General features: G+C 74.8%; 54 protein-coding genes and 1 pseudogene (2 of these 55 running past the window's edge). 26 read left to right on the forward strand and 29 right to left on the reverse strand.

Features of this window, described 5'->3' with window-relative positions:
• The 12 genes and pseudogenes from ACZ55U_RS04475 to ACZ55U_RS04530 all read right to left on the reverse strand — a co-directional run.
• Positions 1-270 carry the 5' portion of a DUF3050 domain-containing protein gene (locus ACZ55U_RS04475; protein WP_465522333.1) on the reverse strand. 516 nt of this gene lie to the left of the window's left edge, so only the first 270 of its 786 coding nucleotides appear in the window; the start codon lies at positions 268-270; its stop codon lies off the left edge, out of view.
• A gap of 90 nt (positions 271-360) precedes the next feature.
• Positions 361-1,329, reverse strand: coding sequence for an alpha-ketoacid dehydrogenase subunit beta (locus ACZ55U_RS04480; protein WP_465522335.1), 969 nt, complete (start codon positions 1,327-1,329; stop codon positions 361-363).
• Complete coding sequence (locus ACZ55U_RS04485; RefSeq protein ID WP_465522337.1) at positions 1,326-2,369, reverse strand: thiamine pyrophosphate-dependent dehydrogenase E1 component subunit alpha; 1,044 nt, start codon at positions 2,367-2,369, stop codon at positions 1,326-1,328. Before ACZ55U_RS04485 ends, ACZ55U_RS04480 begins: the two co-directional genes overlap by 4 nt.
• Entirely contained in the window at positions 2,366-4,339 is a 1,974-nt protein-coding gene (hppD, locus tag ACZ55U_RS04490) for a 4-hydroxyphenylpyruvate dioxygenase (RefSeq protein WP_465522339.1), read from the reverse strand. The genes ACZ55U_RS04485 and hppD overlap by 4 nt, the downstream gene beginning before the upstream one ends.
• Before the next feature lie 79 nt (positions 4,340-4,418).
• Positions 4,419-5,678, reverse strand: a complete 1,260-nt coding sequence (locus tag ACZ55U_RS04495) for a beta-ketoacyl-[acyl-carrier-protein] synthase family protein (RefSeq protein ID WP_465522341.1) — start codon at positions 5,676-5,678, stop codon at positions 4,419-4,421.
• 97 nt (positions 5,679-5,775) lie between these two features.
• On the reverse strand, positions 5,776-7,392 hold the full coding sequence (locus ACZ55U_RS04500) for a class I adenylate-forming enzyme family protein (protein ID WP_465522343.1): 1,617 nt from the start codon (positions 7,390-7,392) through the stop codon (positions 5,776-5,778).
• Positions 7,393-7,554: 162 nt separating this feature from the next.
• A complete protein-coding gene (locus tag ACZ55U_RS04505) occupies positions 7,555-8,169 on the reverse strand; it encodes a beta-ketoacyl synthase chain length factor (protein WP_465522627.1) in 615 nt (204 codons plus the stop codon).
• A gap of 11 nt (positions 8,170-8,180) precedes the next feature.
• Positions 8,181-8,570, reverse strand: coding sequence for a hypothetical protein (locus ACZ55U_RS04510; RefSeq protein WP_465522613.1), 390 nt, complete (start codon positions 8,568-8,570; stop codon positions 8,181-8,183).
• A gap of 166 nt (positions 8,571-8,736) precedes the next feature.
• Positions 8,737-9,327: pseudogene (locus ACZ55U_RS04515) on the reverse strand (beta-ketoacyl-[acyl-carrier-protein] synthase family protein); the annotation flags it as partial.
• Positions 9,324-9,590: an acyl carrier protein gene (locus ACZ55U_RS04520; protein WP_465522345.1), complete on the reverse strand. Its 267-nt coding sequence runs from the start codon at positions 9,588-9,590 to the stop codon at positions 9,324-9,326. The gene ACZ55U_RS04520 and the pseudogene ACZ55U_RS04515, both read right to left, overlap by 4 nt.
• Positions 9,587-9,862 carry a phosphopantetheine-binding protein gene (locus ACZ55U_RS04525; RefSeq protein WP_380700070.1) on the reverse strand — a complete coding sequence of 92 codons (276 nt, stop codon included), beginning with the start codon at positions 9,860-9,862 and terminating at the stop codon, positions 9,587-9,589. Before ACZ55U_RS04525 ends, ACZ55U_RS04520 begins: the two co-directional genes overlap by 4 nt.
• An 84-nt stretch (positions 9,863-9,946) precedes the next feature.
• A complete protein-coding gene (locus tag ACZ55U_RS04530) occupies positions 9,947-11,362 on the reverse strand; it encodes a class I adenylate-forming enzyme family protein (protein WP_465522347.1) in 1,416 nt (471 codons plus the stop codon).
• Between the two features lie 207 nt (positions 11,363-11,569).
• Here ACZ55U_RS04530 and ACZ55U_RS04535 point away from each other — a divergent pair, with 207 nt between their 5' ends.
• From ACZ55U_RS04535 to ACZ55U_RS04550, 4 genes are all read left to right on the forward strand, one after another.
• Positions 11,570-11,977, forward strand: coding sequence for a hypothetical protein (locus tag ACZ55U_RS04535; RefSeq protein WP_465522349.1), 408 nt, complete (start codon positions 11,570-11,572; stop codon positions 11,975-11,977).
• Between the two features lie 47 nt (positions 11,978-12,024).
• Complete coding sequence (locus tag ACZ55U_RS04540) at positions 12,025-12,801, forward strand: class I SAM-dependent methyltransferase (protein ID WP_465522351.1); 777 nt, start codon at positions 12,025-12,027, stop codon at positions 12,799-12,801.
• 101 nt (positions 12,802-12,902) lie between these two features.
• Positions 12,903-13,838: an alpha/beta hydrolase gene (locus ACZ55U_RS04545; RefSeq protein WP_465522353.1), complete on the forward strand. Its 936-nt coding sequence runs from the start codon at positions 12,903-12,905 to the stop codon at positions 13,836-13,838.
• A complete protein-coding gene (locus tag ACZ55U_RS04550) occupies positions 13,835-15,121 on the forward strand; it encodes an aminotransferase-like domain-containing protein (RefSeq protein WP_465522355.1) in 1,287 nt (428 codons plus the stop codon). The genes ACZ55U_RS04545 and ACZ55U_RS04550 overlap by 4 nt, the downstream gene beginning before the upstream one ends.
• 141 nt (positions 15,122-15,262) lie before the next feature.
• On the opposite strand, the gene ACZ55U_RS04555 is transcribed toward ACZ55U_RS04550, so the two are convergent.
• The 4 genes from ACZ55U_RS04555 to ACZ55U_RS04570 form a co-directional block, all read right to left on the reverse strand.
• Positions 15,263-16,027, reverse strand: coding sequence for an ABC transporter permease (locus ACZ55U_RS04555; RefSeq protein ID WP_465522357.1), 765 nt, complete (start codon positions 16,025-16,027; stop codon positions 15,263-15,265).
• Between the two features lie 132 nt (positions 16,028-16,159).
• Complete coding sequence (locus tag ACZ55U_RS04560; RefSeq protein WP_465522359.1) at positions 16,160-17,134, reverse strand: ATP-binding cassette domain-containing protein; 975 nt, start codon at positions 17,132-17,134, stop codon at positions 16,160-16,162.
• A gap of 174 nt (positions 17,135-17,308) precedes the next feature.
• Entirely contained in the window at positions 17,309-18,454 is a 1,146-nt protein-coding gene (locus ACZ55U_RS04565) for a glycosyltransferase (protein ID WP_465522361.1), read from the reverse strand.
• Complete coding sequence (locus tag ACZ55U_RS04570; protein ID WP_465522363.1) at positions 18,451-18,750, reverse strand: hypothetical protein; 300 nt, start codon at positions 18,748-18,750, stop codon at positions 18,451-18,453. The genes ACZ55U_RS04565 and ACZ55U_RS04570 overlap by 4 nt, the downstream gene beginning before the upstream one ends.
• Before the next feature lie 141 nt (positions 18,751-18,891).
• Between ACZ55U_RS04570 and ACZ55U_RS04575 the strand changes: the two genes are divergently transcribed.
• The 5 genes from ACZ55U_RS04575 (at position 18,892) to ACZ55U_RS04595 (ending at position 23,558) form a co-directional block, all read left to right on the forward strand.
• Positions 18,892-19,824: a 3-oxoacyl-[acyl-carrier-protein] synthase III C-terminal domain-containing protein gene (locus ACZ55U_RS04575; protein ID WP_465522365.1), complete on the forward strand. Its 933-nt coding sequence runs from the start codon at positions 18,892-18,894 to the stop codon at positions 19,822-19,824.
• Between the two features lie 122 nt (positions 19,825-19,946).
• Entirely contained in the window at positions 19,947-20,237 is a 291-nt protein-coding gene (locus ACZ55U_RS04580; protein ID WP_380700059.1) for a phosphopantetheine-binding protein, read from the forward strand.
• 4 nt (positions 20,238-20,241) lie between these two features.
• Positions 20,242-21,075 carry a hypothetical protein gene (locus tag ACZ55U_RS04585; RefSeq protein ID WP_465522367.1) on the forward strand — a complete coding sequence of 278 codons (834 nt, stop codon included), beginning with the start codon at positions 20,242-20,244 and terminating at the stop codon, positions 21,073-21,075.
• Positions 21,072-21,749 carry a 4'-phosphopantetheinyl transferase family protein gene (locus tag ACZ55U_RS04590; protein ID WP_465522369.1) on the forward strand — a complete coding sequence of 226 codons (678 nt, stop codon included), beginning with the start codon at positions 21,072-21,074 and terminating at the stop codon, positions 21,747-21,749. The genes ACZ55U_RS04585 and ACZ55U_RS04590 overlap by 4 nt, the downstream gene beginning before the upstream one ends.
• A gap of 111 nt (positions 21,750-21,860) precedes the next feature.
• A complete protein-coding gene (locus ACZ55U_RS04595; protein WP_465522371.1) occupies positions 21,861-23,558 on the forward strand; it encodes a condensation domain-containing protein in 1,698 nt (565 codons plus the stop codon).
• 29 nt (positions 23,559-23,587) lie between these two features.
• Here the strand turns inward: ACZ55U_RS04595 and ACZ55U_RS04600 are convergent, their stop codons facing one another.
• Together ACZ55U_RS04600 and ACZ55U_RS04605 are read right to left on the reverse strand one after the other, a co-directional pair.
• Positions 23,588-24,319, reverse strand: a complete 732-nt coding sequence (locus ACZ55U_RS04600) for a hypothetical protein (RefSeq protein WP_465522373.1) — start codon at positions 24,317-24,319, stop codon at positions 23,588-23,590.
• A complete protein-coding gene (locus ACZ55U_RS04605) occupies positions 24,316-24,966 on the reverse strand; it encodes an RNA polymerase sigma factor (RefSeq protein WP_465522375.1) in 651 nt (216 codons plus the stop codon). The genes ACZ55U_RS04600 and ACZ55U_RS04605 overlap by 4 nt, the downstream gene beginning before the upstream one ends.
• A 251-nt stretch (positions 24,967-25,217) precedes the next feature.
• Here ACZ55U_RS04605 and ACZ55U_RS04610 point away from each other — a divergent pair, with 251 nt between their 5' ends.
• Entirely contained in the window at positions 25,218-26,021 is an 804-nt protein-coding gene (locus ACZ55U_RS04610; protein WP_465522377.1) for an SAM-dependent methyltransferase, read from the forward strand.
• Between the two features lie 103 nt (positions 26,022-26,124).
• On the forward strand, positions 26,125-27,069 hold the full coding sequence (bla, locus tag ACZ55U_RS04615; RefSeq protein ID WP_465522379.1) for a class A beta-lactamase: 945 nt from the start codon (positions 26,125-26,127) through the stop codon (positions 27,067-27,069).
• Between the two features lie 55 nt (positions 27,070-27,124).
• Here the strand turns inward: bla and ACZ55U_RS04620 are convergent, their stop codons facing one another.
• Positions 27,125-27,847: a DUF981 family protein gene (locus tag ACZ55U_RS04620; protein WP_465522381.1), complete on the reverse strand. Its 723-nt coding sequence runs from the start codon at positions 27,845-27,847 to the stop codon at positions 27,125-27,127.
• Positions 27,848-28,064: 217 nt separating this feature from the next.
• On the opposite strand from ACZ55U_RS04620, the gene ACZ55U_RS04625 reads away from it, so the two are divergent.
• The 3 genes from ACZ55U_RS04625 (at position 28,065) to ACZ55U_RS04635 (ending at position 30,619) form a co-directional block, all read left to right on the forward strand.
• Positions 28,065-28,955, forward strand: a complete 891-nt coding sequence (locus tag ACZ55U_RS04625) for a DMT family transporter (RefSeq protein ID WP_465522383.1) — start codon at positions 28,065-28,067, stop codon at positions 28,953-28,955.
• 78 nt (positions 28,956-29,033) lie between these two features.
• Complete coding sequence (locus ACZ55U_RS04630; protein ID WP_465522385.1) at positions 29,034-29,867, forward strand: SDR family NAD(P)-dependent oxidoreductase; 834 nt, start codon at positions 29,034-29,036, stop codon at positions 29,865-29,867.
• Positions 29,864-30,619, forward strand: a complete 756-nt coding sequence (locus ACZ55U_RS04635; RefSeq protein WP_465522387.1) for a polysaccharide deacetylase family protein — start codon at positions 29,864-29,866, stop codon at positions 30,617-30,619. The genes ACZ55U_RS04630 and ACZ55U_RS04635 overlap by 4 nt, the downstream gene beginning before the upstream one ends.
• Before the next feature lie 193 nt (positions 30,620-30,812).
• Here ACZ55U_RS04635 and ACZ55U_RS04640 read toward each other — a convergent pair whose 3' ends face one another.
• Genes ACZ55U_RS04640 through ACZ55U_RS04650 form a run of 3 tightly spaced genes read right to left on the reverse strand, consistent with a single transcriptional unit; the run spans position 30,813 to position 34,009 of the window.
• Positions 30,813-31,904, reverse strand: a complete 1,092-nt coding sequence (locus tag ACZ55U_RS04640; protein WP_465522389.1) for a glycosyltransferase family protein — start codon at positions 31,902-31,904, stop codon at positions 30,813-30,815.
• Between the two features lie 13 nt (positions 31,905-31,917).
• A complete protein-coding gene (locus tag ACZ55U_RS04645) occupies positions 31,918-32,862 on the reverse strand; it encodes an NAD-dependent epimerase/dehydratase family protein (protein WP_465522391.1) in 945 nt (314 codons plus the stop codon).
• A 22-nt stretch (positions 32,863-32,884) separates the two neighbouring features.
• Positions 32,885-34,009 carry a DegT/DnrJ/EryC1/StrS family aminotransferase gene (locus tag ACZ55U_RS04650; protein WP_465522393.1) on the reverse strand — a complete coding sequence of 375 codons (1,125 nt, stop codon included), beginning with the start codon at positions 34,007-34,009 and terminating at the stop codon, positions 32,885-32,887.
• Positions 34,010-34,389: 380 nt separating this feature from the next.
• On the opposite strand from ACZ55U_RS04650, the gene ACZ55U_RS04655 reads away from it, so the two are divergent.
• The 3 genes from ACZ55U_RS04655 to ACZ55U_RS04665 all read left to right on the forward strand — a co-directional run bounded on the left by ACZ55U_RS04655 (position 34,390) and on the right by ACZ55U_RS04665 (position 38,964).
• The gene (locus ACZ55U_RS04655) at positions 34,390-36,591 is read left to right on the forward strand and encodes an MMPL family transporter (protein ID WP_465522395.1); all 2,202 of its coding nucleotides are present in this window, start codon (positions 34,390-34,392) and stop codon (positions 36,589-36,591) included.
• Between the two features lie 271 nt (positions 36,592-36,862).
• Positions 36,863-38,290: a sensor histidine kinase gene (locus tag ACZ55U_RS04660; RefSeq protein WP_465522397.1), complete on the forward strand. Its 1,428-nt coding sequence runs from the start codon at positions 36,863-36,865 to the stop codon at positions 38,288-38,290.
• Positions 38,287-38,964, forward strand: coding sequence for a response regulator transcription factor (locus ACZ55U_RS04665; RefSeq protein ID WP_465522399.1), 678 nt, complete (start codon positions 38,287-38,289; stop codon positions 38,962-38,964). Before ACZ55U_RS04660 ends, ACZ55U_RS04665 begins: the two co-directional genes overlap by 4 nt.
• 296 nt (positions 38,965-39,260) lie before the next feature.
• Here the strand turns inward: ACZ55U_RS04665 and ACZ55U_RS04670 are convergent, their stop codons facing one another.
• The gene (locus tag ACZ55U_RS04670) at positions 39,261-40,091 is read right to left on the reverse strand and encodes an SAM-dependent methyltransferase (RefSeq protein ID WP_465522401.1); all 831 of its coding nucleotides are present in this window, start codon (positions 40,089-40,091) and stop codon (positions 39,261-39,263) included.
• 279 nt (positions 40,092-40,370) lie between these two features.
• Here ACZ55U_RS04670 and ACZ55U_RS04675 point away from each other — a divergent pair, with 279 nt between their 5' ends.
• The 6 genes from ACZ55U_RS04675 to ACZ55U_RS04700 all read left to right on the forward strand — a co-directional run bounded on the left by ACZ55U_RS04675 (position 40,371) and on the right by ACZ55U_RS04700 (position 45,988).
• Positions 40,371-40,718: a PRC-barrel domain-containing protein gene (locus ACZ55U_RS04675; RefSeq protein ID WP_465522403.1), complete on the forward strand. Its 348-nt coding sequence runs from the start codon at positions 40,371-40,373 to the stop codon at positions 40,716-40,718.
• Between the two features lie 109 nt (positions 40,719-40,827).
• Positions 40,828-41,094, forward strand: a complete 267-nt coding sequence (locus ACZ55U_RS04680; RefSeq protein ID WP_380703506.1) for a metal-sensitive transcriptional regulator — start codon at positions 40,828-40,830, stop codon at positions 41,092-41,094.
• A 369-nt stretch (positions 41,095-41,463) separates the two neighbouring features.
• Positions 41,464-42,912 carry an endonuclease/exonuclease/phosphatase family protein gene (locus tag ACZ55U_RS04685; RefSeq protein WP_465522405.1) on the forward strand — a complete coding sequence of 483 codons (1,449 nt, stop codon included), beginning with the start codon at positions 41,464-41,466 and terminating at the stop codon, positions 42,910-42,912.
• 61 nt (positions 42,913-42,973) lie between these two features.
• The gene (locus ACZ55U_RS04690) at positions 42,974-44,971 is read left to right on the forward strand and encodes a phosphocholine-specific phospholipase C (RefSeq protein WP_465522407.1); all 1,998 of its coding nucleotides are present in this window, start codon (positions 42,974-42,976) and stop codon (positions 44,969-44,971) included.
• 89 nt (positions 44,972-45,060) lie between these two features.
• Positions 45,061-45,534: a VOC family protein gene (locus ACZ55U_RS04695; RefSeq protein WP_465522409.1), complete on the forward strand. Its 474-nt coding sequence runs from the start codon at positions 45,061-45,063 to the stop codon at positions 45,532-45,534.
• Positions 45,535-45,538: 4 nt separating this feature from the next.
• Complete coding sequence (locus tag ACZ55U_RS04700) at positions 45,539-45,988, forward strand: SRPBCC domain-containing protein (RefSeq protein WP_465522411.1); 450 nt, start codon at positions 45,539-45,541, stop codon at positions 45,986-45,988.
• 31 nt (positions 45,989-46,019) lie between these two features.
• Here the strand turns inward: ACZ55U_RS04700 and ACZ55U_RS04705 are convergent, their stop codons facing one another.
• From ACZ55U_RS04705 to ACZ55U_RS04715, 3 genes are all read right to left on the reverse strand, one after another.
• Positions 46,020-47,273, reverse strand: coding sequence for an FUSC family protein (locus ACZ55U_RS04705; RefSeq protein ID WP_465522413.1), 1,254 nt, complete (start codon positions 47,271-47,273; stop codon positions 46,020-46,022).
• A gap of 99 nt (positions 47,274-47,372) precedes the next feature.
• Entirely contained in the window at positions 47,373-48,107 is a 735-nt protein-coding gene (locus ACZ55U_RS04710) for a polyprenol monophosphomannose synthase (protein ID WP_465522415.1), read from the reverse strand.
• Between the two features lie 270 nt (positions 48,108-48,377).
• Entirely contained in the window at positions 48,378-49,952 is a 1,575-nt protein-coding gene (locus ACZ55U_RS04715; RefSeq protein WP_465522615.1) for a N,N-dimethylformamidase beta subunit family domain-containing protein, read from the reverse strand.
• A gap of 504 nt (positions 49,953-50,456) precedes the next feature.
• On the opposite strand from ACZ55U_RS04715, the gene ACZ55U_RS04720 reads away from it, so the two are divergent.
• Positions 50,457-52,337 carry an APC family permease gene (locus ACZ55U_RS04720; RefSeq protein ID WP_465522417.1) on the forward strand — a complete coding sequence of 627 codons (1,881 nt, stop codon included), beginning with the start codon at positions 50,457-50,459 and terminating at the stop codon, positions 52,335-52,337.
• Between the two features lie 144 nt (positions 52,338-52,481).
• On the opposite strand, the gene ACZ55U_RS04725 is transcribed toward ACZ55U_RS04720, so the two are convergent.
• Positions 52,482-52,751: a GlsB/YeaQ/YmgE family stress response membrane protein gene (locus ACZ55U_RS04725; RefSeq protein ID WP_465522419.1), complete on the reverse strand. Its 270-nt coding sequence runs from the start codon at positions 52,749-52,751 to the stop codon at positions 52,482-52,484.
• A 272-nt stretch (positions 52,752-53,023) separates the two neighbouring features.
• Between ACZ55U_RS04725 and ACZ55U_RS04730 the strand changes: the two genes are divergently transcribed.
• Positions 53,024-53,389 carry a hypothetical protein gene (locus ACZ55U_RS04730; RefSeq protein WP_465522421.1) on the forward strand — a complete coding sequence of 122 codons (366 nt, stop codon included), beginning with the start codon at positions 53,024-53,026 and terminating at the stop codon, positions 53,387-53,389.
• A 125-nt stretch (positions 53,390-53,514) separates the two neighbouring features.
• Here ACZ55U_RS04730 and ACZ55U_RS04735 read toward each other — a convergent pair whose 3' ends face one another.
• Positions 53,515-54,315, reverse strand: a complete 801-nt coding sequence (locus ACZ55U_RS04735; protein WP_465522423.1) for a HEAT repeat domain-containing protein — start codon at positions 54,313-54,315, stop codon at positions 53,515-53,517.
• A 147-nt stretch (positions 54,316-54,462) separates the two neighbouring features.
• Positions 54,463-55,173 carry a TetR/AcrR family transcriptional regulator C-terminal domain-containing protein gene (locus ACZ55U_RS04740; protein WP_465522425.1) on the reverse strand — a complete coding sequence of 237 codons (711 nt, stop codon included), beginning with the start codon at positions 55,171-55,173 and terminating at the stop codon, positions 54,463-54,465.
• Positions 55,174-55,356: 183 nt separating this feature from the next.
• On the opposite strand from ACZ55U_RS04740, the gene ACZ55U_RS04745 reads away from it, so the two are divergent.
• A protein-coding gene (locus tag ACZ55U_RS04745; RefSeq protein ID WP_465522427.1) for an FAD-dependent monooxygenase crosses the window boundary here: on the forward strand, positions 55,357-55,589 show its 5' portion. It continues 967 nt past the right edge of the window; the window shows 233 of its 1,200 coding nt (coding positions 1-233); the start codon lies at positions 55,357-55,359; the stop codon falls past the right edge of the window.

Consider the following 55,589-nt stretch of genomic DNA (forward strand, 5'->3'; position numbering starts at 1 on the left):
CTCGTTGATCAGCCGGCGGCTGGCGGTCGGGCCGTTCGGGACCCACGGCACCTCCACGCAGGTGAGGTCGCGCTGGAGGCTCTTGAGCAGTGACATGAAGTCCCAGACGGCGAAGACGTGGCTGGAGAGGAAGGTGCGGACGCGCTCGATGTCGGTGAGCGCCCGGTACACCGAGTGCTCGACCACCTCGCGGCGCAGGGGGTCGATGGCCTGCTGGAGGCCGGTCAGGCCGGGGTGCGAGCGGTCCCAGTGGTAGCGGTTCGCGGACAACGCGACTCCTCGGTCGGGTCGTTGGGTCATCGGGGGCGGTGCGGAAGGGGCGTCGGGACGCGCCGGCGGGCCCGGCGCGTCCCGAACCGGTCAGCGGTGCTTCATCACGAGGTCCAGCGCGTGCCGCAGCTGTTCCCGACAGGGCTGGACGGCTCGGTCGAGGGCGGGCGCGAAGGGCAGTACGGCGCCGTCCGGGCGGGTGATCCGACGCGGCGGGGCGAGCAGGCGCATCTCCTCGGCGGCGGTGGCCAGCACCTCGGCGCCGAAGCCGCAGCTGCGGTTGGAGTCGTCCAGGACGACCAGCCGCCCGGTGCGCTCCAGCGATCCGGCGAGGGCCTGCCAGTCGAAGGGGTACACGGTGCGCGGGTCGAGGACCTCCACCGAGAGGTCCGGCGCCAGCTCCTCGGCCACCGCGAGGGCGTCGTGCACCAGGTGTCCGAGGGCGACCACGGTGACGTCGCCGCCCGGCCGGCGGATCACGGCCCGGCCGATCGGCACGGGGGCGAGATCCCGGGTCACGGTCTCGCGCACCGGCATCGCGGCGGCGGGCGCGAACACCACGACCGGGTCCGGGTCCCGGATCGCGGAGCGCAGCAGCCCGTAGGCGTCCGTCGGGGTGGCGGGCACCACGGTCTTCACCCCGGCGTGCGCGAACAGGCTGTACGGGTGGTCGGAGTGCTGCCCGGCCCAGCCGTCCCGGGAGCCCGAGCCCGGTACCAGGCAGGTCAGCGGCACGGCGGCCTGCCCTCCGGTCATCAGCGAGAACTTGTGGGCCTGGTTGACGAGTTGCTCGAAGACGAGGAACAGCAGGGACGGGATCTGGAACTCCAGCACCGGGCGCCGGCCGGCCAGCGCGGCGCCGATCGCCATCGAGGTGAAGGCCTGCTCGGACAGCGGGGTGTCGACGATCCGGTCGGGTCCGAAGCGGTCCAGCAGACCGAGGGTGGGCCCGGCCAGGCCGGCGCCGATGTCCTCGCCGAAGACGCAGACCGCCGGATCGGCGGCGAGTTCGTCGGCCAGCGCCCGGTTGAGCGCCTTGGTGTACGAGAGCCTGGTCACGAGGCCGCTCCCGCCCGGGGCCGCAGCCCGTCGGCGTACAGGTGCTCCAGCGCGCCGGCCGGGTCCGGGTGCTCCGAGGCGAGCGCGAACTCCTCGGCGGCGGCCAGCTGTTCGGCCACCGAGCGGTCCAGCTCGGCGACCGTCGCGGGGGCGAGCGCGGCGGCGGCCCGGGGGAGCGGGTCGCGCTCGCGCCAGGCTCCGACCTCCTCGGCGGAGCGGTAGCGCAGCTTCATCCGGCGTTCCATGGTGTGGTGGCCCTCGTAGCGGTAGGTGCGGCAGGCCAGGAAGCCGGGGCCGCCGTCACCGCGGGCCCGCTCGACGGCGCGCAGCGCGGCGGTGCGGACGGCCTCGGTGTCCATGCCGTCCACCTCCTCGGCGGGGATGCCGAAGGCGGCGGCCCGGCCGGTCGCGCTGCCCGCGACGGCGGTGGCGGCGGGCAGGGTGGTGGCGTAACCGTTGTCCTCGCAGACGAACAGCACCGGCAGGCGCCACATCGCGGCGAGGTTGAGCGACTCCAGCAGGACGCCCTGGTTGAGGGCGCCGTCGCCGAAGAAGGCCACCGCGACGGGGGTGCGGCCGGTCGGGGCCCGCCGGGGGCCCGTGGCGGCGGCCCAGGCGGCGCCGACCGCGATCGGGGCGCCGGCGCCAACCATGCCGTTGGCACCGAGGATGCCCAGCGAGAGGTCCGCGGCGTGCATGGAACCGCCCCGGCCCCCGTTCGCACCGCCGATCCGCCCGAGGAGTTCGGCGAGCAGCCGGTGCGGCGCGGTGCCCCGGGCGAGGACGTGGCCGTGGCCGCGGTGGGTGCTGGCGAGCCGGTCGGCCGGGCCGAGCGCCGAGCAGACGCCGACCGCGACGGCCTCCTGGCCGATGTACGCGTGGATGCCGCCGGGGATCGCGCCCGCCTTCACCAGGCCGAGCGCCAGCTCCTCGAAGCCTCGGATCAGCCGCAGCATCCGGTAGCGCTCGGCCGGGGTGCCCAGCGGGGCGGGGCGGGGCGTCGGTGGCGCGCCGCCGGGCAGCGGAGCAGGAGCGGTCACGGCCGTCCCCGCCAGACCGTCGGGCAGTACCGGGGGTCGGCGTAGTCCGGCCGGCCGTCGTCCGTACGGCGCACCAGCACGTCGTGGTTGTAGACCACCGGCTGTCCGTCCGGCCGGTCGTGCCGGCGGTACGCGTTGTCGCCGTCCTGGAGGTGCAGCGAGACCGCCCGGCGCGGGTGGGCGGCCAGGTTGGGACCGCTGCCGTGGTAGGTGCGGCAGTGGTGGAAGGAGACGTGGCCGCGCGGGATCAGCATCGGCACCTTGCGCACCCGCTGCCCGTTGTGGGCGGCGTTGGCGGACAGGATGTCCTCCAGCTCGGAGTTGTCGCGGTCGGCGAAGTGCCGGGTGGAGTCCTCGCCCGAGGGCAGCTCCTGCCAGTGGTGGCTGCCGTCGACCATGGTGATGGTGCCGTTCTCCTCGCCGCAGTCGTGGAACGGGATGAAGGCGGTGAGCATCTCGTCCGAGGTGCAGGTCTGCCAGTAGTGCTTGTCGAAGTGCCACGGCACCCGGTTGCTGGGCTCCTCGGGCACCGGGGGCTTGTAGATCAGCGTCGACTGGAAGATCCGGATCTCCTCGGCCCCGGCCAGCAGCGCGGCCACCGCGCCGACCAGCGGCTTGCGCAGGATCGCGCCGATCGCGTCGCTCTCGTGGTGCACGTAGTCGTTGTGCCGCTGCACCGGCCCGTCCTCGGGCCGCCAGGAGGCCAGCCGGGGCGGGCGGACGGGCAGCTCGCGGTCGCGGTGGCCGGCGTAGTACAGCTCGGTGGCGGCCTGGAGGGTGTCCAGTTCCTCGTCGCTGAAGAGCCTGCGGGACAGGTACCAGCCGTGCTCGCGGTAGTGCGCGACCTCCTCGGGGGTGGGCAGCAGGGCGCGCTCGGCCTCGGTGAGCCGGAATTCGGCGGGGGCTTCGGCCATCGGATCTGTCTCCTCGGGGTGTGCGGGCGCGGCCCGGACGGAGGTGGCGGCCCGGACGGCGGGCACGGCGCTGTCGGCGGCGGTGGGGCTGTGCCGCTCGACGGCCTCGTACAGGGCCTTGATGTTCGCGGTGCCGAAGGTACCCGCCCCCTGCCGCTCGATCAGTTCGAGGAAGTAGGTGCGCCGGGGGTGGGTCGAGCGGGCGAAGATCTGGAACAGCTGGCCGCCGTGGTCCTGGTCGACCAGGACGTGCAGGTCGCGCAGGGTCTCCACCGGGATGGCCGTCTCGCCGAAGCGCTCGGCCAGGGCGTCGAAGTAGGCGCCCGGGGTGGTCAGGAACTCCACGCCGCGCTCCCGGGCGGTCCGGACGGCGGCGGCGATGTCGCGGGTGCTGAAGGCGAGGTGCTGGACGCCCGCTCCGCCGTGGGCGGCGAGGAACTCGTCGATCTGGCCGGGGCGGCGGGTGGTGTCGGGCTCGATCAGGGTGAAGGTGACGCCGCCGGAGGCGCTCTGCACCACCTTGGAGTCCATCGCCTGCTCGCCGACCTCGATGTACTCCTCGAAGATGGTGCGCAGGCCCAGCGCCTCCTCGCAGAAGCGCACGGTGTCGGCGAGGGTGCCGGCCGGCAGGCAGATCGCGACGTGGTCGAGGCCGTCCAGCAGCCGGGGCTCAGCGGTGGGCTCGGCGCTCGGCAGCGGCAGCAGGCGCAGCGCGGTGTCGCCGAAGCCCTCGATCAGCGCGCCGGAGCGGTCGAGCACCCGGGCGCCGTGCCGCTCGGCCCGCTCCAGCGCGGCGGCCGGGTCGGCGCAGCCGAGCGCGAGGACGGCGACGCCGTCCCCGTGCCGGGCGACGTACTCGGCGACGGGGTGTCCGGGGTCGGCGGCGGAGGTCAGCCGCAGCGCGATGGTGCCCTGGCGCAGGGCGACGGTGCGGGCCCTGTCCGGCGAGGTGGTCGGGGCACCGGCGGTGAAGCCGTAGTCGGCGCACAGGGCGGCGGCGCTCTTGTCGGCGTCCGAGCAGTGGAACTCGACGCGGGTGATGGTCTGGATGGACAACGGGATCTCCCCCCGGAGGGATGGCGGATCGGGGATCGGCTGCCGCCGCGCGGCGGTGGGCGGCGGCAGCGACGGGCGGCTACCGGGTCGACCGGGTGGAGGCCGTTCCGAGGATCAGGCTGAGGTTGTGGCCGCCGAAGGCGAAGGCGTTGCTCAGCGCTGCGCGCACCGGGGCGGGCCGGGCGGCGCCCCGGACGTGGTCCAGGTCGCAGGCCGGGTCGGGATCGGTGAGGTTCAGCGTCGGCGGCAGCGTCCCCCGGGCCACCGCCAGGGCGGTGACCGCCGCCTCCAACGCCCCCGCCGCGCCGAGGAGATGGCCGGTGGCGCCCTTGGTGGAGCTGACGGCGGGCGGCTCGGCGCCGAACACGGCGCGCAGCGCGGCGGTCTCGGCCACGTCGCCGAGCTTGGTGCCGGTGCCGTGGGCGTTGACGTAGTCGATGTCGCCGGGGGCCAGGCCCGCGTTGGCGAGCGCGGCGCGCATCGCGTCGGCGGCGCCGGTGCCGTCGGGGCGGGGCACGGTCGGGTGGTGGGCGTCGGTGGAGGCGCCCCAGCCGAGGACGTCCGCGTACCCGGCGGCCCCGCGCGCCTCGGCGTGCTCGGCCCGTTCCAGCACCAGGACGGCGCTGCCCTCGCCCAGCACGAAGCCGTTGCGGCGGGCGTCGAAGGGCCGGGAGGCCTGCTCGGGATCGTCCCAACCCTGGGCCAGGGCGCGGGCGTTGGTGAAGGCGGCGGCGATGGTCGGGTGCAGTGAGGACTCGGTGCCGCCGCACACCACCACGTCCGCGTCGCCGGCCCGGATCAGCCGCAGGCCCTCGGCGATCGCCTGGGCGCCGGCCGCGCAGGCCGTCACCACGGCGGAGCTGTAGCCGCGGATGCCGTGCTTGATGGCGATCCGGGCGGCGGCCATGTTGGAGAGCATGCCGGGCAGCAGGTACGGGCTGACGCCGGGGCGGCCGCGCTCCAGCCGGCGGTGCGACTGCTGCTCGAAGGTCTCCAGCCCGCCGCCTCCGGTGGCCAGCACCACGGCGGTGTGGTGCGGGTCGGCGTCCCGGCCGACCGTGAGGCCGGCGTCGGCGAGCGCGTCGTCGGCGGCGGCCAGCGCGAGCAGCACGAAGCGGTCCACGCAGCGGGTCTCGGTGGGCGCCAGCACCTCCCGGCCGTCCACCGCGGGGGCGATCCCGGCGGCGGGCAGCCAGCCGTGCGCGGGGTGGCCCTCGGGGACGGCCCGCAGGCCGGAGCGGCTGGCGGCCAGCGCCTCGAACACCTCGGCGGGCTCGCGGCCGAGCGGGGAGAGCAGGCCGATGCCGGTGACGACGGCTGTGGGGCGGTGCGCGCTCATGAGCCCGCCCCGTTCGGCTCGCGCCTCTCGACGGCTCGCCCGTTCCGCCCGTTCGGCCCGTTCCACCCGTTCCACCCGTTCGGCCCGTTCCGCCCGTTCACGCGCTCACCGCCGCGAGGTGGACCCGGCGCAGCAGGACCTTGCGGACCTTGCCGGTCGGGCCGAGCGGGATGTCCTCGGGCGAGACCACCAGCACCTTGCGGACGGTCGCGGCGACGGCCTCGTCCAGGGCGGCGGTGACCGCCCCGGTGCGGTCCGCGGCCCGGTCGGCGCCCTCGGTGAGGAGCAGCAGCACGTCGGTGACCACCTGCTCGCCGTCGCGGACCGCGACCACCGTGCAGTCCAGCACGTCCGGGCAGGCGGCCAGCACCCGCTCCTCCGACATCGCGGTGAACAGCCGCTTGCCGCCGCCGAGTTCGACCGAGTCGACGGCCCGGTCCACGTGGTAGTAGTAGCCCTCCTCGTCCCGGTACATCAGGTCCCCGGTGAGGAAGCGCCCGCGCAGCCGGGTGCGGAAGGTGGTGGCCGAGTCGTTCCAGTAGCCGAGCGCCAGGGTGGGGGAGGCGGTGGCGAGTTCGCCGACCTCGCCGGGGCCGAGCGGTTCGCCGTCCGGTCCGACGACCTCGCAGTCGACGAAGGCGTGCGGGCGGCCGACGCAGCGGCCGTAGCGCTCGGTGCCGGGGCCGTGGGTGACGAAGAAGTGCGAGTGGCCCATCTCGGTGGAGCCGAGGCCGTCCACGAACTGGGAGCCGGGCAGCCGGGTGCGGCCGGAGCGGGTGACGGTCTCCCGGCTGCCGACGGCGATCAGGCGGCGGATGTGCACCTCGTGGGCGCAGTCGCCGGTGTTCCACCAGAGCGCGACGGAGTCGAGGGCCCGGGTGGCGAGGTCGTGGCGGGCGAGGTCGGCCCAGGTGGCGGCGAAGCCGATCACCCCGGTGGGCCGCCACTGCTCGATCGAGGACAGGACGCCGTCGCCGGACTGCCGGGAGAGGAGGGCGAGTTCGGTGTGCGAGCTGAGCGCGAGGTTGAGTGCGATCAGGGTGGCGGCGTGCGGTGCGGGCAGGGCGCTGAGCATCCGGGCCTGGCCCTGCGGGCGGGGCAGCCGCAGCCGGTGGCGGATCGCCGCGTACAGGCTCGCGTGCGAGTGGACGACGGCCTTGGGCATCCCGGTGGTGCCGGAGGAGTGGGTGATCGCCACCGGGTCTCCGGACCAGTGCCGGTACGGCTCCGGGGCCGTGTCCGGGTCGCCGGCGCCGAGGGTGGCGATCTCGGGCAGCAGCGGCGCGCCGGGGTCGTGGTCGGCCAGCGCGGCCAGGCGGGCCGGGTCGGCGAGGACGCCGGCCGCGCCGAGGCGGGCGATGTAGCGGGCGGCGCGCTCGCCGTCCAGGTTGGGGTTGAGCAGCGCGGGGATCGCGCCGAGCCGGGCCAGGGCGAGGAAGGTGAGCACGTGGTCGGCGGCATCGCCCGCGTACACCACGACCGGGTCGCGCCGGGTGATGCCCAGGCCGTGCAGCGCGGCGGCCCGGGCCCGGACGGCGCGGTCCAGTTCGCGCAGGGTGAAGGGCTGCCAGGCGGGGTGGTCGTCCACCGCGGTGTCGAAACTGAGCAGCGGCACGTCCAGGTCCCGCCCGAGCGCGATCCGGGCGGTCAGGACGTTGCCGGCGCCCACGTCGGGGTCGTCCGCGAGCTGGGTGCGGAGGCTGCGGATGGTCACGGGGTGGGTCCCTCCCTCGGGGCCGGTCGGGCGGCCCGGGCGGCTGATCGGGTGGCAGGGCGGTCAGCCGCGCTGCCAGGCGGGGCGGACGGCCGCTCCGGCGGCGGTGCCGGGAGCGAGGCGGGGTCGGGCGGGAGCGCTGGTGTGCCGGGTGCGGCTGCGTCAGGCGCCGGGGCCTCGTTGGTTCCTACGGCCGGTGGTGTGCGGCGGGTTCAGCTCGGTCGGGATTCCGGGGGCCGGGGAAGCCTCGGGCAGGTCGGCCGCGAGCAGGACGGCCGTGGCGTGGTCCCCGTCCGCCGTCTGTTCGGCGGCGATGACGAGGACCAGGTCGGCGTCGCCGTCGGCGAGCAGCAGCGCGGCCAGCTCGCAGGCGTCGGCCGGCACCCGTCCGGGCGTGGCCGCCTCGGCCGGGCAGATCGCCACCAGGGGGCCGGTCAGGCCCCAGCGCGCGGCGATGTGCCCGAGGACGGCGTTGGGGTTGGACTGGAAGAACAGCAGCGGTCCGGTCCGCTGTCCGGGTTCGGCGCTGTGCTCGATGGCCCGGGCGGTGGCGGCGTCGCCGCTCGCGCTGGCCAGCAGCAGGGCGGTCCGTCCGGGGGCGGGCGGCTCGCCGAGCAGGGTGCGCAGGCAGCGCTCGGCGGTGTCGGCGACGAGCGGGTTGAAGCCGGAGGCGGCGAAGCCGGGCAGCGGTGGCGCGGGCCCGTCCAGCCCCGGTGCGGGGCGGCTGGCCTCGGCGACGGTCCGCAGGCCGGGGGCGTGGTCGGCAGGAGTGGGCATGGCGGTGGCGGTCATCCCGGGGCCAGCAGGAGTGCGGTGTTGGCGCCGCCGAAGGCGGAGTTGAGGCTGAGCGCGTACGAGGGGCGGGCGGTGTGCGGGCCGTTCAGGACGAGGTCCAGCGCGACGTCCGGGTCCGGGCCGAGCCAGCCGGCGTTGACCGGGAGCAGGCCGGTGCCCAACGCGCCGATGGTGACGGCGAGTTCGAGCAGTGCCGAGGCCTCCAGGGCGTGCCCGTGCACGGACTTGCTGGAGCTGACCGGCAGGTGGTCGGTGTGCGGGCCGAAGACCCGCCGCAGGGCGCGGGCCTCGGCCCGGTCGGCGAGGGTGGAGCCGGTGCCGTTGGCGTTGACGTAGCCGACCTCGGAGGGGGTGACGCCGGCCCGGGCGAGGGCGGCCTCGATCGCGCGGGCCGCTCCGGCGCCCTCCGGCTCCGGACGGCAGACGTGGTGGGCGTCCCCAGCCCGCCAGCCGGGCCAGTACGGGGGCGTCGCGCTCCTCGGCGGCCGGGGCGGCCTCGACCAGGACGGCCGCGGCCGCGTCGGCGAGCAGGGTGCCGGTGCGGCCGGCGCTGAACGGGCGTGCCTCGCCGTCCCGGGCGAGCGCCCGGCCGGCGTCGAAGACCGCGAAGACGCCCGGTTCGACCAGGTGCCCGGCCGCGACCAGGACGCGCTGGTGCCGCCCGGTGGCCACCAGGGCGGCGGCGTCGGCGACGGCGCCGGCCGCGGCCACGCAGGCGCCGGTGTACACCCGGGTGACGCCCGGCGCGTGCGTGGCCGCGCGGAGTCCGGCGGCGACCGCGTCGGCGGTGGCGCGGGTGCGCTCGTCGCTGTGCAGTGCGAGCAGCACGGGCAGCCCGGCCCCCTCGGCGGCGGTCAGCCCGGCCTGGCGGCAGGCCTGGCCGATCGCGTCGAGCACCACCCCGGCCAGCGGGAGGGCGGCGGCCAGCGGCACCGTGTCGGGGAACAGCGCGGCCCGGTCGGTGCGCCGGGCGCTCACGTCGAAGCGGGTGACCGGACCGAACCCGGCCCTGCCGTGCGCGGCGGCCTCGGTCAGCGCGTCGAGCCCCGGCCCGGCGGCGCTGAGCACGCCGACACCGGTGACCACCGGCCGCCCGGCCGTCGGGCCCGGCGGGCCGGAGCCCGTGGCGGTGGGATTCACGGCCGGGCGCCCGCGCGGTCGGCGAGGACGGCCTCGCGCAGCAGCTCGGTGGCGTCGTCGACGGTGCGCACCGCGCCGAAGCGGTCGTCGTCCAGGTCCAGCTGGAGGCCGTAGCGCTGTTCGAACTCGGCGATGAGCCAGGTGAGTTCGAGTGAGCCGAGGTGCTCCGGCACGGCCTCGACGGCACGCCGGCCGAAGGCCGCCAGCATGGTCAGGACTTCTGCCCGGTCCGGCGGTCCGGCGGGCGGCGGGGAGCCGGTCACGCGGCGCTGCCCGAGGTGGCGGCGAGGGCGTCGATCCGGCGGGTGACGTCGGCGGTGAACTCGTCCAGCGTCATCAGCGCGGTGGTCTCCATCTCGTCCAGGTCGAACTTGATCCCGAACTCGTCCTCGACCTGCACCGACAGCTCGGCCAGCGCGAGCGACTCGAGGTCGAGGCCGGCCGGGCCGAGGTCGGTGTCCCCGGTGACCTCGGAGACGTCGTACTGCATCTCGGCGAGTGACGCCAGGACGAAGGCGCGGATGCGGTCCTGCATGGTGGTGCTCCTTGTCGGGGTGGTGGTGCGGAACGGAACCGGGGCGCGGCCGGGTGCGGCGGGCCTTCGGCGCGGCGGGCCCGGTCAGCCGGGGGAGGCCGCGGTGGCGGCGCTCGCGCGCAGGGCGGCCGGGTCGCGCAGCAGCTTCCCGGTGGAGGTCCGGGGGAGGCGGTCCAGCCGGGCGAACCGGCGCGGGCGCTTGTAGGCGGCCAGCCGGCGGGCCAGCAGGCCCTGGACGGCGTCGAGATCGGCCCCGGGTTCGGTGGCCAGGTAGGCCTCGATCGCGCCGTCGTCGAAGACCACCACGGCCTCGCGGACGTCGGACAGCGCGGTGAGCGTCTGCTCGACCTCGGTGAGGTCGACCTTCAGGCCGCCGATCGAGACCTGGGAGTCCAGTCGGCCGAGCACGGTGACCAGGCCGTCGTCGCCGAGTTCGGCGGCGTCCCGGGTGTGCAGCCAGCCGTCCGACCAGCGGGTCGGGTCGTCCAGCCCCGGGTACGGGGAGGAGGCCGTGCCGATCCGCAACTCGCCCTTCACCAGGCTCAGTCGCATCCCGTGCACGGGCCGCTTGGCGGGGTGGAGCGCACCGGAGAGGTCGGTGGCGATCACCCCGGTCTCGGTCATGCCGTACATGGTGCCGAGCGGGACGCCGTAGCGCTCGGTGAACAGCGCGGGCAGGCCCGGACGGATGAGCTCGCCCGCCACGATCATGCGCCGCAGCCGTGGCAGCGCCGGGGGAGTGACCGCACCCGCCAGCAGTTCGGCGTGGAACGGCACCCCGATCAGGGTGGTCGGCCGGTCGCCGGCGGCGGCCTCCGCGAGGATGCCCGCGGCCGTCATCCGCTCCGGCACGGTGAGCGCGACCCGGGCGTACAGGCTGTTGAGCAGTCCGCCGACCAGGCCGAGCACGTGCACCACCGAGGAGAGCAGGACGACCCGCTCGCCCTCGCCGGGGAACTCCACCAGCCGTCGGTAGCAGTCGAGTTCACGCAGAAGATCGGACGCGGTGCGCGCGATGACCTTGGCCGGGCCGGTGGATCCGGAGCTCAGCTGGATCAGCGCGTGCCCGGTGGCGGCCGGACGCCCGCCCGCCAACGGAACGGCCACCGGCTCGACTTCGGAGAAGCCGCGCAGGGCCGCCGCGGACCGATGGGCGGAGCCTACCAGCACCTGCGGAGCCAGCCGCGCCACCGCCGCGTCGATCTCATGGTCGGTCAACCGGTGGTCGAGCAGGGCCACTTGGGCTCCCAGCCGCCAGCATGCCAGGAGCACCGCGACGAACGCCACCGAGGGCGGCAACCGAAGGGCCGCCGTCCCGCCGGGGCCGAGCCCGACGGCCGCCAGCCGCTGGGACTGCTCCTCGACCAGGGCGCGCAGGGCGTCCCGGTCCAGCGGTGCGCCGAGGCGCAGGCACTCCTCGCCGCCGGGCCCGGCCAGCAGCAGCCGGTCGACCCAGGATTCCGGGGCGTCGGAGTGCGGCAGGAAGGCAGGCGGAAGCACGGAGGGGGAAAAGCCGGTCAACGCGGCTCCACACAAGTGAGGGGATTTGACATGAACGCCGTTGAAAAACTCCGAACGGCCGATTCCGTGGCCAGACCATGGCACAGACGTTTGGTCAAATCAAGGTCTATACCAATGGGGTTGTTGCTCCTACGCTGCCGAACCGGGACTGGCCCGAGCGTGGCCGTCCTGGAACGAGGAACGCCCGTGGGAGCTCTCACGCCGGCCGGGATCGAACGCGCCGCGCGCGCCCGAATCCCACCGGAAATCCGGGATTTCATCGAAGGCGGCGCCGGCGCGGAGCGCACTCTGGCGGCCGACCGGGAAATCCTCGGACGCCGGGCGCCGCGCCCGCGCACCCCGGTCGACGTCTCCGTCCGCGGCCTCGCGCTGACCCTGCGCGGCGGGCCACGGAGTGTCCCGCACCGGGTGCTGGGCCTGCCGCGCGAGGAACTGGTGCGCGCCACGGCCCTGTTGGCCCGGCCCCGGCTCGCCCACCCCGGCCGCACCGTCCTCGCGCCCCGGCCCTGCCCGGCCGTCGGCCGAACCCGCGCGGCACCGCGTCGCATCGCGCGGCACCACGTCGGACGGCCGCCGGCCCCGGCCCGCGGCTGAACCGCGCGGCATCCGAACGACGTTCCCCCATCAGGAGGCCCGCACACATGACCGAGCAGAACGAACGATTCCCGGGCTGGGACTGGGACGACCCGGACGGTCTGGCCGGCCGCCTGGACGCCTTCAGCGAGCGGGTCGCCACCTGCGAGAAGCTCGAAGCGCACCCCGGCGGGCTGCCGCGCGACCACGCCGGATTCCGCGAACTCGGCCTCACGGGCATCGAGTTCGCGGCGTTCCGGACCGCCCACCCGGAGGGCCTCGGCACCGACCTCGCCACCCTGCGCGCCCCCGGCGCGGCCACCGAACCCGGCACCCTCTACCGGGTCGACGGCGACCGCTGGTTCACCCAGCTCGACATCGCCCGGCCACTGCCCTTCGCCGACGCCAGCGTCGACTGGGTGTACGCCGAGCACCTGATCGAGCACGTCACCATGCCCGTCGCCGTCGGCTGGCTGCGCGAGGCCCGGCGGGTGTTGCGCCCCGGCGGCGTGCTGCGCCTGACCACCCCCGACCTCGCCCGCTACCTGGTCGGCTACGCCACCGGCGACGGCTTCCTCACCAAGCATCGGCGCCGGCTGACCACCCTCGGCTTCGGCCCGCCGATGCCCGCGCGTCCGGCCTTCCTGGTCAACCAGATCTTCCGGTACTTCGGCCACCAGTGGATCTACGACCTGGACGAACTGCGGCACGTCCTCACCCGGGCCGGCTTCGACCCCGACCGGATCCGCCCGTGCTCCTACCGCCAGGGCGCCCGTCAGGACGTCGCCGACCTCGACACGGCGTTCCGCACCGACGAGACCGTCTACGTCGAGGCAGACTGTTAGATCCGGTCCGGCCCTCCCGTCCCTACCCGAACTCCCGCCCGCGGCGCCGCCGTCGGGCGCCCGCGCTCCTGCCCGGCCCCGCGCACCGAATGGATCCGCTGATGCCCCTCCACCCCCAGGCCGAGGCCTATCGCGCCCGGCGCGCGAGCAGCGGCACCCCGCCGCTCTACACCCTGACCCTCGCCGAGGCCCGAGCCGCCGACCTCGCGGACATCCGCGCGGCGGCCGGCGACCCCGAGCCGGTCGCCGCCGTCGAGGAGCACCGCATCGCCGGCCCCGGTGGCGAACTCACCCTGCGGCTCTACCGGCCCGAGGCCTCCGGGCGCCGACTGCCCGCCCTGCTCTACCTGTTCGGCGGCGGCTGGACGCTCGGCTCGCCCGACACCAGCGACGCCATCTGCCGCCGGCTCACCAACGCCGTGGGCTGCGTCACCGCCGGCGTCGGCTACCGGCTCGCCCCCGAACACCCCTTTCCCGCGGCGCTGCACGACTGCCGGGCCGCACTGCTCCAACTCGTCGCGAGGTCGGAGGAGTTCGGCATCGACCCGGAACGCCTCGCGGTCGGCGGCGACAGCGCCGGCGGCAACCTCGCCGCCGCGCTCACCCTGCTGCTGCGCGCCGACGGCGGCCCGGCCCTGCGCCACCAGCTGCTGGTCTACCCCAACACCGACCACGGCGCCGACACGCCCTCGCTGCGCGAGAACGACGACCCGGCGCTGTTCAACCGCCGTTCGGTGGACTGGTACTGGGGCCACTACCTGGCGGACCGGCGCGACGGCGCCAGCCCGTACGCCTCCCCGCTGCGCGCGGCCACGCTGGCCGGCCTGCCGCCCGCGACCGTCCTGACCGCCGAGTACGACCCGCTGCGGGACGAGGGCGAGCAGTACGCCGAGGCGCTGCGCGCCGCCGGGGTCCCGGTGGAACTGCGCCGCTACCAGGGCATGCCGCACGGCTTCTTCGCCATGACCGGCACCCTGGACGCCGCCGCCGAGGCCCAGGCCTTCGCCGCGCGGTGCCTGCGGGAGGCACTGCGGTGACGATCCCCCTGGCCGACCTGCACGCCAGCCTGGCCGATCCGCTGCTGGACGCGATGACCTTCCTCAACGAGGCCACCACCCGCTACCCGGACGCCGTCTCCTTCGCCCCCGGCCGCCCCTACGAGGGCTTCTTCGAGCCCGGGGACGTCCCGGCCCACCTGGCCGCCTACCTCGCCCACCTGGCCGACCGCGGCCTCGACCGGGACGCGGTGCGCACCGCGCTGTTCCAGTACGGCCCGACCAAGGGCATCATCAACGAGCTGGTCGCCCGCACGCTGGCCAACGACGAGGACCTGACCGTCGACCCGCGGGCCCTGGTGGTCACCGTCGGCGCCCAGGAGGGCATGCTGCTGACGCTGCGCGCCCTGTGCGCCGGTCCGGACGACGTCCTGCTGGTCAGCTCGCCCTGCTACGTCGGCGTCACCGGCGCCGCCCGGCTGCTCGACCTGACCGTCCGGCCCGTCCCCGAGGGCCCCGACGGCGGCCCCGACCCGGACACGGTCCGGGCGGCGGCCCGCGCGGTCCGGGCCGAGGGGCGCCGCCCGCGCGCCCTCTACGTCGTCCCGGACTTCGCCAACCCCTCCGGCACCAGCATGCCGGTCGCGGCCCGCGGCGGGCTGCTGGAGGCGGCGGCCGAGGAGGGCGTGCTGGTCATCGAGGACAACCCGTACGGCTTCTTCTCCCGCACCCCGGCCCGGTGGCCCACCCTCAAGGCGCTGGACCGCCACCGCCGGGTGGTCTACCTGGGCTCCTTCGCCAAGACCTGCTTCCCCGGGGCCCGCCTCGGCTACGTGGTCGCCGACCAGGAGGTGGTCGGCCCCGACGGGCGGCGGGGCCTGCTCGCGGACGAGCTGGCCAAGCTGAAGAGCATGACGACGGTCAACACGCCCGCGCTCAGCCAGGCCGTCATCGGAGGCATGCTGCTGAGCCACGACTGCCGGCTCCGGGCCGCCAACGCCGCCGCCACGGCCCACTACGCGGCCGGCCTGGACACCCTGCTGCGGGAGCTGGACCGCCACCTTCCGGCCTCCGTTCGGCGCCGGCTGGGGGTGTCCTGGAACCGGCCGGCCGGCGGCTTCTTCGCCGTGCTGACGGTGCCGTTCGTCGCCGACGAGGCGGCCATGGAGCGCTGCGCCCGCGACCACGGGGTGCTCTGGACGCCGATGGCGCCGTTCTACCCGGCGGGCGGCGGCGAGCACCGGCTGCGGCTGTCGGTCAGCTCGCTGACGCAGGCGCAGATCATCGACGGGGTGGCCCGCCTGGCGGCCTTCCTGGCGGCCTGAGTCGCGCGGGGACGGCGGAGGGGCCCGGCTGCTCGTCGCGAGCCGGGCTCCTCCGCCGTCGGTCGGCCCACCTGGAGCAGGTCGGCGCGCCCGGGAGTCGGTCAGCCCGCCCGGGAGTCCGTCGGCGCGCCCGGGGGTCCGTCAGCGCACCCGGGTGGAGAACAGCCGGGCCGACCAGTACACCGCCAGGACGGTCATCACCGCGACCACCAGCAGCCCCTGCCAGACCGCGCTGTCCCCGGCGTGCCCGGAGAACAGCGCGCGCATGCCCTCCACCGCCCAGTAGAAGGGGTTCCACTTGGCCGCCTGCTGGAGCCAGCCCGGCGCCAGGGTGAGCGGCAGCAGCACCCCTGACAGCAGCGCGATCGGCTGCGCGATGGTGTTGACCACCGGCGACATCGCCGCGTCGGTGGGCACCACCAGCGCGATGCCGAAGGAGATCGCCGACGTCATCAGGGCCAGCAGGCCCAGCAGGAGGTAGGCGAGCAGCAGGTTCAGCGGGCTCACCCGCAGTCCGAACGGCAGCGCGATCAGGGTGATCAGGACGGCCTGCACCAGCAGCGCGACCATCTCCCGCAGCGCCCGCCCGAGCAGCAGGGCCAGCCGGCTCACCGGTGTCACCCGGGAGCGCTCGATGATGCCAGCCCTGAGCTCGCCGAGCAGGCTGAAGCCGGTGAACAGTCCGCCGAAGATGCACAGCACCGCCAACAGGCCCGGCACGTACACCTGGTAGGCGTCGGCGTAGCTGGTCGCGCCCTGCGGGGCGAGCACCTTCTTCAGCAGCGGGGCGAACAGCAGGAGGTAGAACACCGGTTGGATGAGGCCGACGGCGATCCAGACCGGTGTGCGGATCATGAGCAGCAGCTGGCGCTGGAAGACCAGCCAGGTGTCGCGGGCGAGCTTCACGGTCTCCCCAGGGGGTCGTGCGGGTCGGGTCATGAGGGTCGGGACGTCTTCGGCCGGGACGTATTCCGAGCCGGGACGTCCGTGCTCGGGACGTCCGCGGTCGGGACGTCCTCGGCGGACGGCGGGCGCCGGTCAGGCCTGCCGCAACGAGCGGCCGGTGCGAGCCAGGAACACGTCGTCCAGGCTGGGCCGTTGGAGCTGCACGGTGCCGGGCGTGAGCCCGGCCGCGTCCAGGGCGCGCAGCAGTTGCGGGATGGCGGCAGCGCCGTCCTCCAGGTACAGCCGCAGCCCCTCGTCCCCGTTGGGCTCCAGCCGGTGCAGGTAGGGCTGCGGGCGCAGCACCGCGGCCGCCCGCTCGAAGGCGGCCTCCGCGGCGTCCAGGCCGATCAGCACCACGTCGCCGGAGATCTCGCGCTTGAGCGCCTCGGGGGTGCCCTCGGCGACCACCTGGCCGTGGTCGACGATCGCGACCCGGTCGCAGAGCGCGTCGGCCTCGTCCAGGTAGTGGGTGGTGACGACCACCGTCATGCCCTCGGTGCGCAGCCGGCGGATCTCCTCCCAGACGTGCGCCCGGCTGGCCGGGTCCAGGCCGACGGTGGGCTCGTCCAGGAAGAGCACCCGGGGCTGGTGGATGACCCCGAGGGCGATGTCCACCCGGCGGCGCTGGCCGCCGGAGTAGGTGGCGCACGGCCGGTCGCCGAACTCGCCCAGGTCGAAGGACTTGAGCGCGTCCTCGGCGGCCTGGGCGGCCCGCGCCTTGGCGGCGCCGTACATCCGGGCCTGGAGGACCAGTTCCTCCCGGCCGCTGACGTTGTCGGTGGTGCCGCCGCCCTGGGCGACGTAGCCGATCCGCCGGCGGACCCCGGCCGGGTCGGTGAACAGGTCGGCCCCGGCGATGGTGGCCCGTCCGCCGTCCGGGCGGATCAGGGTGGCCAGCATGCGCAGGGTGGTGGTCTTCCCGGCACCGTTGGGGCCGAGGAAGCCGTAGATCTCGCCAGCGGCGACCGACAGGTCGATGCAGCGGACGGCGTCGACGGTGGGGTTCTCACCGCTGCGGCGGGAGGTCTTCTTGCGGTAGGACTTGCGCAGTCCCGCGGTCTCGATCAACCGGAACTCCCGTGCGGGGATGGGCTGCCACGGCACCTGGAAAGGCGGGGCTCGGCACCTGCGGAGGGCGGTGCTGCTGCGACACCCTAGGGTGAACCCCGCCCCGGAAACAATGGCCTAGACCAATGGACCTGCGATCTCCCGGTCTGCTAAGGGGGCTTGGCTCCGGCCCGTTCAGCCGAGCGCCTCCAGACGGTCCGCCGCGACCGCCGCACCCCCGCCGGCCAGCAGGGCCCTTCCCACCTGAACCGCCCGCTGCCGGTGGCCCGTTGGATCGAGTACGGCCCGCAGCGCCTCCGCCAGCCGGTCCGGGGTGACGCGCGCGAACGGCACCCGCAGGCCCGCTCCGCTCGCCGCCACCTGCGCGGCGACGAACGGCTGGTCGTGCCGGATCGGCGCGGTGACCAGCGGCAGGCCGTGCGCCAGCGCCTCGCCCACGGTGTTCATCCCGCCGTGGCAGAGCACCGCGTCCAGCTCGCCGCGCGCCATCAGCTCCAGCACCGGCGCCCGCTCCACCGCGACCACCCGGGAGGGGAGTTCGGGCAGCAGGCCGCGCGGAGCCGCGATCACCGGCTGCACGTCCTCGCCGCACAGCTCCAGCGCCCGCACGGCCCGGCCGAGGAAGTCCGCGCCCAGCTCGCCGGCCAGCGTGCCCATGGTGACCAGCACCCGCCGACGGCCGGGCAGCAGCCGCTCCCAGGGGAAGTCCGGCTCGTGCGGGCGCGCCGACAGCACCGGCCCGACCAGCGCGTGCTCCGGCGGCGGGGCCGATCCGGTCAGCGCCGGGCCGGTGGTCGCCAGCACCAGGGCGGGGGAGGAGCGCGGGTCGAGGTACTCGTCGGCGGGGAGCTTGGCGCGCTCCCACAACCCGCGCAGCAGTCCGGTCATCCAGGCCTCGACCTGCGGCAACGCCCGGTAGGGGCGGCCCAGTTCCATCGCCCCGGGCGCGAAGCTCGCCCACGGCAGGCCGTGCCGGTGCGCGACCAGCGCACCCGCCGGAGTGTGCTGGTCGACCAGCAGGACGTCCGGCCGCCACTCGCGCACGATCGCGTCCAGCGGCTTCGCGGTGAACCGCGCGTACGGGACGACGAAGCCCTCCCAGAGCGAGCGCAGGGCGGCCAGCCCGTGCCCGCTCTGGGCCCGGAACGCCCGGGTGCCGGTGCCGAGCACCTCGGCCCCGGGGCCGAGCAGCGGGCGCAGCACCGACTCGGTGCCGCTCCAGGCGACCTGGTGGCCGCGCGCGGTCAGCTCGGCGGCGATGCCCGCGGCCGGGTTGACGTGGCCGGTCAGCGGTGGCATCACCAGCAGGAACCGGGTCATCGGGGGTCCTCCTCGGGGAGCAGACGCTGCACGTCGGCGACGGTCAGCGCCTCCAGGGCGGCCAGGTCCAGCCCGGCGCGCAGCGCGGCCAGGTCGGCCGACGGGCCGAAGCGCTCGCGCAGCCGCTCGGTCAGTTCGGCGAGTTCGTCCTCGTCCAGCAGGAGGTCGCCGTCCAGCCGGGCGTCCGGCGTGACGTGGCGCGCCCAGCCGGGCGGGGCGCCGGCCACCTCGACCAGGAGGGCGACCAGCTCCCGGTTCAACGGGGCCGCGGGGTAGCGGGGTTCAGGGTTCGTCATGAGAGATCTCCCACCTGCTCGACGGCGTGGGGTGAACGCGGCCGTACCGGAGCGCAGTTGGCGGCTTCCGGGGTGCGGCGGCGACGGCGGAGGGCCCGAGATCACTTGTGCGACCCGGCGGGCGTCGGAATACTAGCCCGCGTGACCGCACTGGAGGCAGTGGCCGTTCACCTCCCCCCACACGCCGTGCCCATCGAGGCGGTGGGCGAGCGCATCGGCCTGACCCCACGTCAACTCCGTCTCTTCCGCCGCTTCCACGGCCTGGACCAGCTCCGTCTGGACCGGGCCGGGACGCTGCCCGACCTGCTCGACGCCGCCCTGGAGAAACTGCCGGAGCTGCGTGGACGCGAGAGCGACGTCCGCTTCGTGATCCACGCCCGCAGCATGCCGGTGGCGGTGCCCCACCCACTCAATCCGCTGCACGAGGTGCTCGACGCCCGCGGGCTCGCGCACGCCAACGCCTTCACGGTGACCCACCACGCCTGTGCGGTGGGCCTGCTGGCCATCGACCTGGCCGGCCGGCTGCTCGCGGCCGAACCCGATCCGGCCGCGCTCGCGCTGGTGCTGACCGGGGAGAAGACCTTCACCCGGGACGCCCAGGTGGTGCCCGAGACCGGCATCTTCGCCGAGGGCGCGGCCGCCTGCCTGGTCAGCGCCGACGGCGAGCGCCACCGGATGCTCTCCTTCGCGGTGCGCCAGCGCCCGGAGTTCGACGGCCGGCTGGCCGAGGACCCGGACCTGCTGGCCCGCTACCAGCGGGAGTACCCGAACGTGATGGTGGAGGCGATCGAGGCCGCCCTGGAGGAGGCCGGTCTGGACCTGGGCGACCTCGCCGCTATCCTGCCGCACAACGTCAACCAGGCGTCCTGGCGGATGATCGCGCGCCGCATCGGCTACCCGGTCGGGAAAGTCGTGCTGGACAACGTGCGGTCCGTGGGGCACAGTTTCGCCTCGGACAGCCTCATCAACCTCCACACCGCCACCACGCGGGGGCTGATCCGCCGCGGTGACCACTACCTGATCGCCGCCGCCGGTGTCGGAGCCACCTTCTCCGCGATGGCGATGCGGTACTGACGGCCCGCCGGTTCCGCCGGACACCGCCGTCCGGACACCGGCGCCACCTCCACACCACCCCAGAGCCCCGGGCGCAGCGAGCCCCGGAGCGCACATCCCACGTACGACGGGACGGGACACCCATGTCAGAAGCCGTGGTCCAGACCACTGACCCCGAGCTGCGCGAGCGCATCCTGCACGGCATCGGCGAACTCCTGCCGCGCGTCCTCAAGCGCGAACTGCCCGAGATCCCGCAGGACGCCTGCCTCTTCGACGACCTCGGCCTCACCTCGGCCGGCACCATCGAACTGATCCTGGAGCTGGAGGAGTCGCTGGACATCCAGGTGGACGTCGAGCAGATCACCGAGGACGACCTGCGGTCGGTCACCAGGCTGGCCGACTACGTCGCCGGGCACGTCATCCCCGAGGACTGACCGGGTGGCCCCCGGCCCCGACGGCCTGCGGCTCACCCGGGCGCTGGCCCGCCGCTTCGACGGCCGCTCGCAGGCCTCGCTCGATCCGGACCTGCGGGTCTTCGTCTCCGACCTCGTCCGCCCCTACGGCCTTCCGCTGCGGGAGGACCTGCTGGAGGAGGGCGTCGGCCACTCCTACGAGGAACTGGCCGCCGGACCGCTGCGCGAGGCGCTCGCCGAGGACGAACCGGTGGACCTGCTGGTCCTGGCCTTCGACACCCCGGACGTGCGGCCGGGCGCGCCGTCCTCACTGGCGCTCAGCCGGTCCGTCCCGGGCGATCCGCTCGCCTTCGCGGTATGCGACCAGGGCGGCGCGGCGGCCTTCACCGCCCTGCGGCTGGCCGCCGCCCACCAGCGCACCGGCGGCTGCCGCCGGGCCGTGGTGGTGCTGGCCGAGCAGACCGCGCTGCACCACGAACCGCCCGAGCCGGTGGCACTGCCCGAACGGCACGCGGCGGTGGTGCTGGTCTGCGAGCGGACCTCCGGCGCCGGGCTGGCCGTGCGGCAGACCCGGGGCGTGCCGTCTCCGAAGGAGGCCGTCCGGGCCGAGGCCGGGCAGCTCGGGCCCGAGGCGGTGGTGCTGCTCGGGCCCGGCTTCGATGAGGGCTCCGGGCCCGGCTTCGGTGCGGGCTCCGGGCCCGGCGTCGGCGTCGATCAAGCCCCGCCGGCCCAGCCGTTCACCGGCGTCTGGGCGGAGCTGGCCGAGCGCCTGCCCGGGTGGCGCGCTGAGGGTCGGCCCGTGCTGGTGGCCGGGTACGACCGGCGGCTCGGCGTGCTCAGCACGCTGACCCTGCCATGACGGCGGTCGACCTCTGGCTGATCGACACCTGTCAACCAGCGGGCGTGGCAGCGGAGTTGCGCCATCTGCTGGATCCGGTGGAGCGCGCCCGGGCGGCGGGGGCGGACCGGGAGCTGCGCGACCGCTTCACCGTGGTGCGCGGTGCCGTCCGGCGGCTGGTGGCCGAGCGGCTCGGCGTCCGCCCGGCCGGGCTGGTCTGGCGGTACGGCCGGCACGGCAAGCCCGAGCCGGCGGGCGCCGGCGGGCTGCGGGTCAGCTGGTCGGCCTCGGGGGCCCGCGCGGTGCTGGCCCTGGCCGAGGGCCGGGCGGTCGGCGTCGACGTCGAGGGACTCCACGACGCCCGGAGCGCGGAGCGGATGGCGACCCGCTGGTTCCCGGCCGAGGAGGCGCGGTTCGTCGCCGAGCCCGCCGAACCCGCCGAGCGGGCGGCGCGGTTCACCGCGCTGTGGTGCCGCCGCGAGGCCTGCGTCAAAGCGTACGGGGGGCGGCTGGCACAGTCCTTCGGGGTGCCGGTGGCCGGTCCGTCGCCGGTGGTGGTGGCCGACCCGGGCGGGCTCGGTGCCGGGCCCGCCCGGCTCTGTGACGTTGCCGTCCCGGGGCCGTTCCGGGCTGCCGTCGCGGCCCTCGGAGACTCGCCTATACATGTCAACTCGCACTACTGGAGAGCACATTGACGGTGAGTCGGTTGTGGCGATCTTTGGTCTGGACCAGTTTGCGAGCGCGCTGGTAGCGTCCCGGTCACATCCTGTCGAGCCCTTCCGGGCGAGCCGAAAGGCGCGTACGACGTGACACCGAAACCGGCCATCAGGCGGATCACCGTCCGGTACGCCGCCGAGAGCGGCGGCTGCGGCCCGCTCACCCGCGGCCAGGACAACATGATCCGCTGCATCCGGCGGGACGCCCCCGAGCAGATCAACAAGGAGTCCGTCTGGCCGGTGCCCGACGGCACCTCGGTCTCCTCCGGGCTGGTCGCCCTGCGCCTGCTGGTCGAGCGGCACGAGTCACTGCGGACGTCGTTCCCCGCGGGCCCCGGTCCGGATGGCTTCCCGGACCGCCAGGTGGTGCACCCGGGCGGCCGGTTCACCGTCACCGTGGTCGAGGCGGGCGGCCGATCCGACGGCGAACTGGACGCGCTGGCCTACGAGTTGGCGCGTGCCGATGTCGCCGTCCCGGTGGATCTCGGCGCGCCGCCGCGCATCCGGTTCACCCTGGTCGCCGCCGGTGAGCGGCTGCTGCGGCTGGTCGCGGTGGTGTGCCACGCGGGCGCCGACGGCGCCGCCACCGCGGTGCTGGTCCAGGACTGGCACGCCCTCGCCGCCGGGAAGGAACTGCCTCCCGTCACCGCGCCGACCCCGCTGCGGATCGCCGGCGCGGAGCAGGGCCTCCAGGGCCGCCGCAGGTCCGCCGCCGCCCTGCGGCACTGGGCCCGGGTCCTGACCACCGGCCCGCAGGTCGTCTTCGCGGACACCCGGATCACCGGCCCGCCGCGCGACCACAACGCGCTGCTGGTCCGCTCGCGCACCGCCGCCGGCCACCTCGCCGCCGTCTGCCGGCGCACCGGCGCCAGCCCGTCCGTCGTCCTGCTCTCCGCGTTCGCCGCGCTGGTCGCCCACCGCTCCGGCCGCAGGGAGCTGGTGCTCTCGGCCCTGTCCGCCAACCGTCGGCGCGCCACCCTGGTCGACCACGTCGGCACCCTCGCGCAGGACGCCCTGATCCTGCTGGACACCGGCGTCACCGATCTCGACCAGCTGATCGGCCGCACCAAGTCCGCTTCGCTGACCGCCTACTGGCACAGCGCCCTGGACGCCGAACGGGTCTGGCGGCTGGTGGAGGACGCGGCCCATGTGCGCGGGGCCAGGTTCTCCCGACAGGTGGTCGTCAACGACCTGAGCCTGACGGTCCCGGCCGCCGTCGCCGACGCCCGGCCGCAGCCGGCGGCCGACCCCGAACTCACCGTGCTGCCCGCCCCGCCGCTGCCGGTCCGGCTGATGTTCACCATCCTGCGGATCACCGGCAGCCTGGACTTCTCGCTGCTCGCCTGCCCCCAGGTGCTCGACCCGGAGGAGACCGAGCGCTTCGCCCTGGCGCTGTCGACCGTGCTCACGGCCGCCGCCGAAGGCCCGGTGCCGCTCGCCGACCTGCCCGCCGCGCCGGGCCCGCCGACGGGGGGTCGCGGCGAGTGGCGGCTGGTCGACGGCTCCTGGATCGATCTCGCGGCCGTCCGCGAGCTGCTCGACAGCGCCCTCGGCGAGCACCGGCTCTCGGTGATCGGGGGCAGGCTGGTGGCCGAGGTCCCCGCGGCGCACGCCGGGTTCGGCCCCGTCGACGCCCACCGCGCCGTGGTCGCCGCTCTGGCCGGCCGGGACACCGCGATGGCGCCGCACCACTACGTCGTGCGGCACGCCACGGCGGTGGGGGAGCGGACCGAGGCCGGGAGCGGGCGGGACCGGGACGTGGTGGTCCGGCTGGCCGCGCTCACCTGAACGGATGAGCGCGGCGGTCCGCGCGGCGCTCACCCGGTCGGGCTCCGGTGGCCGTCCGCCGACCCCCGGGGGAGGCCCGCCCGGCAGCAGGCGGAGGTCGCTCCGGAGGTCAGCCCCCACGGGGTCGGCACCTCCTCCTCGCCGTCGTCCCGCACCGGCAGCCGGTCGATCACCGCGACCAGCGCCGGAGGCAGCTGCGGGGCGAGCCCCCGGTGCACCCGGGAGAGGATGTCCCGCCGGACGTCGTCCGGCAGCAGCGGTCTGGCCGCCCTCAACGTCCGTGGCCCGGGCGGACGTTCGGTCTTGGTGAGCTGGTCGGACCAGGCCCGCCAGTAGTCGGCGTCGTCGGTCTCCCCGAGCATCAGATGGTGCAGGTGCAGGCAGTAGGCGGCCGTCCCGCTGCCCGACCCGGCCGCGAAGCGCCACCAGAACTCGGCGCCCTCCTCCCTGCCGGTCGCGTACAGCAGCGCGCCGAACACCTCCGCGCCCTCCGGCTCGATCCGGCGCGCGTTCACCAGCAGGTCGAGCCCGCGCGAGGCCTCGGGCGCGCCCAGCACCAGGACCACCACCAGGCCGAGTTCGAAGGCGGCCTGCTCGTGCTCCGACGGCAGGTGGGCGGGCGCGGCCGTGACCCGGGCCTGGCGCACGGCGGCGATCCGTTGCGCGTGCGGGCGCTGGGGCCGGGGCACCCGGAACACCGGGGTGCCCTCGTCGGTCAGGCCCGGCCCGCCCGGGGCCGGTGGCCGGACTCTCTCCGTCACGGTTCTCCTCCCCGGTCCGGGAGTTCGCGCACCCCGAGGCCGCGTGCCAGCCGGTCCCGGGCGTGCCGCAGGTTGGAGTGCACCGTCGCCGCCGGCCGCCCCAGGTACGCCGCGATCACCTGGACGTGCAGGCCCAGCAGGTACCGCAGGATCACCACGTCCCGCTGCCGGTCCGGGAGTTCGAGGATGGCCGCGTACAGCCGCACCTCGTCCGCCTCGCTGTGCAGCAGCCCCTTGGCCACCTGTTTGAAGGCGCCGATCACCGCCGCGAAGGTCACCGCCTCCACCTCGACCGGCTCCTCGGCGGCCACCCAGTCGGCGACGTGCCGGTTGGCCAACCGCCAGGCGTAGGCGGCCGGTTCCTCGAACCGCAGCACCTGCGGCCAGTAGCGGGACAGATCGGCCTTCACCGCCCTCACCACCAGCGCCGCGTCGGCCCGGTTGCCTATCCGGGTCAACGCCAGGGCGTGCCAAGCGGGTTCATGGGTCTCGCAGAACGCGGCGTAGGCGAGGTCCAGGCGGGGGCCGTGCTCGGAGCGGAGGCCGGGCTCCGGGCCGTCCGCCCGCTCGGCCGCCGTCCGGCCGGTGCACGCCACGGTGGTCGCACCCCGGTGCCCGCGCACGGCGGCACCCCTGTCGATCGTCATCGAGCCTGCTTTCCGTGGCCGTCGGCTGCTCGCCGGGCCACCCGAGGGTCGGGCTGTCCGTGCCCATCCTCATTCCATCAGGCCTGTCACTCCAGGCTGCAATCCGAATACAGATTGTCATCTCATGGGCTTCAGCGATTCATAGGAACACCGGGAAGGTGTTCGGACCGTGATTGGCCCCCGGCTGCCCTGGGCAGCAAACGACCGATCGGGATCGGAGCCGATCGGGAACGCGGGCGAGGGGGATCGGGATGGGCCTTTACGACGGCGTGGACCTGCGGTTGAACGTGCCGCACTCGGCCCGGATGTACGACTACTTCCTCGGCGGCTTCACCAACTTCGCCGCCGACCGGGAGGCCGCCGGGCACGCCCTCGCGGTGGCGCCCTGGGTGCGCACCGGGGCCCGGGCCAACCGCTCCTTCATGCACCGCTCGACCCGGGTGCTGGCCGAGGCCGGTTTCGACCAGTTCCTCGACATCGGCACCGGCATCCCGACCTCTCCCAACCTGCACGAGATCGCCCAGGGCGTCCGGCCGAGCGCCCGGGTGGTCTACGCCGACAACGACCCGATCGTGCTCTCCCACGCCCAGGCCCTGCTCACCGGCACCCCCGAGGGCCGCACCGCCTACGTCGAGGCCGACGTCACCGACCCGGCCGGACTGCTCGCCGCCCCCGGCCTGCGCGAGACCATCGACCTCGCCCGGCCCGTCGCGCTCTCCCTCAACGCCCTGCTCCACTTCGTCCCCGACGAGCGCGGTGCCCATCGGCTGGTCGAGCACCTCAAGTCCGCCCTCGCCCCCGGCAGTGCCCTGGTGATGACCCACGTCACCCCCGAGTTCGCCCCCGAGGAGGTCGCCGACCTGGTCCGCGTCTACTCCTCGGCCGGCACCGCCGCCCAGGCCCGGACCCGCCCGGAGATCGCCCGCTTCTTCGACGGCTGGACGCTGCTCGACCCGGGCCTCGTCCCCGTCCCGCAGTGGCGCCCGGCCCCCGGCGAGACGCCCGTCGCCCCCTCGCAGGCCGCGGCGTACGCGGCGGTGGCCGTCAAGCCGTGAACCACCCGATCGGTTCACGAGGCTGACGAACCGTCTGGGTTCGGGTCGCGTCCTGGTGATCGAGCAGGCGGCACGCGCCGCGTCATTCGATCGAAGGAGGAGCATGCACCCGCGCCCTTCGGAAACACCCCGCCACGGCCGCCGCGCCGTCCTCGGCCTCGGGGCGGCCCTCGCCGTCACGGCCGCGGCCGGCGGACCGGCGTTCGCGGCGGCACCGGACGAACGGGCCGCCGACGCCGGCCGCCACCCGGCCCTCGCCGCCCTCGCCGCCCTCGAACGGGAGCATTCCGCCCGCCTCGGCGTCTACGCCCGCAACCTGGCCACCGGCCGGACCGTCCGCTACCGCGCGGACGAGCGCTTCCCGATCTGCTCGGTCTTCAAGACCGTCGCGGTCGCCGCCGTCCTGCGGGACCTCGACCGCGACGGCGAGTTCCTCGCCCGGCGGATCCGGTACACGGCACAGGACGTCACCAGGGCCGGCGGCGGACTGGTCACCAGCAGGGACGAGAACCTGGCGAACGGCATGACCGTCGCCGAGCTCTGCGCCGCCGCCATCGAGTACAGCGACAACACCGCGGCCAACCTGATGCTCCGCGAACTCGGCGGCCCGCCCGCCGTCACCCGCTTCGCCCGCTCGGTCGGCGACCGCGTCACCCGGCTGGACCGATGGGAGCCCGAACTCAACAGCGCCGAGCCCGGCCGCGCCACCGACACCACCACGCCGTACGCCATCGGAGCCACCTACCGCGGCCTCGTGCTCGGCGACGCCCTCCCGCCGCGCAAGCGCGAGCTGCTGACGACCTGGCTGCGCGGCAACACCACCAGCGTCCACCGCTTCCGCGAGGGCCTCCCGCCGGACTGGTCCCTCGGCGACAAGACCGGCACCGGCAGCTACGGCACCAGCAACGACGTCGGCATTGCCTGGACCCCGCGGGGCACCCCGGTCGTCCTCTCCGTCCTGTCCACCAAGCCCGCCGACCCCGGCGCCCCCAAGGACGACCTGCTGGTCGCCCGGACGGCCGCGCTGCTCGTCCCCGTGCTCGGCTAGCGCAGGCGCGGGCCCCGGCGGTCGGGGCGCCGGGGCCCCCGCGGTCGCCCTCGGCTCACATGGTGTTGACGATCAGCCCGATGTGGGTGAAGTAGTTCAGCCCGCCGAAGACCAGGAAGGCGATCCCGGCCAGTCCCCAGGCGACTCCGATCACCGGGGTCATCCACCGCCTGGGAGTGCGCAGCGCGAACGGGAAGAGCAGAGCCCCGACACCGACCAGCACGTACAGCCCGGACATGAAGCCGGCCTCCAGCCACGGCCAGTCCGAGAACTCCCCGGAGACGGGCTCCTCGGGCGGGGCGGCGAACAGCGTGTACTTCCAGCCGGCGGCGGCGATGCCGAAACAGGCGAGCCCCATGCCGAAGACGAACACCGAGATGGGCGCGGCGATCCGGGCCGTCCGGTCGGCACCGTCCACGGCGAGGAGCTCGCCGCCGCGCTTCCAGAGGTAGAAGGCGGCGGTGAGCAGGAAGACGCCGAACGCCAGGGCGGGTTCGCCGAAGATGACGTTGTCGAACGGGAACCCCTGCCCGGCCAGCGGCCAGGTCAGGGTCATGTGCAGGCCGGTGGTGACGAGCGTGAACCCGAGCGCCGCGAAGGCCAGCGCCCAGCCGTCGAGCGTGGTGCCGACCCGGCGCAGGAGGATCAGGCGGCCCAGGGCCACCACGAGGAGCAGTCCGGCCCCGGCGGCCACCGACATGATCGTGTTGTACGTCGGCATCCGGGCCCAGTCGATCTTCAGGCCGGATGCGGCGAGCGGCATGACGTGCTGAGTCATGGGTGAGGCATGGGCAGCGCGCTCCGTCGCCACACCCCGCGCCGCGGCGGTTCACCCGGCGGGCCCACCCGCGCCGCCCCGACCGCCCCGCCCGCGTGGACCGGCGGGGCCCGCCGTCGACGCCCCGCGCGCCCTCGACCTCCTCACCCGAGCGCCCGCGCGGCGCCTGGCACAGACTGGACAGGGACCGACGCTGCCCCGCGACGCTGGGAGAGGCATGCTGCTGGGACTCACCACCGCGCTGGTCGCCACCGTCTGCTTCGGCTTCGGGGCGGTCTGCCAGGCCCGCGGGGCACGGTCGGCCCCGCGCGCCGACCGGGTCCGGGCGGGTCTGCTGGCGGCTCTGCTGCGCTCCTGGCAGTTCATCGCCGGCACGCTGCTGGACATCGTCGGTTTCGTGCTGAGCATCGTCGCGCTGCGCACCCTCCCGCTGTTCCTGGTGCAGGCCGTCACCAACGCCAGCCTGGCCGTCACCGCGGTGGCCGCCGTCTGGTTGCTGGGCGCGCGGCTGCGCCGGGGGGACCTCGCGGCCATCCTCGCGGTCGTCGTCGGGCTGACCCTGCTGGCGTTCGGCTCCGGGCAGGCGGGGCACAACCACGCCGCGCCCGCCTTCCACTGGTCGCTGCTCGCCACCGCAGCCGCCGTGCTGCTCGCCACCCTGGCCCTGGCGCGCCGGGACGGCACGGCGGCCGCGGCCGGTCTGGGCCTGCTGGCCGGGGTCGGCTTCGGCGTGAACAGCCTGGCCGTCCGGGTCCTGGACGCCTCCGGCCCGGTCGCCGTCCTCACGGACCCCGCCGCCTACGCCCTCGCCGGCGGCGGCCTCGGCGGCTACCTCGCCTACGCCCTGGCGTTGCAGCGCGGCACGGTGACGGCCGCGACCGCCGCCGGAACGGTGACCGAGACCTTCGGCCCGGCCCTGGTCGGCTTGGCGGCGCTCGGGGACGCCACCCGGCCCGGGTTCGAGTGGTGCGCGCTGACGGGCTTCGCGATCGCGATGGGCGGCACCTTCGCGCTCTCCCGCTTCGGCGAACTGGAGGGCGAGTCCGCCGAGCTGTCCGTCCGGCGCCGGGACGCCGAGTCGGAGTCGGCCGCCCCGCCGCCCCGGTAGCCCGGACGGCGCTGCCGTGCGAAGGTGACTTGCCGGACAAAACGGACGGCGAACCGGTCACAGAGCGGCAGGTGCCCGATGACGGAGGAGCCCCACCCCCGGCCCCGGAGGTCGGATCCGAAGGACGTCACGGACGCCGAGGCCCCGAAGCACCGGGCGGAGCGGCCCGGCCGTCCCGTCGCGCTGATCACGGGCGCCTCCTCGGGGATCGGCCTCGCCACCGCCACCCGCCTGGCCGACGCAGGCTGGCACACCCTGCTCTCCGGCACCGACCGCGCGCGGCTCGACCAACTCGCCGACCGCACCGGCGGCCGGGCGCTGCCCGAGGACCTGGCCAAGCCGGACGGCCCGGCCCGTCTCGCCGAGGCCGCCCTGGCCGGGGCCGGCCGGGTGGACGCCCTGGTCGCCAGCGCCGGCCTGGGCTGGCGCGGCCCGTACGCGCAGACGCCCTCCGACACCCTGGACCGGATGATCGAGGTCAACCTCGCCGCCCCGCTGCGCCTGGTCCGCCTGCTGCTGCCCGGCATGCTGGAGCGCCGGCGCGGGCGGATCGTGCTGATCGGCTCGATGGCCGGCCAGGTCGGCGTGCGCGAGGAGTCCGGGTACGCCGCCACCAAGGGCGGGCTGGCGATGTTCGCGGAGAGCCTCTGGTACGAGCTGCGCGGCACCGGGGTGGGGGTGTGCCTGGTGCTGCCGGGGGCGGTGGACACCCCGTTCTTCGACCGGCGCGGCACCCCGTACCAGCGCGAGCGCCCGCGCCCGGTCCCGGCGGAACGGGTCGCGGACACCGTGGTCGCGACCATCGTCACCGGGCGCGACCGGCTCTACGTCCCGCAGTGGCTCGGCTTTCCGGCCCGCGTCCACGGCGTGGCGCCCGGCGTGTTCCGCCGGATGGCCGCGCGCTTCGGGTGAGCGCCGCCGCGCACCGGGCGGGCACCGTCGCCGCGGCAGCGCTCGCCGCCGCCTCAGCCGTCGAGTTCCTGCACCTCGCCCCGGCCGCCGTCCGGCTGCCGCCGCTGCGCCGCACCCTGGCCCGCCGCACCGCCGGGCACGGCACCGCACCGGGCCACGTCGCCCTGACCTTCGACGACGGCCCCGATCCGCGCGGCACCCCGTACGTCCTCGACGCGCTGGACGAACTCGGCGCCCGCGCCACCTTCTTCCTGCTCGGCGGCATGCTGGAGCGCGCCCCCGCGCTCGGCCGCGAGCTGGTGGCGCGCGGCCACGAGGTGGCCGTCCACGGCTGGTACCACCGGAAGCAGCCGTACCCGGCCCCCGCCCGCGACCTGCGCGAACTGCGCCGCGCCACCGAGGCCGTGGCCGGACTCTGCGGAGCGCGCCCGCAGTGGTACCGCCCGCCGTACGGCGTCCTGACCGCCGGCCCGGCCCTGGCCGCCCGCCGCCTCGGGCTGCGCAGCGTGCTGTGGACCGCCTGGGGCCGCGACTGGACGGCGGGGGCCACCGGCGAGTCCGTCTACACGACCGCCCGCCCCGGCCTCACCGCCGGAGCCACCCTCCTGCTGCACGACTCCGACTGCACCTCCGCGCCCGGCTCCTGGCGCGCCACTCTCGCCTCCCTGCCGCTGATCGCGGCCCACTGCCGGGCGCGCGGGCTCACCCTCGGCCCGCTGCGCGACCACGGGGTGCCGCCCGGCCGCCGTTGAGCGGCGGTGGGGTGTGCGGCGTTCGCGGACAGGCACCGGCGAGCCCCGGGCGCGACGGGCCTGCCGGGGGCCACGGTGGGCCCACCCGCGCCACGGCACCGGTGCTTCCGCTGATCACCGTGGGCTCGCCTCCGGCCGTCGGCCACCGTCGGCTGCCGGGCTCACCGGCCTGCTCCCGGCTCCTGCGCCCCGGCTACCCCAGCCCGATCCGCCGCAGCGCCGTCCCGAAGCCCTCCTGCCACGCCTCCGGCGTGGCGCCGGGGCTCGGCGGGGGCTCGGGGCGGCCCAGCGCGGCGAGGGCGTTGCGGACCACCTCGGCGGGGCGGGCGGTGGCGACCTCGGCATGGCCGAGCTCCAGCTCGTGCTGGAGGTTGTCGCGGCCGTGCCCCTGCACCACGTCGAGGAGCAACAGCCGCCGGCCCAGCGCCCGGGCCTCGCCGCAGGTGTCGCCCGAGCTGGTGACCACCAGGTCGGCGGCGGACATCAGCTCGGGGACGCGGTCGGTGAAGCCGAAGGGGTGGAGCCGGGGCTGCCGGCGCGCGGCGGCCCGCAGCCGGCGCTCCAGTTCGCGGTTGCGCCCCGCCACCGCGAGCACGTGCGGCCCGGCGGCGGCCAGCGCGTCGGCGGTGCGGGCGAGCGGGCCGAGCCCCCAGGCGCCCGACATCAGCAGCACGCACCGGGCACCGTCCGGCACGCCCAGCGCCGAGCGCGCCGCGGCCCGGGTCGGCGGCCGGTAGAAGGGCCGGCGCAGCGGCGCGGGCACGACGACGATGTCGGCCTCCGGCCGGTGGCGCCGCACCGCGCACGCGGCGACCTCCGAGGTGACCAGGAACAGGTCCGTCCCCTCCTGCACCCAGAGCCGGTGCGGTGTCGCGTCGGTGCAGAACACGAAGTGCCGGAACTCCCGCTCCGGCGCCTGCCGCAGCACCCGGTTGACGGCGGAGGTCGCGGTGGCGAACACCGAGACCACCAGCTGCGGGCGCTGCGCCCCGACCAGTTCCCGCAGTGCGGGGACCAGCCGGCCGCGGGCCGCCGCGTCGGCGAGCAGCGCGATCCGGGCCCCCGGCCGCAGGGCGGAGAAGTGGAAGGCGTCGTAGACCCCGGGCAGGTCGAGCAGCCGGCGGAACACGGCCTCCCCGGCGGCGCCCGAACGCTGCCCGAGCAGGGCCATGGCGTCGACGGTGTGGGTGGTCCAGCCGCGCCCCCGCAGGGTGTCGGCGCAGGCCTGCGCCATCACGTCGTGGCCCTGGCCGAGCGAGCCGGAGACCAGCAGGGCGTGCGGCATCGGGCGGCCCCCGTCAGGTGCGGGCGGCCGGGGGGACGGAGGCCCGGTACCAGTCCGCGTACCGCCGCACGCCGTCCGTGAAGTTGGTCCGCGGCGACCAGCCCAGCAGCCGCTTGGCCTGGGCCGAGGAGATCCGCCGCCCCGTGTAGTCGGCCTTCCGCCCGTCGATGTGCTCGATGCTGACGGGCCCCAGCAGCCGGTCCACGGTGTCGGCGATGTCCCGCACCGTGACGGGCGTCGAGCCCTCCAGCGCGAAGGTCTGGTCCTCGGCGTCGGGGGAGAGCGCCCGGACGTGGGCGTCGGCGAGGTCCTCGACGTAGACGAAGTTGCGGCTCTGCCGGCCGTCCCCGGCGATGGTGATCGGCCGCCCGGCCAGCGCGGCCTGGACGAACCGGGCGACGACCAGCTCGTCCCGCATCCGGGGGCCGTACGGGATGCCGTAGCGCAGGATGGTGAAGTGCTGCCCGTAGAGCTCGCGGTAGCTGTGCACCAGCATCTCGGAGGCGAGCTTGGTGGCCACGTACAGGTGGCCGCTGTGCTCCAGCTCGATCGGCACGTGCTCGTCCAGCTCCTGCTCACCGCCGTCGAGTTGCCCGTCGGAGAGGGCGGCGCCGTAGACCCAGACGGTGCTCGCCAGCACCGTCCGGCTCAGACCGCCGCGCCGGGCGGCCTCCAGGACGGCCTCGGTGCCGCCGATGTTGCTCCGCACCGCGCCGACCGGGTCGGCGGACACCTGCTCGACGTCGGCCATCGCGGCCAGGTGGTAGACCACCTCGCTGCCGGCCAGCGCCGCCGTCAGGGCCTTGAGGTCGAGGACGTCGAGCCTCGCGTGCTCGGCGTCCGGGTTGAGGTACTTGTCGGTGGTGTCCACGGCGAGGACGTCGTGGCCGGCCGCGATCAGGTGGTCCACGACGTGTGAACCGATGAACCCGCAGCCCCCGGTGACGGCGATCCGCACGGTCTTGCTCCCTTCGCTCCGGTCACCCGGCCAGGCGCCGGAGCACCGCGGAGACGGCGTCGACCACCTGTTCCGTCTCGTCCTCGGTCATGTCGGAGTGCACCGGCAGGCAGACCTGCCGGGCGCAGACGTCCTCGGCCACCGGCAGCGGCCCGCGCCGGTAGGGGGCGAGCACCGGCTGGAGGTGCAGCGGCAGGTCGTAGACCTCGCCGGACAGCCGCACCCCGTGCTCCTCGGCCACCAGCCGCTTGAACTCCGCCCGGTCCACCCCGGCGGGCAGCAGCGCCACGTACTTGTAGTAGTTGCCGCGGCAGCCCGGCGGTTCGAGCACCGGGTCGAGGCCGTCCAGTCCGGCCAGCGCCGCGTCGTAGCGGCGGGCGACGGCCCGGCGGGTCTCGATGAACTCCTTCAGCCGGCGCAGGTGCACCGCGCCGATCGCGGCGTGCGGCTCGCTCATCCGCCAGGCGTAGCCGGGCTTGACGTGGTGGTTGGTGGTGAAGGAGCCCTTGCCCTGGTCGCGGTAGACCCGGGCCTCGTCGCGAAGCTCCGGCGACTCGGTGAGGATCATCCCGCCCTCGCCGCTGGTGGTGACCTTGGTCGGGTAGAAGGAGAAGGCTCCGGCCAGGCCGAAGGTCCCGGCGGCGCGTCCGTCGAAGCTGCTGCCGTGGGCGTGCGCGGCGTCCTCGACCAGCGGGACGCCGCGCCGGTCGCACAGCGCTCGCAGGGCGCCGGCCTGCGGTCCGACCAGCCCGCCGATGTGCACCAGGACGACGGCGGCGGTGTCGGGGGTGAGTGCGGCCTCCAGGGTCTCGGGGGAGAGCGCGAGGGTGGCCGGGTCGACGTCGGCGAACACCGGGCGGCCGCCCGCGTGCAGCACCGCGCCCGCGGTCGCGTAGAAGGTGACGGCGGGGACGACCACGTCGCGGCCCCGGACGCCGACGCTGCGCAGGATCACCTCCAGTGCCGCCGTGCCGCTGCTCACCGCGACGGCGTGCGAGGCGCCGTGCTCGGCGGCGAAGGCCTGCTCGAAGCGCTCGGTCCACGGGCCGAGGGTGAGCGAGCCGGTGCCGAGCATCTCGGTCACCGCTTCGGCGACCGCCGCGCGGTCGCTCTCGTCGAACACGATGCGGGCGGCTGGAACGCCCATGGGGCACCTCCGGCGGCGGGCTGCGGAAGCAGCACCGATCGGGTCGGATCCTCCCGAACCGCACGGAAAGCGGACGGGTCAGGAGGATCACGCTACTTCGCCCACCGGGCCGCGGCCCGCCGTCGCCGCCCGCACGAGTGACCGAATCCGCTTCCGCCGCAGGTCGGAGCACTGCTTCCGGGGCGGGGCGTGCGCTCCTCCGTACGGGGGAGGGCCCTACTGCGTCCGTAGTACGCAAACGGCCTGCACAGAGATGACGACGGATGACGGGCCGGCGATCAAGGATTGGTCATGCTGCGGCGGACCGCGTCCACCAGGACGTCCGGCCCGCCGTGGTGCGTCCCGTTCCGAGAACCCCATCCGAAGGAGTCCGCTCTCCCGTGGCCACGTTCCTCTACCGTCTGGGCCGATGGACCTTCGTCCGGCGCCGACTGGTGACCTTCCTCTGGGTCGCCGTACTGGCCGCCGTCGGGGTCCTGGCGGCCAAGGCGCCCGCCGCACCCGACGACGGCTTCGCGATGCCCGGCACGGAAGCGCAGAAGGCCTTCGACCTGATGAACGAGCGCTTCCCCGGCGGCCACGCCGACGGGGCCTCGGCGCGCATCGTGTTCGTCGCCCCCTCCGGCCAGAAGATCACCGCCGCCCCCAACCAGCAGGCGGTCGAGCGCACGGTCGACGAGGTCGCCAAGTCCGAGCAGGTCACCGGCGCGGTGAACCCGTTCAAGACGCAGGGCGCCGTCTCCAAGGACGGCACCACCGCGTACGCGACGGTCAACTACTCCGCCAAGGCGGGCGAGGTCTCCAAGGCCGCCACCGACACCCTGGAGCAGGCCGCCCAGCACGGCCGGGACGCCGGGCTCAAGGTCGAGATCGGCGGCAACGCGCTGATGGCCAAGCCCGAGGCGGGGGGCAGCAGCGAGGCGATCGGCATGGCGCTGTCCGCCGTCGTCCTGGTGATCACCTTCGGCTCGCTGCTCGCGGCCGGACTGCCGCTGTTCACCGCGATCGTCGGCGTCGGCCTCGGCATGTCGCTGATCACGGCGCTCGGCAGCACGCTCGGGCTCTCCTCCACCACCGGCACGCTCGCGATGATGCTCGGCCTCGCGGTCGGCATCGACTACGCGCTGTTCATCGTCTCCCGCTACCGCGCGGAGCTCGCCGAGGGCCGGGCACCCCAGGAGGCGGCCGGCCGGGCGGTCGGCACCGCCGGGTCCGCGGTGGTCTTCGCCGGCCTCACCGTGGTGATCGCGCTCGCCGGCCTCTCCGTGGTCGGCATCCCGATCCTGGCCAAGATGGGCATGGCCGCCGCCGGGACGGTCGTCATCGCCGTGCTGGTCGCGCTCACCCTGGTCCCCGCGCTGCTCGGCTTCCTCGGCCGCAGGGCGCTGCCGCGCAAGGCCCGCAAGGCCCGCGGTGCGGCGGCTCCGGCCGCGAAGGAGAACGGCGGCGCCCGCTGGGCCCGCTTCGTCGTGCGCCGTCCGCTCGCGGTGCTGCTCGGCGGTGTGATCGGCCTCGGGGTGCTCGCCGCCCCGGCGCTCGACCTGCGACTCGGTCTGCCGGGTGACGAGGCCAAGCCGACCTCGACCACCCAGCGCCGCGCCTACGACCTGCTCTCCGAGGGCTTCGGCCCGGGCTTCAACGGCCCGTTGATGGTCATGGTCGACGTCAAGGGCGCCGCCGACCCGAAGGCCGCCGCCAACGAGGTCGAGAAGAAGGTCTCCGGTGTGCCCGGGGTCGTCGCGGTGACACCGCCGGTGTTCAACAAGGCGGGTGACACGGCCATCCTGAACGCCGTCCCGGCCACCGGTCCGAGCGACGCCGAGACCAAGGACATCGTGCACGCCATCCGTGGCGACGCGGCCGGCCTGAAGTCGGCCACCGGGGCGACGGTCCTGGTCAGCGGCACCACGGCGATGAACATCGACGTCTCGCAGAAGCTCTCCGACGCGCTGCTGCCCTACCTCGCCGTGGTCGTCGGCCTGGCCGTCCTGCTGCTGCTGGTGGTCTTCCGCTCCGTCCTCGTCCCGCTGAAGGCGGCGCTCGGCTTCCTGCTCTCGGTGGCCGCCGCGCTCGGCGCCGTGGTCGCCGTCTTCCAGTGGGGCTGGCTGGCCGATCTGATCGGCGTGGAGCAGACCGGGCCGGTGATGAGCATGATGCCGATCTTCATGATCGGTGTGGTCTTCGGCCTCGCCATGGACTACGAGGTCTTCCTCGTCACCCGGATCCGCGAGGGCTTCGTCCACGGCGAGTCCCCCGACGAGGCGATCGTCACCGGTTTCCGGCACAACGCCCGGGTGGTCACCGCCGCCGCGTTCATCATGATCGCCGTCTTCGCCGGCTTCATCGGGATGAGTGAGCCGATGATCAAGATGATGGGTCTGGGCCTCGCCGCCGCCGTCGCCTTCGACGCCTTCATCGTCCGGATGACGGTCGTCCCGGCCGTCCTCGCCCTGCTCGGCCGCCGCGCCTGGTGGCTGCCGGGCTGGCTCGACCGGCTGATACCGGACGTGGACGTCGAGGGCAGCAAGCTGGAGGCCGCCGCCCCCGAGTCCACCCCGGACCGGGCCCCGGTCACCGTCTGACAGCCGGTACCGCCCGCCCGGCCCGGCCCGCCGTGACGGGGGCCGGGCCGGGCGCCACCCAGGATCTGCCCGGCACTGCCGGGACCAGGTCCGGCGCCGGTCGGCTCGGACGCTCGTTCGGGCCCAACCGTTACCGTTGATGTCAGGGGCCGTCGCACGCGCGACGGCCCCCGACCGCGCCCCGCCGTCCCCCCTCGCCGGGGCCGGCGCGGCACGAACCGGCACCGCCCGGCGAGGGCGCGGCCAGCCCCCCGACCCGGAGAACACGAGCATGAGCGACACCTGGCAGCGCCTTCGCCGCGACCATCCCCGGCTGCTCGACGCCGCCGGAGGCATGCTCCTGATCGCGACCACTCTCCTCGGCGCCACCACCGACCAGAACGCAGGGAAGTTCGTCGATGCCGACCCGACGACCTGCGTCCTCGCTCTCATCGCGGCCTTCGCGGTGTTCTTCCACCGCCGCCGGCCGCTCGCGGTGGTGCTCTTCACGCTGTTCTGCACCATGCTGCTCGCCTGGAGCAGCCCCCGGCTCACCCCGATGCTGGCCGCCCCGCTGCTGCTCGCGCTCTACTTCCTCGCCGTCCACACCGACCGCTCCACCGCCTTCCGCGTCTCGGTCCTCACAGCCGTGCTGCTCACCGGGACCGCCCTGCTGTTCGGTCCCGGCGGGGGAATCGGCGAACGGATCAGCGTCCTGGCCTGGGCCCTGCTGCCTGGCGCCCTCGGTGACTCCATCCGCAACCGCCGCGTCCACCTCGCGGCCATCGAGGAGCGCGCCGAACGGGCCGAGCGCACCCGCGAGGAGGAGGCCCGCCGGAGGGTCGCCGACGAACGGATCCGGATCGCCCGGGACCTCCACGACGTCGTGGCCCACCACATCGCCCTCGCCAACGCCCAGGCCGCCATCGCCGTCCACCTCATGGACCGCCACCCCGTGAAGGCCCGCGAGGTGCTCAGCCACATCACCGACGCCACCGGCTCGGCTCTCCAGGAACTGCGCGCCACCGTCGGCCTGCTGCGCCGCGCCGAGGAGCCCGCCCCGCTCGAACCCGCCCCCGGCCTCGACCGGCTGCCCGAGCTGATCGGCACCTTCGAGCGGGCCGGGCTACCGGTCCGGCTCACCGTCGAGGGCGAGGCCCGCCCGCTGTCGCCCGGCGTGGACCTCACCGCCTACCGGATCGTCCAGGAGTCGTTGACCAACGTGGCCAAGCACGCCCACGGCGCGGACGCCGAGATCACCCTGGCCTTCAGCGGGAGCCGGGTCGCCGTCAGCGTCGCCAACGGCCGGCCGACCGCGACCGGCCGCTCCCGTGCCGTGCCCCGGCCCCAGCACCCCCCGGGCGAGAGCGGCTTCGGCCTGATCGGCATGCGCGAACGGGCCGGGGCGATCGGTGGCCGGCTCAGCGCCGACCGGCAGCCCGACGGCGGCTTCCTGGTCACCGCCGAACTGCCGCTGCGCACCGGCGCCCGGGACGACGGCCCCCAGCCGGCGGCCGCCCTCACCGCCGCCGAGGTGGCCCGGGCGGCCCGCACCGCCCGCGTCGACCACCCCGACCGTGCCGCGCGCGCGGACCACACCGACCGCACCGCCGACGCCGTTCGCGACGGCCTCACCGACCGCCCGGCACCAGCCGAAGGACAGGACGACCGCGCCGCCCGAGTGGACCGCGCCGTTCGAGAGGACAGGGACCACGCATGACCATCCGGGTACTGCTCGCCGACGACCAGGCCCTGCTGCGCGGCGCCTTCCGCATGCTGATCGAGGCGGAGGAGGACATGGAGGTGGTCGGCGAGGCCGCCGACGGCCGGGAGGCCGTCGAACTCGCCCGGGCCACCAAGCCCGACGTCGTGCTGATGGACATCCGGATGCCCGGCACCGACGGCCTCGGCGCCACCGCCGAGATCTGCGGCGACGAGGAGCTGGCCGGCACCCGGGTGCTCATCCTCACCACCTTCGAGATCGACGAGTACGTGGCCCAGGCGCTGCGCGCGGGCGCCGGTGGCTTCCTCGGCAAGGGCGCGGACCCGAACGAACTGCTCGCCGCCGTCCGCACCGTCGCGGCGGGCGAGCCGCTGCTCTCGCCCGCCGCCACCCGCGCCGTGATCGACCAGTTGCTGGCCCAGCCCGACCAGGCGTCCGCCACCCCGGCGAGCGAGCGGCTGTCCGTGCTCACCGCCCGTGAGCGCGAGGTGATGTCGATGGCTGCCACCGGCCTCACCAACGAGGAGATCGCCGAGCGCATGTTCGTCAGCCCCTTCACCGTCCGGACCCACGTCCACCGGGCGATGTCCAAGCTGGACGCCCGCGACCGCGCCCAGCTGGTCGCCATCGCCTATCAGACCGGCCTGGTGCCGCCCGGCCGCCCGGCCTGAGCGGACGGCGAGCGGGGCCGGATCGGTGGCGGCCCCGCTCCGCTCCGGTCCGTGCGGTGGCGGCATGCCTGCCGCACAGCCGCCCGGAGATGCCGGCGCGCTCCGGCCACCGCCCGTGGGCCGAGGAGCCCGAGCGGTTCCTGAACGGTCTTCGAACTCCCTGACCACCCCGCCGTCCACCCGGCCCGGGCCTCGCGATACAGCCGGGCCGGACGCCCGGCCAGGACGCCCGGCCAGGACGCCCGGCCAGGACGCCCGGCCGGGGGCACCCAGGCCGGAGCGTCGCCCGCCGGGCCTCAGGGCTTGCGGGCCACCGCGCCGTACATGCTGACCCGGTCGGCACCGGGTGCGGGGGTGGTCTCGGGGCGCCAGAGCGGGACGGTGGTCACGCCCGGTTCGAGGAGGTCGAGGCCGTCGAAGAAGGCCAGGACCTCCTCGCGGGAGCGGCCGACCAGGGGTGCGGTGGCCTTGTCGTAGACGCCGGTGACCCGGTCGCGGACCTCGGGCGGGATGAAGTCCGCGGTGCCGTGCGAGAGGACCAGGTGGCTGCCGGAGGGCAGGGCGTCCAGCAGGGTGGCGACGACCCGGTACGGCTCGTCCTCGTCCCGCAGGAAGTGGAGCACGGCGGCGAGGACGAGCCCGACCGGCCGGGAGAAGTCGAGCAGGTCCACCGCCCGGACCGCCTCCAGCAGGGCCGCGGGCTCGCGCAGGTCGGCCTGGATGACGGTGGTGCGACCGGCCGCCGGGCCTGCCATCAGGGCGCGGGCGTGGCTGAGCACGATCGGGTCGTTGTCCACGTAGACGACCGGCGCGCCCGGCCTGGCGCTCCGGGCGATCTCGTGGGTGTTCCCGGCCGTCGGAATCCCGGTGCCGATGTCGAGGAACTGGTCGATGCCGCTGTCGGCGGTGTACCGCACCGCGCGGGTGAGAAAGCCCCGGTTGGCGCGGGCGGTGGAGCGGAACTCCGGGTTGGCGGCCAGCGCCGTCTCCGCCGCGGCGCGGTCGGCCGGGAAGTTGTCCTTGCCGCCCAGGTAGTAGTCGTACATCCGGGCCGGGTGCGGGATCTCGGGCCGCAGATCGGCCGGGATCCTGACCCCGCCCGACTCCCACGTGTTCTCGTATCCCACGGTCGCCCTCTCCTCCGCCCCGGATCTCGCCGGTGGGGTCCGATCGACCCGCCCCCGGCCCTGCTGGCCGACAGCCTAAAGCCCTGGTCACGGCCTCGGTGCCGGTTGGCCGGGTCACCCCCGTATGTCCCTTTCGGTCACCCCGTATGTCCCTTTCGCCGGGGCCGTCGGGAGGGGAGGGCCCGGGGCTCGCCGCGCGCCGCCGCCGCCCCGGGCGCAGGATGGGAGGTCGGGGCAGTGGAATCAACCGGGACGGGAGGCCGGGCAGTGGTCATCGCAATGGCAGACATCCGCGAGTGGCGCGGCCGAGCCGTGGTCGACGAAAAGGACCGCCGCATCGGCTCCCTGGAGTCCGTCTACGTGGAGACGGCCAGCGACGAGCCGTTCTTCGCCACCGTCACGGTCGGTTTCGCCGGTCGGCGCCGTCTGGCGTTCGTCCCGCTGGACGGGGCGGTGGCCGGGCCGGACTACGTCCGGGTGGCGTACCCGCGCAACCAGGTGAAGCAGGCCCCCGCGATCGGCACCGACGACGTACTGCCGGTCGAGGACGAGCCCGCCGTGTTCGCGCACTACGAGATCCCGTACACGACCGGGGCCAGTGGGGAGCGCCGCCTGGCCCGCCGCTGAGCCGCGGCCGGGACGGGCAGCGGTGAGGGGCCCGGCTTCCGCGCCCGGGAATGAATACCCCACCGGGTACACTTGTCCATCGACAGTCGATGCGAAAGGCGGCCCCGACATGCAGGTGGACGAGGAGGCGGTCGGCGCGGTCCTGAACCGACTGCGTCGCGCGCAGGGCCAGTTGGCCGGAGTGATCGCGATGATCGAGGCGGGTCGGGACTGTAAGGACGTGGTCACCCAGCTCGCCGCCGTCTCTCGCGCGCTCGACCGGGCCGGATTCAAGATCGTCGCGAGCGGCATGCGCCAGTGCATGGCCGGCGCCGAGGAGGGCGCCCCGCCGATGAGTGAGGCCGAGCTGGAGAAGCTCTTCCTCGCCCTGGCCTGACGGGGCCCAAGCACCCTCAAGGAGCACGGTCCGACGAGGGCCGCGGTGGAGGCGTCCACCGCGGCCCTCGTGGCCTGTCCGTGCCGCCGGCCCGGGTCGCCTGTCCGTGCCGCCGACCCGCGTCGCTCGTCCTCTTCGCGTCGCCACGGGCGGCGCCCGGTGGAGTGCCCGAGGAAGTTCCCGCACCGCCCGACACACCGTCATGTGTCGTTCACGCACCGGTCGCCGGCCTTCGGGTGAATGAGGCCCGCCCACCAGTTGTACAGCCAACTGTGGGCGACTCCTCCTCCCCGCCTCCGTGACCAGCCGCCCCCGGCCCCGGTGAGCCGCCCCCGGCCGCCCGAGCCCCGGGCGGCGGACAGGACAACCGTGGCCGCAGGCAGTGCCCTGACGCTCAGTTCCTCCAGCAACCCCGCCGAGAGCCCCACCGAGGGCGACCGGCTCACCTTCCACTGGACCACCGACGCCCCCGACGCCAAGAACTGGGTCGGCGTCTACGACGGCAGCCGCCAGCCCGGCAACGGCGGCTCGCTGCTGTGGAAGTACGCCCCGGGCACCTCGGGCGACGTCCAGCTCGACACCTCCGCGCTGACCGGCGGCCCGTACACCGCCTACCTGCTCGCCAAGGACGGCTACGGCATCCTCGCCCGCACCGAGCCGTTCGCCTTCCGCCCCAAGCCCGCCGTCGTCCGCCCGCACGCCGCCGTCGACGCGTTCACCGCCACGCCCGTCGCCCCGGGCTCCGCCGTGACGGTCAAGCTCGGCGGCCTCTGGTGCCGCCCGGCCGGCAACCCGCCCGGCTCCGCCGCGTACCGCAAGGTCAGCGGCCCGGCCTGGGCCTCCGTCAGCGCCGACGGCACGCTCACCGGCACCGCGCCCGCCACCCCCGGCAAGACCCCCGAGGTGGTCGTCGTCGGCGTCAAGGACAGCGCGGGCGCCACCGACACCGTCACCGTCCTCGTCCCGGTGGCGGACCCGGCCGCCGCGCCCCGGCTCAAGGCCGCCAGCTGGAACCTCCACGACGCGGGCGCGGCCCACACCGACGCGCTGGAGAAGCAGCTTCGGGTGGTCCTCGCCCAGGGCCTGGACGTGCTCGCCCTCCAGGAGACGGCGGGGGAGCGGGCCGCGACCCTGGCCGACGCCCTCGGCTGGTACGCCTACCAGAGCCCGGGCAGCGTCGGCGTCCTCAGCCGGTACCCGCTCACCGACGTCACCCCGCCGACCGCCGACCTGCCCGCCGCCGCGGCGACCCTCCGCCTGCCCGGCGGCCGCACCGTGCGCTTCTGGGCCGCCCACCTGGACGAGGCGGGCTATGGCCCGTACGCCGTCCAGGATGGCCGGACCGCCGCCGAGGTGCTGGCCGCCGAGAACGGCTCGCTGCGGCTGAAGCAGGCCCAGGCGCTGGCCGCCGCCGTGCGCGCGGACATCGCCCGGCGCACCCCGGTGGTGCTGGTCGGAGCGCTCGCCTCGCCCTCGCACCGGGACTGGACGGCCGCCACCGCCGCCGCCCACCAGGGGATCGGCGCGCTCGCCTGGCCGGTCACCGTGGCGCTCCAGGCCGCCGGGCTGACCGACACCTTCCGCGAGGAGAACCGCGACCCGGTCAAGGCCCCGGGCGCCACCTGGTCGCCCACCCGCAAGCGGCGCGGCGACCGCCCGGAGCCCCAGGACCGCGTCGACTACGTCCAGTACGCGGGCCCGCTCAAGCTGGTCGAGGCGCACACCCTGGTCGCCGACTGGCCGCAGCCCGAGCCCGGCGCCGCCGCCAACGAATGGCCCTCCGACACCGCTGCCGCGGTCGCCACCTTCCAGCTCTGAGCCTTCGACTCCGAGCGCCGCCCAGGCTCCCCCAACACCAGCTCCGAGAGGTCAGTTCGCCATGTCCGAGCTCTCCCGCCGCACCTTCGCCGTCGCCACCGCGGCCGCCGGCGCCACCGCCCTGACCGGTCTGACGGCCACCCGGGCCGCAGCCGCCCCGGCCCCGGTCGCAGCCACCAAGCCCGGCTCCCCGCTCACCGGCACCGTCAGGGACGTCAAGCACGTGGTGGTCCTGATGCAGGAGAACCGCTCCTTCGACCACTACTTCGGCACCCTGTCCGGCGTCCGCGGGTTCGGCGACAAGCAGGCGCTCCGGTTCCCCGACGGCACCGACGTGTTCCGCCAGCCCGACAGCCGGCGCAGCGACGGCGGAGTGATGCTGCCGTACCGGATGGACACCGCCAAGTACAACGCGCAGAACGCCGGCGGCCTCCCGCACGACTGGGCCACCGGCCACCAGGCCATCAACAACGGCGCGATGGACAAGTGGATCGCCGCCAAGGGCGAGCGCACCATGGGCTACTTCACCCGCGACGACATCCCCTACCAGTACGCCCTGGCCGACGCGTTCACCGTCTGCGACGCCTACTTCACCTCGCTGGCCGGCCCGACCGACCCCAACCGGCTGTACCTGTGGACCGGCACTTCGGGCCCCGGCCGTGACGGCACCACCGGCCCGTGGATCGACAACACCCCGGTCACCGACAACCCCGTCGCCGACTGGACCACCTACGCCGAGCGCCTGGAGGCGGCCGGCGTCAGCTGGCGCGTCTACCACAACCCCAGCAAGGACGACCGCACCGGTGACTACGACGACAACGCGCTCTCCTACTTCCGGCAGTTCCACGAATTCCCGCACGACGACCCGCGGTACGTCAATGCGATGACCAGGTTCGACCCGGCCGACTTCGACCGCCACTGCAAGGACGGCACCCTGCCGACCGTCTCCTGGCTGGTCGCGCCCTACCTGTTCTCCGAGCACCCGGAGGCCGGTCCGGCCTACGGCGCGCACTGGGTCGACCAGGCGCTGAAGTCACTGACGTCCAACCCGGAGGTCTGGCGGCACACCGTCTTCCTGGTGATGTACGACGAGAACGACGGCTACTTCGACCACGTGGTGCCGCCCACCCCCGAGCCCGGCACCCCCGAGGAGTACACCCAGGGCCGGGCCATCGGACTCGGCAACCGGGTGCCGCTGTGGGTCATCTCGCCCTGGTCGCGAGGCGGTTGGGTCGACTCCCAGGTGTTCGACCACACCTCGGTGCTGCGCTTCATGGAGCTGGTCACCGGGGTGGCGGAGCCCAACATCTCGGCCTGGCGCCGGTCCGTGTGCGGTGACCTCACCAGCTGCTTCGACTTCGCGGCCCCGGACTACTCGATCCCCGAACTGCCCGACACCAAGGCCCTGATGGCCAGGGCCGACGCGGGCACCAAGCTGCCCGGTGTCGCGCTGCCGGCGGTCGGAGCCCAGGCGATGCCGGTCCAGGAGCCCGGCGAGCGCCCGCACCGCCCGCTGCCGTACCAGCCGTGGGCCGACGTCGAGGTGGACCGCAGGACCGGCCGGGTCACCTGCACGATGAGCAACGACGGCTCGGTGGCCTTCCCCTACACCGTCTACCCGAACATCCTGCTGCCCTTCTCCGGCACCCCGTACACCGTCGCCCCCGGCGCCACCGCCCGCCACGTCTGGGACGCCGCCGCGACCGGCGGTCGCTACGACTTCACCGTGCACGGCCCGGACGGCTTCGTGCGCCGCTTCGCCGGCGCCGTGGTCCGCGACGGGCAGGACGGCCAGAACGACGTCGGGGTGCCGATCGTTACCGCCGACCTGCGCGGCAACCGCGAGCTCACCCTGCAACTGGCCAACGACGGGATGACCGACGTGGCCTTCACCGCCGTGCCCAACGACTTCGCGGGCAGCGCGCGGACCGTCTGGGTCAAACCCGGCAAGCAGGCCGAGCTGGCCTGGCCGCTGGACCGGCAGGGCCGCTACGACGTCATCGTGACCGCCCACACCGGCCGGCGCTTCGCCCAGCGCTACGCGGGCTGGGTGCACTGAGCGGTGGCCGACCCGCCGGGGGCGCCGATCCGGTGACCCCCGGCCGTGGCTCGGCGGTCCGGCCGCGGCCCGCCGTTACCGTCGGGCGCATGCAGAAGATCAGCACCTTCCTCTGGTTCGACCGGCAGGCCGAAGAGGCCGCCGCCTTCTACACCACGCTGTTCCCGGACTCCCGGGTCCTCAGGACCACCCGCTACGGCGACGCCGGCCCCGGCCCGGCCGGCTCGGTGATGACCGTCGAGTTCGAGCTCGCCGGCCGCCCCTACACGGCGCTCAACGGAGGCCCCGAGTTCCGCTTCACCGAGGCGATCTCGCTCCAGGTGGAGTGCGACGACCAGCGGGAGGTCGACGAGCTCTGGGCGAAGCTCACCGCCGACGGCGGCCAGGACGGCCCGTGCGGTTGGCTCAAGGACCGCTACGGCCTGTCCTGGCAGATCACCCCGCGGGTGCTGCTCGACCTGGTCGGCGGCGAGGACCGGGCCAAGGCGGACCGGGTCATGGCGGTCATGCTGCGGATGCGGAAGATCGAGATCCAGCCGCTGCTCGACGCGGCCGAGGGGTGAGGCCGTGACCGCCCTCAGCCACCGCGGCATCACCTACCTGCGGGCCACCCCCGAGCGGGTCTGGCACGCGCTCACCAACGCCGACGAGTCCGGCGTGTACTGGGGCCACCGCAACGTCTCCACCTGGCTGCCCGGCGCGCCCTGGGAGCACCAGCGGGCCGACGGCTCCGGCATCGCCGACGTGATCGGCAGCGTCGAGGCGGCCGACCGACCGCACCGGCTGGTCACCACCTGGGCCGGGCCGCAGGAGCAGCGCGCCGGCTGGCCCTCCAGGGTCACCTTCGAGATCCAGGGCTGGCAGGACCTCACCCGGCTCACCGTCATCCACGAGAACCTCGGCGACGAGGCCGCGCGGGCGGACGCCGAGCAGGGCTGGTCGGCGGTGCTCGCCAACCTCAAGACCTACCTGGAGACCGGCCACCCGCTGCCGCAGCAGCCCTGGCTGATGCCCTGAGCACGGCGTCGTCACGGACCGGGCCCCGGCCTCACCCCGACTGGCGCTCCGCCGTGACGGTCGCCCGGCGGCTGCGGGCCCGCTCGCCGCGCGCCAGGCGGCGCAGCCAGGCGTAGCGGGAGAACCGCTCCTGGTTCGCCACCGAGGCCCGGTCCAGTTCCTCCATCAGCCGCCGGCTGCGGTGCTCCAGGTCCATCTCGTCCAGGATGCGGTCCACCTCGGCGAGCATCGAACCGTGCAGCTGCCAGGCCTCCGGGTGCTCCTGGACCTTGCGCAGCAGCATCTGGGCGACGTTCTCCCGGCAGGTCCAGGCCGCCGCCAGCTCGGAGGCCAGCCGCTCCTCGGCCTCCTCGGCGTTGCGGCTCACCTGGGTGGTCACCAGCACCGCGTAGCTCACCATCGCGTCGCCGACGTGTGCCAGCAGTTCCTCCAGCCCCACCGCGACCTCCGGCGGGAAGAGCTCTTCGTCGGGCCCGCGCCGCTTGGCCAGGTCGGTCAGCGAGCGGGCCAGCACCCGGATCACCACGACGCAGATCTCCAGGGTGTCCAGACCGGTCCGCAGCACCAGCCGGGACAGCAGCCCCTCGCTGATCCGGGGGTTGAAGCGCAGGCTGTCCTCGGCCTGGCGCAGCGCCGCGTCCACGTCGGCGATAGCCTGGTCCAGCCGGCGGGCCTCGTGCAGCCGTTCGGCGGCCCGGGCGACCGGGGTGGGGCGGCCCAGTTCCTCGGAGATGTCGAGCAGCAGGTGGCGGGCCCGCCGGGCGAGGTCCTCGATCGACTCCCCGGCGGTGTCCACCCAGACCGGCGCCGCGAACAGCAGGTTGAACAGCAGGCCGACGGCGGCGCCGATGAGCGTCTCCAGCACCCGGTCCCAGGCCTGCGAGGCGAGCTTGGTCACGCCCAGGATCAGCATCGCGCTGATCGCGACCTCCTGGACGAACTCCTCGACCCGGACGAGGCGGCCGACGACCAGCGAGGCCAGGATGATCAGCCCGAGGCTCCACCAGGAGAGCCCGACCACGGCGCTGAACCCGATCGCGATCAGCACGCCGACCACCACCGAGTTGACCCGGCGGACGCTGGTCTTGAGCGTCGAGTAGACGGTGACCTGGACGACCAGCAGCGCGGTCAGCGGTGCCGTCAGCGGGGCGGGCTCGCTGCTGAGCCGCGTCGCCACCGCGAAGGCGATGGTGGCCGCGACGGTGGCCCGGACGGTCTGGACCACGAAGGGGTCTCGGGCGCCGCGGCGGACCAGGTCCGTGAGTGACTCCGGGAGAAGGGCCATGCCGCCCTTCTTTCCCCGCTGCGGCCCCTCACACCGGTTGCCGGGCCGTACGGCACCCGTACGACCGCGTCCACCCGGGGCGGGCGCGGCCGGCGGCCGTCAGCTGTCGCGGTCGAAGCGCAGCTTCCACGGAGCCAGCGCGGACTCGACCTGGACGCCCATGCTCATCTTCGAGGCGCCCTCGATCCGCTCCTCGAAGCGGATCGGCACCTCGCGGATGGTCATGCCGCGCTTGACGACCCGGTAGTTCATCTCGACCTGGAACGAGTAGCCGTTGCTGCGCACGGTCGGCAGGTCGATGGCGCGCAGGGTGCTCGCCCGCCAGGCCTTGAACCCGGCGGTGGCGTCCTTCACCCCGAGGCCGAGGATCGTGTTGACGTAGAGGTTCGCCCAGGCGGAGAGCGCCTTGCGGTGCCAGGGCCACTCCGCGGCGGTCGAGCCGCCGGGGACGTAGCGGGAGCCCAGCACCACGGCGGTGCCGTCGGTCAGCAGCGTCTCGACCATCGCGGGTATCGCCGAGGCGGGGTGGGAGAGGTCGGCGTCCATCTGCACCACGATGTCGGCGCCGTCGTCCAGGGCCCTGGCCATGCCGGCCAGGTAGGCGCGGCCGAGGCCGTCCTTCTCGGTGCGGTGGAGCACGCTCACGGTGCCGCCGGAGTCCGCGGCGAGCTTGTCGGCGATCTCGCCGGTGCCGTCGGGGGAGTTGTCGTCGACGACCAGCAGGTGCAGGTCGGGCACCGGAAGCTCCGCGAGCAGACCCGCGAGCACCGGGAGGTTCTCCCGCTCGTTGTACGTGGGGACGACCACAACGACCTTGGGGGAGGCCTCGACCATGTTCTGTTTCCCTCGTGCCCTTGCCGGCGGCACGCTGCCGTACCGGTCGGATTTCCTGATGACCTGTGGTGGTTGGACCGTGTGAGTGTATCCAGGGGTTCGGGCCTTCCGGTGCCCAGGCGGCGCCGGAAGCCCGTTCGAGCGCGATGCGGTGCGGTGACGGGCCGCGGACACCCGGAACGGCTGCCCGCAGAACGCCTGTGACCTCCCGCCCTACCGTCCTTCCGCGCGGAGACCGTCACCCCGCCGGCACCGGCCGAGCCGGCCGCGCTACGCCGTGCCGTAGACGGCAGCCAGGTTGTCCTGGGCCGGGTGGGTGCGGCCCGCTGGCCCGGCGGCGAAGGCACGCAGCACGTTCTCGGTGACCCGGCGGACCAGGTCCCCGGCGTGCGAGTCGATGCCGTGGTCGGCCCGGCCGCCGCCGGGGCCGCGCGCTTCCAGCGCCTCGACCCAGCGCATCGTCCCGGTGGCGAACACCCCGGCACCGCTCGGCACGGTGTAGTAGGCGGTGTCGGAGTGGGAGTGCCGACCGTCGCAGACCACGGGGGAGTGGGCGATCACCTCGATCGGGCGGGGCGTGGGGAAGCCGGTGTTCACCCGGTCGTACTCCACCCCCACCAGGTGCGGGAAGGAGGCCCCGGCGGCGACGCCCGTCCCCTCGAAGGCCCAGTGGCCGGGCGAGGCGACCACGTACGGGGCGTCCACCGGATAGCCGTCGTAGATGACGCCGAGCATCGAGCTCTCCGGGTCGGCGTCGGGGGCGGCCCGGAAGTCGGTGGTCGCCGGGGCGCCGGCCCGCCGGCCCGGGTCCTGGGCCCAGGAGTCCTTGTAGCAGACCACCGTGCGGTCCGGCCCGAGGTCGGTGGGTTCGAACCGGACCCGGCGGAAGCAGCAGTTGGCACCCAGGACCGCCAGGTTGGTGCCGGCGTCCCGGGCCGCCGTCACGTGGGCGCGCTGCTCGGGCGACCAGTACTCGTCGTGGCCGAGCGAGAGCACGGCGCTCGCCCCGGCGAGCAGACCGGGCTCCCGGGCCACGTCGATGCCGGTGGTGTAGGCGAGCGGCAGGCCGAGCCGCTCGGCGAGGGCGACCAGCGGTGCCTCGTACACCAGGAACAGGCCGGCGCCGTGGTCGTAGTCGTACGGCCGGTCGAAGACGACCTCCAGCGAGCGGGTGGCCAGGCCGCCGGTCGGGCCGTTGTAGAGGCTGTAGCCGCCCCACTCGTTGTAGGCCTGCCAGGTCGCCGGGGCGCTCATCACCACGGTCCGGCCGGCGGTGGTGGCCGAGCGGACGGTGAGCGGGACGTAGCGGCGGCCGGAGCCGTCCTCGGCGTCCAGGCGCAGCAGGTAGGCGCCCTCGGGCCAGCCGGCGGTGTCCACCGCGAGGGTGCGCTGCCAGCCCGTCAGCACCGTGCGGGTCACCGGGTCCACGTGCGGTGCGGCCTGCTTGGTGCCGGGCACGTGCTCGCGGCGCCAGACCAGCCGGGCGCGGGCGCCGTCGTACCAGCCCATCCGGTAGGCGGAGACGGTGAACGCGGCGGCCGGGGTGGAGACGTGCAGGCCGAAGGTCTCGCCGGGCAGCACGCTGACCCGGTCGGCGAAGCCCTCGATGGCGCCGTCCGGGCCCGGGTCGGTGATCTCCCAGTCGGGGTTGCCGGGCAGGGACCGCTCGCTCTCCGGGCGGCCGTGCCCGTCGGCGGCCGGGCCGCCCGGGGCGGGACCGCTCGGCGTGGGGCCGCTCGGGGTGGGACCGCCGGTGGCGGCCTCGGCGGACGCCGGGGCGGACGGGTGCGCGGCGGGAGCCGGATCCGGGCGGCGGGGGCCGCAGGAGGTGACGGCCGCCGCCATCAGGCCCAGGCCCAGGATCCTCCGCCGACTCGGCTCCGCCACCGTGACCTCCGTGTCCTGCGGCCGGGTTCCCGGCCCGCTTCCTGGTCCTGCCCGTGTCCGGGGGTGCGTCAACCGGGCCGGGGCCGCGTCCTGCCGCGCCGGGCCGCCGTGTCGGTGCGCGCGGACATCCTCGCGTGTTTCACCAGGTCGTGCGGACCGCCGCGCCGGGCCCCGGTCACCGCCGGGGGCCGCGGCACCGACGGGAACCGCTCCGCGGCCGGGCGGGGCCGTACGGGCGCACCCCGGGCGTGTCGGCCCGCGCGCTGACCGGCGGGGGCGGGTCGGTCCCCTAGCCTGACCAGGCCCGCCGTCCGGCGGCCACCGGGGGGCCGGAGCGGTGCGCGTCCGGCCGAGACGTGGACAGGGGTGCACGTGGTTTCGTCGGGGTCGGCCGAACAGGGGGCGGCGTCCCCCTCCCGGCGCGAGCGGTTCCGGGCCTGGCTCCTGGAAGGCCTGTCGGACATGGCCAAGCAGCACCCCGGCCCGCATGCCGAGGCGCCGGCCGAGAAGGGCCAGCGCTGGTGGCGGGTCATGTGCCTGACGGGCCTGGACTACTTCTCCACGCTCGGCTACCAGCCGGGCATCGCCGCGCTCGCGGCCGGCCTGGTCTCGCCGCTGGCGACCATCGTGCTGGTGGTCGTCACCCTGCTCGGCGCGCTGCCCGTCTACCGCAGGGTCGCCCGGGAGAGCCCGCACGGCCAGGGCTCGATCGCGATGCTGGAGCGGCTGCTGTCGTTCTGGAAGGGCAAGCTCTTCGTGCTGACCCTGCTGGGCTTCGCGGCCACCGACTTCATGATCACCATCACCCTGTCCGCCGCCGATGCCAGCGCCCACCTGGTGGAGAACCCGCACGTCCACGCCGCCCTGGCCGGCAGGCAGATCACCCTGACCATGATCATGATCGCGCTGCTCGGCGCCGTCTTCCTCAAGGGCTTCAGCGAGGCGATCGGCCTGGCCGTGGTGCTGGTCGCGGTGTACCTCTCACTGAACGTGGTCGTGGTGGTCAACGGGCTCTGGCACGTGCTCAAGGCCCCGCACGTGTTCAGCGACTGGACCGACGCGCTCACGGTGGAGCACGGCAACGTGCTCGCGATGGTCGGCGTCGCCCTGATCGTCTTCCCGAAGCTGGCGCTCGGCCTGTCCGGTTTCGAGACCGGCGTCGCCGTGATGCCGCACATCGAGGGCGATCCGGACGACACCGAGGAGAAGCCCACCGGCCGCATCCGCGGCGCCCGCAAACTGCTGACCACCGCCGCCGTGATCATGAGCGCGTTCCTGATCACCACCAGCTTCATCACCACGCTGCTCATCCCGGCGGACCAGTTCAAGACCGGCGGCCAGGCCAACGGCCGGGCCCTCGCCTACCTCGCCCACCAGTACCTGGGCAGCACCTTCGGCAGCGTCTACGACCTGTCCACGATCGCCATCCTCTGGTTCGCCGGGGCCTCCGCGATGGCCGGGCTGCTCAACCTGATGCCGCGCTACCTGCCCCGCTACGGCATGGCCCCGCACTGGGCCCGGGCCGTGCGGCCGACCGTCATCGTGCTCACCCTGATCGCCTTCCTGGTCACCTGGATCTTCGACGCCAACGTGGACGCCCAGGGCGGTGCCTACGCCACCGGTGTGCTGGTGCTGATCAGCTCCGCCGCGATCGCCGTCACCATCGCCGCGCACCGGGCCGGGCAGCACCACTGGTGGATCGGCTTCGCGGCGATCTCCGCAGTGTTCCTCTACACCACGGTGGTGAACGTCGCCGAGCGGCCGGACGGCGTCAAGATCGGCGCCTGCTTCATCGGCGGCATCATGCTGGTCTCCTTCCTCTCCCGGCTCAAGCGCGCCTTCGAACTGCGCGTCACCGAGGTGGCGCTGGACGAGGTCGCGGAGCGGTTCGTCCGGGACTACACGCACCGGCCGCTACGGCTGATCGCCAACGAGCCGAACAGCCGGGACCTCGCCGAGTACCGCGACAAGATCCACCAGATCCGGCGGGACAACGACATCCCGGCCGAGGACGACCTGGTGTTCGTCGAGGTCACCGTGCTCGACCCGTCCGACTTCGAGGCCGAACTGACCGTGCGCGGCGAGGTGCTGCACGACCGCTACCGGGTGCTGGCGCTCCAGAGCTCCAGCGTGCCCAACGCGCTGGCCGCCCTGCTGCTCCAAGTGCGCGACCTCACCGGGCAGCAGCCGCACATCTACTTCGAGTGGACGGAGGGCAACCCCTTCGCCCAGTTCCTGCGGTTCTTCCTGTTCGGGCAGGGCGAGATCGCGCCCGTCACCCGCGAGGTGCTGCGGGAGGCCGAGCCGGACCGGTCACGGCGGCCGGCGGTGCACGTGGGCTGAGGAGGGGCCGGCCTGTGCCGTCGCCGGTGAACGCGGGCCGAGCACGGGCCGGTCCGTGCCGTCGCCGGTGCGCCCGGGGCGAGCCCGGGCGGCCCCTGCCGTCGGTGCCGCGGCCCGACGGGGCGGGACCGCCCGCTCGCGCGGTCAGCGACTGGGGTGGGACCTGCCCCACGCGGGTGCGACGAGGCCGATCAGGGCGACCGCGAAGGCGAGTTGCAGGATGTGGCGGATCCAGTCGACGCCCGAGGTGTGCCGGACGCCGATCCAGCCGGAGACGGCGTTGCCGAGCCAGGCCCCGGCGGCACCGAGCAGCATGGTCAGCCACCAGGGGATCGACTGCGGTCCGCGCAGGATCAGCTTGGCGATCACGCCGAGCACGAAGCCGATGAGCAGAATCCACAGGAGTTGGAACATCGCGGTCCACCTTCCGGGCACCACCCGGGCCGACGGCCCGGTGCGCCCAATCGCCGAAGACGCGGTTCGTCCCATGATCACCCGGATCGGCCGGGCGGGCACGTCGACGGGAATTTCCGCAGGTCAGCGGCGAGCGGACGGGTGGTCCCGGGCGGGGAAGGGCGAGAACGAGCCGACGGCCGGGCCGGAAAGCCGCTGTCCGTCACCGCGGTGGCACGGATAGGAATGGGCGGGACGCGGACGGGCCGCGTCACAGAGAGGAGTCGACCCTCGTGATACGCCTTCGTTCCCTCGCGCTCGCCCTGGGCTGTACCGCCACCGCGCTGACCCTGACCACCGGGACGGCCCAGGCCGCGCCCGGCGACACCAGCACCAGCTGCTCCTCCTCGCTGACGCCGAGCGGGTTCGTGGACGTCCAGTGGTGGAACAGCGCCGGCTGCGGCTCCGGGTTCACCCCGAACACCAAGAAGATCATGCAGCTGACCGGCTACCCGGTCGGCACCGTGGTCAACGCCTGCGCCTCCACCTGGCCGCCGGACGGCTGGACCATCGTGAGCACCTTCTACGGGTCCGGCTGCAACTACTCCGCGGTGCCGAGCCTGGAGAAGAACTCCTGGCAGCTCAAGCGCGTCTCCTGACGGGCGACCCCTGCCCTTCGTCCCCGGCGGGCGGCACCCGGCCGGGTGGCGGTGAGTGGTCGGGCGGGGCCCGGGGCGGCTTTCCCGGAGGCCTCCGGAGGCCCGGGTCTCAGCCCTCCCGGGCTTCAGTCCTCCCGGGCCATCGCCACGGCTTCGCGGACGTCCCGGTGCGGGTCGTCCGCCAAGCCGTCCAGCAGTTCGGCGACGCCCGGGGTGGACCAGCGGCACACCGCCCATACCAGGTCCGCCCGGACCTCCGGGTCCGGGTGGGCGGCCAGGCGGGCGAGCTGGTCCAGCGGGCCGCGGCGGCGCAGGCCGAACCAGTGCAGCGCGGCCCGCAGTTCGGCCGGATCGCCCGGATCGCCGGCTGCCGCGACCCGGGCGAGGAGGACCCGGCTGGGCGGCGGAGGGCCGTCCAGCGGGTGCGGGTGGCGCTCGCGCAGCCGACGGCTGCCGTACTCGCCGATGACCCGGCAGCCGGCGCAGGTGCAGGGCCGGGTGCCGTGGGCCCCCGGGAGGTAGCGCCAGCCGGCGACCTGCGGCACGGCGCGGATCCGGTGCACCTCGCGGGCGCCGACCGCGCGCGGCAGGAACACCTCCCACCCGCGGGGATCGGCCAGCGCCCCGATCCGCCGGACCGCCTCGGCCGCCCGGACCGGCCGCTGGGAGCCCCGGGCGCGGTCGCCGAAGTGGCCGGTCAGGACCTCCTGCTCGTCGCCCAGCCGGATGTGCACCGCGACCAGGGCGCCCTTGGGGCCGAACCGGGCCAGCTCGCGCAGCCACTGGTGGGTCAGCGTGTACGAGGGCAGCACCGGGAAGCAGTACACCCCGCGAGCCCCGCCCTGGCCCCGGCTGTCGGCGCGGATCCCGGCGCGGCGGACGCGTGGCGCGTTGGCCGCGGAGGTCAGGTGCACGAACATCGCCATGGGGCGCGATGGTAGCGAGCGGTGGCCGGGGGGTTCGAACGGTTTTCCCGGTGGTGCGGGCGGGCCGGTGCGGGTGTCGGGCGGTAGGCGGCGGGGCTCGGCCGGCGCGGTTCGGGCCGCGCGGTCCGGGTTGTTCGACCGAGCCGGTCAGACGGTGTTCGCGCGGCGTTCGATCAGGGCGGCCAGGCCGTCCAGGATGCGCTCCAGGCCGAATTCCAGTGCCTGGTCACGGCCCGCCGGGTCGGCCATGGCGGCGGCCACGGCGGGGAAGCGGTCGGCGTGCTCCTGGACCACGGTGCCGAGGGCGGCGAGGATCTCGGCCTCGGGGTTGCCGGCCGGGCCGGTGGCCCGGGACTGGGCGGCGATCCCGCGCACGTGCCCGGTGAGCAGGACGGCGGCGTCCATCCGCTCGGCGCCGGTCAGCCCCTGGCCGTCGAGGGCCGCCACCACCCCTTCCAGCCAGGCGAGTTCCCGCGGACCGAGCGCCCGAGTGCCGACCGTGGCGTCCAGCAGCCACGGGTGCCGGGTGAAGGAGGCCGCCAAGTGGTGGGCCCAGGTGGTGAGTTGCTCCCGCCAGTCGGCGCCCTCCGGTGCCGTCGGCGGTTGGTCGACGGCCGATTCGACCATCAGCGCGATGAGTTCGGCCTTGCCCGGGACGTAGCGGTAGAGCGACATCTTGGTGAAGTCCAGCAGCCCGGCCACCTTCTGCATGGAGACCGCGCCCAGCCCCTCCGCGTCGGCGACCTCGACCCCGGCCGCGGCGATCCGCTCCAGGCTGAGGGCCGGCTTCGGGCCCCGGGTCGGTTTGGCCGGGGGGCCCCAGAGCAGCCGCACCGCGTCGTTCGCCGCCTCGCCCATCGTCCGCTCCCGTCCTGAAGGTCCCGTCCTGCGGTTCCGCCGGGGTTTCCCGGCGGCGCTCCGTGTTCCGAACCGGCGTCTTCCTGGGGGGCTTGCCCTGCCGGTCCAACTGTGTCTACCGTACACAGCAACGAACAGTGTCCGCCAGACACAGTTTTACCCCTCTCGGACGGAGTGGTTCCCATGAGCACCAAGGTCCTGATCTCGGGCGCGAGCATCGCCGGCCCCGCGCTGGCCCACTGGCTGGGCCGGTACGGCTTCGAGGTGACCGTGGTCGAGCTGGCCCCCTCGCTGCGCGCAGGCGGCCAGGACGTCGACTTCCGCGGCCGCACCCACCTGACGGTGCTGGAGCGGATGGGCGTCCTGGAGGAACTGCGCGAGCTCGGCACCGGCGGCAGCCCGATGACCTTCGTCGA

The organism is Kitasatospora sp. NPDC034533 (genome assembly GCF_055575155.1).

Bases quoted from the DNA above. Each gene is read 5' to 3' on its own strand.
- ACZ55U_RS04495 (WP_465522341.1), bottom strand. From the start codon at position 5,678: ATGAGCGCGCACCGCCCCACAGCCGTCGTCACCGGCATCGGCCTGCTC.
- ACZ55U_RS04505 (WP_465522627.1), bottom strand. From the start codon at position 8,169: ATGCCCACTCCTGCCGACCACGCCCCCGGCCTGCGGACCGTCGCCGAG.
- ACZ55U_RS04525 (WP_380700070.1), bottom strand. From the start codon at position 9,862: ATGCAGGACCGCATCCGCGCCTTCGTCCTGGCGTCACTCGCCGAGATG.
- ACZ55U_RS04540 (WP_465522351.1), top strand. From the start codon at position 12,025: ATGACCGAGCAGAACGAACGATTCCCGGGCTGGGACTGGGACGACCCG.
- ACZ55U_RS04545 (WP_465522353.1), top strand. From the start codon at position 12,903: ATGCCCCTCCACCCCCAGGCCGAGGCCTATCGCGCCCGGCGCGCGAGC.
- ACZ55U_RS04565 (WP_465522361.1), bottom strand. From the start codon at position 18,454: ATGACCCGGTTCCTGCTGGTGATGCCACCGCTGACCGGCCACGTCAAC.
- ACZ55U_RS04570 (WP_465522363.1), bottom strand. From the start codon at position 18,750: ATGACGAACCCTGAACCCCGCTACCCCGCGGCCCCGTTGAACCGGGAG.
- ACZ55U_RS04580 (WP_380700059.1), top strand. From the start codon at position 19,947: ATGTCAGAAGCCGTGGTCCAGACCACTGACCCCGAGCTGCGCGAGCGC.
- ACZ55U_RS04590 (WP_465522369.1), top strand. From the start codon at position 21,072: ATGACGGCGGTCGACCTCTGGCTGATCGACACCTGTCAACCAGCGGGC.
- ACZ55U_RS04605 (WP_465522375.1), bottom strand. From the start codon at position 24,966: ATGACGATCGACAGGGGTGCCGCCGTGCGCGGGCACCGGGGTGCGACC.
- ACZ55U_RS04610 (WP_465522377.1), top strand. From the start codon at position 25,218: ATGGGCCTTTACGACGGCGTGGACCTGCGGTTGAACGTGCCGCACTCG.
- bla (WP_465522379.1), top strand. From the start codon at position 26,125: ATGCACCCGCGCCCTTCGGAAACACCCCGCCACGGCCGCCGCGCCGTC.
- ACZ55U_RS04620 (WP_465522381.1), bottom strand. From the start codon at position 27,847: ATGACTCAGCACGTCATGCCGCTCGCCGCATCCGGCCTGAAGATCGAC.
- ACZ55U_RS04625 (WP_465522383.1), top strand. From the start codon at position 28,065: ATGCTGCTGGGACTCACCACCGCGCTGGTCGCCACCGTCTGCTTCGGC.
- ACZ55U_RS04630 (WP_465522385.1), top strand. From the start codon at position 29,034: ATGACGGAGGAGCCCCACCCCCGGCCCCGGAGGTCGGATCCGAAGGAC.
- ACZ55U_RS04640 (WP_465522389.1), bottom strand. From the start codon at position 31,904: ATGCCGCACGCCCTGCTGGTCTCCGGCTCGCTCGGCCAGGGCCACGAC.
- ACZ55U_RS04650 (WP_465522393.1), bottom strand. From the start codon at position 34,009: ATGGGCGTTCCAGCCGCCCGCATCGTGTTCGACGAGAGCGACCGCGCG.
- ACZ55U_RS04660 (WP_465522397.1), top strand. From the start codon at position 36,863: ATGAGCGACACCTGGCAGCGCCTTCGCCGCGACCATCCCCGGCTGCTC.
- ACZ55U_RS04665 (WP_465522399.1), top strand. From the start codon at position 38,287: ATGACCATCCGGGTACTGCTCGCCGACGACCAGGCCCTGCTGCGCGGC.
- ACZ55U_RS04675 (WP_465522403.1), top strand. From the start codon at position 40,371: ATGGCAGACATCCGCGAGTGGCGCGGCCGAGCCGTGGTCGACGAAAAG.
- ACZ55U_RS04680 (WP_380703506.1), top strand. From the start codon at position 40,828: ATGCAGGTGGACGAGGAGGCGGTCGGCGCGGTCCTGAACCGACTGCGT.
- ACZ55U_RS04690 (WP_465522407.1), top strand. From the start codon at position 42,974: ATGTCCGAGCTCTCCCGCCGCACCTTCGCCGTCGCCACCGCGGCCGCC.
- ACZ55U_RS04695 (WP_465522409.1), top strand. From the start codon at position 45,061: ATGCAGAAGATCAGCACCTTCCTCTGGTTCGACCGGCAGGCCGAAGAG.
- ACZ55U_RS04705 (WP_465522413.1), bottom strand. From the start codon at position 47,273: ATGGCCCTTCTCCCGGAGTCACTCACGGACCTGGTCCGCCGCGGCGCC.
- ACZ55U_RS04710 (WP_465522415.1), bottom strand. From the start codon at position 48,107: ATGGTCGAGGCCTCCCCCAAGGTCGTTGTGGTCGTCCCCACGTACAAC.
- ACZ55U_RS04715 (WP_465522615.1), bottom strand. From the start codon at position 49,952: ATGGCGGCGGCCGTCACCTCCTGCGGCCCCCGCCGCCCGGATCCGGCT.
- ACZ55U_RS04720 (WP_465522417.1), top strand. From the start codon at position 50,457: ATGGCCAAGCAGCACCCCGGCCCGCATGCCGAGGCGCCGGCCGAGAAG.
- ACZ55U_RS04725 (WP_465522419.1), bottom strand. From the start codon at position 52,751: ATGTTCCAACTCCTGTGGATTCTGCTCATCGGCTTCGTGCTCGGCGTG.
- ACZ55U_RS04735 (WP_465522423.1), bottom strand. From the start codon at position 54,315: ATGGCGATGTTCGTGCACCTGACCTCCGCGGCCAACGCGCCACGCGTC.
- ACZ55U_RS04740 (WP_465522425.1), bottom strand. From the start codon at position 55,173: ATGGGCGAGGCGGCGAACGACGCGGTGCGGCTGCTCTGGGGCCCCCCG.